The 56,943-nt window shown below is 72.0% G+C and carries 52 protein-coding genes (1 of these 52 only partly in view); 29 read left to right on the top strand and 23 right to left on the bottom strand.

Annotated elements, in window-relative coordinates; all coding sequences use genetic code 11:
* The 5 genes from ACFV88_RS08370 to ACFV88_RS08350 all read right to left on the bottom strand — a co-directional run.
* Positions 1-1,031: the 5' end (the start) of a hypothetical protein gene (locus ACFV88_RS08370; protein WP_385487369.1), read on the bottom strand. It extends 4,645 nt beyond the left edge of the window; 1,031 of the gene's 5,676 nt are visible here — the first part of the coding sequence; the start codon lies at positions 1,029-1,031; its stop codon lies off the left edge, out of view.
* Positions 1,032-1,543: 512 nt separating this feature from the next.
* Positions 1,544-2,758 carry an MFS transporter gene (locus ACFV88_RS08365; protein WP_385487367.1) on the bottom strand — a complete coding sequence of 405 codons (1,215 nt, stop codon included), beginning with the start codon at positions 2,756-2,758 and terminating at the stop codon, positions 1,544-1,546.
* A 75-nt stretch (positions 2,759-2,833) separates the two neighbouring features.
* Positions 2,834-4,546: a tripartite tricarboxylate transporter permease gene (locus ACFV88_RS08360; protein WP_385487365.1), complete on the bottom strand. Its 1,713-nt coding sequence runs from the start codon at positions 4,544-4,546 to the stop codon at positions 2,834-2,836.
* Positions 4,546-5,082 (bottom strand): tripartite tricarboxylate transporter TctB family protein, encoded by a 537-nt coding sequence (locus ACFV88_RS08355; RefSeq protein ID WP_385487363.1) that lies wholly within the window; start codon positions 5,080-5,082, stop codon positions 4,546-4,548. Before ACFV88_RS08355 ends, ACFV88_RS08360 begins: the two co-directional genes overlap by 1 nt.
* A gap of 70 nt (positions 5,083-5,152) precedes the next feature.
* On the bottom strand, positions 5,153-6,148 hold the full coding sequence (locus ACFV88_RS08350) for a Bug family tripartite tricarboxylate transporter substrate binding protein (protein WP_385487361.1): 996 nt from the start codon (positions 6,146-6,148) through the stop codon (positions 5,153-5,155).
* A gap of 144 nt (positions 6,149-6,292) precedes the next feature.
* On the opposite strand from ACFV88_RS08350, the gene ACFV88_RS08345 reads away from it, so the two are divergent.
* From ACFV88_RS08345 to prpB, 3 genes are read left to right on the top strand one after another with little or no spacing between them, the layout of a single operon-like run.
* On the top strand, positions 6,293-7,012 hold the full coding sequence (locus tag ACFV88_RS08345) for a GntR family transcriptional regulator (RefSeq protein WP_385487359.1): 720 nt from the start codon (positions 6,293-6,295) through the stop codon (positions 7,010-7,012).
* Entirely contained in the window at positions 7,009-8,526 is a 1,518-nt protein-coding gene (locus ACFV88_RS08340; protein WP_385487357.1) for an MmgE/PrpD family protein, read from the top strand. The genes ACFV88_RS08345 and ACFV88_RS08340 overlap by 4 nt, the downstream gene beginning before the upstream one ends.
* A 10-nt stretch (positions 8,527-8,536) precedes the next feature.
* Positions 8,537-9,439 carry a methylisocitrate lyase gene (gene prpB / locus ACFV88_RS08335; protein WP_385487355.1) on the top strand — a complete coding sequence of 301 codons (903 nt, stop codon included), beginning with the start codon at positions 8,537-8,539 and terminating at the stop codon, positions 9,437-9,439.
* On the opposite strand, the gene ACFV88_RS08330 is transcribed toward prpB, so the two are convergent.
* From ACFV88_RS08330 to ACFV88_RS08320, 3 genes are all read right to left on the bottom strand, one after another.
* Positions 9,388-10,290 (bottom strand): SDR family NAD(P)-dependent oxidoreductase, encoded by a 903-nt coding sequence (locus ACFV88_RS08330; RefSeq protein WP_385487353.1) that lies wholly within the window; start codon positions 10,288-10,290, stop codon positions 9,388-9,390. The two genes, prpB and ACFV88_RS08330, sit on opposite strands and share 52 nt — an antisense overlap.
* 3 nt (positions 10,291-10,293) lie before the next feature.
* Complete coding sequence (locus ACFV88_RS08325) at positions 10,294-10,878, bottom strand: TetR/AcrR family transcriptional regulator (RefSeq protein ID WP_385487351.1); 585 nt, start codon at positions 10,876-10,878, stop codon at positions 10,294-10,296.
* A gap of 133 nt (positions 10,879-11,011) precedes the next feature.
* The gene (locus ACFV88_RS08320) at positions 11,012-11,530 is read right to left on the bottom strand and encodes a DUF1203 domain-containing protein (RefSeq protein WP_385487349.1); all 519 of its coding nucleotides are present in this window, start codon (positions 11,528-11,530) and stop codon (positions 11,012-11,014) included.
* A 158-nt stretch (positions 11,531-11,688) separates the two neighbouring features.
* Between ACFV88_RS08320 and pepN the strand changes: the two genes are divergently transcribed.
* The gene (gene pepN, locus ACFV88_RS08315; RefSeq protein ID WP_385487347.1) at positions 11,689-14,259 is read left to right on the top strand and encodes an aminopeptidase N; all 2,571 of its coding nucleotides are present in this window, start codon (positions 11,689-11,691) and stop codon (positions 14,257-14,259) included.
* A gap of 326 nt (positions 14,260-14,585) precedes the next feature.
* On the opposite strand, the gene ACFV88_RS08310 is transcribed toward pepN, so the two are convergent.
* Entirely contained in the window at positions 14,586-14,996 is a 411-nt protein-coding gene (locus ACFV88_RS08310; RefSeq protein WP_385487345.1) for an NUDIX hydrolase, read from the bottom strand.
* A complete protein-coding gene (locus ACFV88_RS08305) occupies positions 14,993-15,655 on the bottom strand; it encodes an NUDIX hydrolase (RefSeq protein ID WP_385487343.1) in 663 nt (220 codons plus the stop codon). The genes ACFV88_RS08310 and ACFV88_RS08305 overlap by 4 nt, the downstream gene beginning before the upstream one ends.
* A gap of 410 nt (positions 15,656-16,065) precedes the next feature.
* Between ACFV88_RS08305 and ACFV88_RS08300 the strand changes: the two genes are divergently transcribed.
* The 6 genes from ACFV88_RS08300 (at position 16,066) to ACFV88_RS08275 (ending at position 20,709) form a co-directional block, all read left to right on the top strand.
* The gene (locus ACFV88_RS08300; protein WP_184570136.1) at positions 16,066-16,575 is read left to right on the top strand and encodes a nucleoside-diphosphate kinase; all 510 of its coding nucleotides are present in this window, start codon (positions 16,066-16,068) and stop codon (positions 16,573-16,575) included.
* An 80-nt stretch (positions 16,576-16,655) separates the two neighbouring features.
* Positions 16,656-16,955, top strand: a complete 300-nt coding sequence (locus tag ACFV88_RS08295; protein ID WP_385487341.1) for a hypothetical protein — start codon at positions 16,656-16,658, stop codon at positions 16,953-16,955.
* 161 nt (positions 16,956-17,116) lie between these two features.
* The gene (locus ACFV88_RS08290; RefSeq protein WP_385487339.1) at positions 17,117-17,701 is read left to right on the top strand and encodes a hypothetical protein; all 585 of its coding nucleotides are present in this window, start codon (positions 17,117-17,119) and stop codon (positions 17,699-17,701) included.
* A gap of 42 nt (positions 17,702-17,743) precedes the next feature.
* Positions 17,744-18,508 carry a hypothetical protein gene (locus tag ACFV88_RS08285; RefSeq protein WP_385487337.1) on the top strand — a complete coding sequence of 255 codons (765 nt, stop codon included), beginning with the start codon at positions 17,744-17,746 and terminating at the stop codon, positions 18,506-18,508.
* A 3-nt stretch (positions 18,509-18,511) separates the two neighbouring features.
* Positions 18,512-19,906: a hypothetical protein gene (locus tag ACFV88_RS08280; protein WP_385487335.1), complete on the top strand. Its 1,395-nt coding sequence runs from the start codon at positions 18,512-18,514 to the stop codon at positions 19,904-19,906.
* 65 nt (positions 19,907-19,971) lie between these two features.
* A complete protein-coding gene (locus tag ACFV88_RS08275; RefSeq protein ID WP_385487334.1) occupies positions 19,972-20,709 on the top strand; it encodes a class I SAM-dependent methyltransferase in 738 nt (245 codons plus the stop codon).
* A gap of 202 nt (positions 20,710-20,911) precedes the next feature.
* Here the strand turns inward: ACFV88_RS08275 and ACFV88_RS08270 are convergent, their stop codons facing one another.
* The 4 genes from ACFV88_RS08270 to ACFV88_RS08255 form a co-directional block, all read right to left on the bottom strand.
* A complete protein-coding gene (locus ACFV88_RS08270) occupies positions 20,912-21,481 on the bottom strand; it encodes a YdeI family protein (RefSeq protein WP_385487332.1) in 570 nt (189 codons plus the stop codon).
* Positions 21,482-21,504: 23 nt separating this feature from the next.
* A complete protein-coding gene (locus ACFV88_RS08265) occupies positions 21,505-21,702 on the bottom strand; it encodes a hypothetical protein (RefSeq protein WP_385487330.1) in 198 nt (65 codons plus the stop codon).
* Complete coding sequence (locus tag ACFV88_RS08260) at positions 21,702-21,830, bottom strand: hypothetical protein (RefSeq protein WP_385487328.1); 129 nt, start codon at positions 21,828-21,830, stop codon at positions 21,702-21,704. The genes ACFV88_RS08265 and ACFV88_RS08260 overlap by 1 nt, the downstream gene beginning before the upstream one ends.
* 143 nt (positions 21,831-21,973) lie before the next feature.
* Positions 21,974-22,204 carry a hypothetical protein gene (locus tag ACFV88_RS08255; RefSeq protein WP_385487326.1) on the bottom strand — a complete coding sequence of 77 codons (231 nt, stop codon included), beginning with the start codon at positions 22,202-22,204 and terminating at the stop codon, positions 21,974-21,976.
* Positions 22,205-22,311: 107 nt separating this feature from the next.
* Here ACFV88_RS08255 and ACFV88_RS08250 point away from each other — a divergent pair, with 107 nt between their 5' ends.
* Both ACFV88_RS08250 and ACFV88_RS08245 read left to right on the top strand, forming a co-directional pair.
* Entirely contained in the window at positions 22,312-23,139 is an 828-nt protein-coding gene (locus ACFV88_RS08250; RefSeq protein WP_385487324.1) for a Scr1 family TA system antitoxin-like transcriptional regulator, read from the top strand.
* Positions 23,136-23,345, top strand: coding sequence for a DUF397 domain-containing protein (locus ACFV88_RS08245; protein WP_385487322.1), 210 nt, complete (start codon positions 23,136-23,138; stop codon positions 23,343-23,345). The genes ACFV88_RS08250 and ACFV88_RS08245 overlap by 4 nt, the downstream gene beginning before the upstream one ends.
* 66 nt (positions 23,346-23,411) lie before the next feature.
* Here ACFV88_RS08245 and ACFV88_RS08240 read toward each other — a convergent pair whose 3' ends face one another.
* The 3 genes from ACFV88_RS08240 to ACFV88_RS08230 form a co-directional block, all read right to left on the bottom strand.
* The gene (locus ACFV88_RS08240; protein WP_385487320.1) at positions 23,412-24,839 is read right to left on the bottom strand and encodes a sulfatase; all 1,428 of its coding nucleotides are present in this window, start codon (positions 24,837-24,839) and stop codon (positions 23,412-23,414) included.
* A 162-nt stretch (positions 24,840-25,001) separates the two neighbouring features.
* Positions 25,002-25,094, bottom strand: a complete 93-nt coding sequence (locus ACFV88_RS08235) for a putative leader peptide (protein WP_385487318.1) — start codon at positions 25,092-25,094, stop codon at positions 25,002-25,004.
* A 140-nt stretch (positions 25,095-25,234) separates the two neighbouring features.
* The gene (locus tag ACFV88_RS08230; protein ID WP_385487316.1) at positions 25,235-26,143 is read right to left on the bottom strand and encodes an EamA family transporter; all 909 of its coding nucleotides are present in this window, start codon (positions 26,141-26,143) and stop codon (positions 25,235-25,237) included.
* A 207-nt stretch (positions 26,144-26,350) separates the two neighbouring features.
* On the opposite strand from ACFV88_RS08230, the gene ACFV88_RS08225 reads away from it, so the two are divergent.
* Positions 26,351-26,962 (top strand): MarR family winged helix-turn-helix transcriptional regulator, encoded by a 612-nt coding sequence (locus tag ACFV88_RS08225; protein ID WP_385487314.1) that lies wholly within the window; start codon positions 26,351-26,353, stop codon positions 26,960-26,962.
* A gap of 94 nt (positions 26,963-27,056) precedes the next feature.
* On the opposite strand, the gene ACFV88_RS08220 is transcribed toward ACFV88_RS08225, so the two are convergent.
* The 3 genes from ACFV88_RS08220 to ACFV88_RS08210 form a co-directional block, all read right to left on the bottom strand.
* Complete coding sequence (locus ACFV88_RS08220; protein WP_385487444.1) at positions 27,057-27,242, bottom strand: hypothetical protein; 186 nt, start codon at positions 27,240-27,242, stop codon at positions 27,057-27,059.
* A 118-nt stretch (positions 27,243-27,360) separates the two neighbouring features.
* Entirely contained in the window at positions 27,361-29,496 is a 2,136-nt protein-coding gene (malQ, locus tag ACFV88_RS08215) for a 4-alpha-glucanotransferase (RefSeq protein ID WP_385487312.1), read from the bottom strand.
* Positions 29,496-29,735 (bottom strand): hypothetical protein, encoded by a 240-nt coding sequence (locus tag ACFV88_RS08210; RefSeq protein WP_385487310.1) that lies wholly within the window; start codon positions 29,733-29,735, stop codon positions 29,496-29,498. Before ACFV88_RS08210 ends, malQ begins: the two co-directional genes overlap by 1 nt.
* 811 nt (positions 29,736-30,546) lie before the next feature.
* Here ACFV88_RS08210 and ACFV88_RS08205 point away from each other — a divergent pair.
* Positions 30,547-33,678 carry a beta-N-acetylglucosaminidase domain-containing protein gene (locus ACFV88_RS08205; RefSeq protein WP_385487308.1) on the top strand — a complete coding sequence of 1,044 codons (3,132 nt, stop codon included), beginning with the start codon at positions 30,547-30,549 and terminating at the stop codon, positions 33,676-33,678.
* 36 nt (positions 33,679-33,714) lie between these two features.
* Here the strand turns inward: ACFV88_RS08205 and ACFV88_RS08200 are convergent, their stop codons facing one another.
* On the bottom strand, positions 33,715-34,251 hold the full coding sequence (locus ACFV88_RS08200; protein ID WP_385487306.1) for an HNH endonuclease: 537 nt from the start codon (positions 34,249-34,251) through the stop codon (positions 33,715-33,717).
* Positions 34,252-34,625: 374 nt separating this feature from the next.
* On the opposite strand from ACFV88_RS08200, the gene ACFV88_RS08195 reads away from it, so the two are divergent.
* Positions 34,626-35,684: a mechanosensitive ion channel family protein gene (locus ACFV88_RS08195; RefSeq protein WP_385487304.1), complete on the top strand. Its 1,059-nt coding sequence runs from the start codon at positions 34,626-34,628 to the stop codon at positions 35,682-35,684.
* A gap of 435 nt (positions 35,685-36,119) precedes the next feature.
* On the opposite strand, the gene ACFV88_RS08190 is transcribed toward ACFV88_RS08195, so the two are convergent.
* A complete protein-coding gene (locus tag ACFV88_RS08190; RefSeq protein WP_385487302.1) occupies positions 36,120-37,199 on the bottom strand; it encodes a MerR family transcriptional regulator in 1,080 nt (359 codons plus the stop codon).
* A 308-nt stretch (positions 37,200-37,507) separates the two neighbouring features.
* On the opposite strand from ACFV88_RS08190, the gene ACFV88_RS08185 reads away from it, so the two are divergent.
* From ACFV88_RS08185 to ACFV88_RS08160, 6 genes are all read left to right on the top strand, one after another.
* On the top strand, positions 37,508-38,713 hold the full coding sequence (locus ACFV88_RS08185; protein WP_385487442.1) for an ROK family transcriptional regulator: 1,206 nt from the start codon (positions 37,508-37,510) through the stop codon (positions 38,711-38,713).
* A 204-nt stretch (positions 38,714-38,917) separates the two neighbouring features.
* Positions 38,918-40,258: an ABC transporter substrate-binding protein gene (locus ACFV88_RS08180; RefSeq protein WP_385487300.1), complete on the top strand. Its 1,341-nt coding sequence runs from the start codon at positions 38,918-38,920 to the stop codon at positions 40,256-40,258.
* A 2-nt stretch (positions 40,259-40,260) separates the two neighbouring features.
* Entirely contained in the window at positions 40,261-41,205 is a 945-nt protein-coding gene (locus tag ACFV88_RS08175; RefSeq protein WP_385487298.1) for a carbohydrate ABC transporter permease, read from the top strand.
* 3 nt (positions 41,206-41,208) lie between these two features.
* Entirely contained in the window at positions 41,209-42,117 is a 909-nt protein-coding gene (locus ACFV88_RS08170; protein WP_385487296.1) for a carbohydrate ABC transporter permease, read from the top strand.
* 8 nt (positions 42,118-42,125) lie between these two features.
* Complete coding sequence (locus ACFV88_RS08165; protein ID WP_385487294.1) at positions 42,126-43,391, top strand: 6-phospho-beta-glucosidase; 1,266 nt, start codon at positions 42,126-42,128, stop codon at positions 43,389-43,391.
* The gene (locus tag ACFV88_RS08160; RefSeq protein WP_385487292.1) at positions 43,388-44,401 is read left to right on the top strand and encodes an N-acetylglucosamine kinase; all 1,014 of its coding nucleotides are present in this window, start codon (positions 43,388-43,390) and stop codon (positions 44,399-44,401) included. Before ACFV88_RS08165 ends, ACFV88_RS08160 begins: the two co-directional genes overlap by 4 nt.
* 41 nt (positions 44,402-44,442) lie before the next feature.
* Here the strand turns inward: ACFV88_RS08160 and ACFV88_RS08155 are convergent, their stop codons facing one another.
* A complete protein-coding gene (locus ACFV88_RS08155; protein ID WP_385487290.1) occupies positions 44,443-45,120 on the bottom strand; it encodes an NADPH-dependent F420 reductase in 678 nt (225 codons plus the stop codon).
* An 88-nt stretch (positions 45,121-45,208) separates the two neighbouring features.
* Between ACFV88_RS08155 and ACFV88_RS08150 the strand changes: the two genes are divergently transcribed.
* The 8 genes from ACFV88_RS08150 (at position 45,209) to ACFV88_RS08115 (ending at position 56,836) form a co-directional block, all read left to right on the top strand.
* Positions 45,209-45,598: a winged helix-turn-helix transcriptional regulator gene (locus tag ACFV88_RS08150; protein ID WP_385487288.1), complete on the top strand. Its 390-nt coding sequence runs from the start codon at positions 45,209-45,211 to the stop codon at positions 45,596-45,598.
* Between the two features lie 201 nt (positions 45,599-45,799).
* A complete protein-coding gene (locus tag ACFV88_RS08145; RefSeq protein ID WP_385487286.1) occupies positions 45,800-47,371 on the top strand; it encodes a hypothetical protein in 1,572 nt (523 codons plus the stop codon).
* Between the two features lie 14 nt (positions 47,372-47,385).
* Positions 47,386-48,351: a glutamate ABC transporter substrate-binding protein gene (locus ACFV88_RS08140; protein ID WP_385487284.1), complete on the top strand. Its 966-nt coding sequence runs from the start codon at positions 47,386-47,388 to the stop codon at positions 48,349-48,351.
* A gap of 65 nt (positions 48,352-48,416) precedes the next feature.
* Positions 48,417-49,742, top strand: coding sequence for a hypothetical protein (locus ACFV88_RS08135; protein ID WP_385487282.1), 1,326 nt, complete (start codon positions 48,417-48,419; stop codon positions 49,740-49,742).
* On the top strand, positions 49,739-52,462 hold the full coding sequence (locus tag ACFV88_RS08130; RefSeq protein WP_385487280.1) for a tetratricopeptide repeat protein: 2,724 nt from the start codon (positions 49,739-49,741) through the stop codon (positions 52,460-52,462). Before ACFV88_RS08135 ends, ACFV88_RS08130 begins: the two co-directional genes overlap by 4 nt.
* Before the next feature lie 3 nt (positions 52,463-52,465).
* Entirely contained in the window at positions 52,466-53,920 is a 1,455-nt protein-coding gene (locus ACFV88_RS08125) for a PP2C family serine/threonine-protein phosphatase (RefSeq protein WP_385487278.1), read from the top strand.
* 178 nt (positions 53,921-54,098) lie between these two features.
* Positions 54,099-55,442, top strand: coding sequence for a VWA domain-containing protein (locus ACFV88_RS08120; RefSeq protein ID WP_385487276.1), 1,344 nt, complete (start codon positions 54,099-54,101; stop codon positions 55,440-55,442).
* Positions 55,443-55,543: 101 nt separating this feature from the next.
* Positions 55,544-56,836, top strand: a complete 1,293-nt coding sequence (locus ACFV88_RS08115) for an FHA domain-containing protein (protein ID WP_385487274.1) — start codon at positions 55,544-55,546, stop codon at positions 56,834-56,836.
* The last annotated feature ends 107 nt before the right edge of the window (positions 56,837-56,943 follow it).

Genomic DNA, 56,943 nt, shown 5'->3' with positions numbered 1-56,943 from the left:
TCCGCCCGGGCGAAGGGTTCATGGCAGGAGACCGGGTGCGTCATCGTCTGCGCGGCCGTTCGCGTGCTGCGGTCCGGATCGAGGTAGGTGGCGGTCACCCTCAGGGTGCTCGACACGGTCGCTTCGAAGTCGCAGCCGCCCGGGTCGGAGGTGAACCGGCCCGGCGGGTAGTGCACCGTCACCGCACGCGGGTGGTAGGGGCCGCGGTTGCTCCAGCCGCTGGTGCCGGCCCAGCCCCAGCCGCCGGCCGCGGTGGCGGCGGGCGCGTCCCTCGTGCCGAGCGACCAGGTGACCGAGTGGCTCGCAGCGTCGTAGGCGCCGCCTCCCGTGCTGGAGACGTACTCCGCCCGCGGGTCCAGTTCCTCGACGACGGTGTAACTGCCCGCGGCGGCCCACTGCGAGGAGCCGGTGACCACGGACCCGCTGGCGCGGACGAACGCGCCGGTGTTCATCAGCAGGTCCCAGGTCACCTCGGTCCCGGCGCGCACCGATCCGGGGTTCGCCTGCTGCACGGACGGCTCCGGTACCGAGTTCTGCCAGGTCACCGGGGCGGCCTCGGCCCGTGCGGGAGCGGGGGCGGTGGCGGCCTCCAGGGTGGCCGCCATCTCGATCCGGAATCCGGAGGGGTAGTACTGGGCCGGTCTGGGCGTGGTGTACGTGCCGCTCGGGTGGATCGCGTAGACGACGAGGAAGGTGCCCGACCGGCCGGCGGAGAGGTCGCCGAGGTCGATCGTCTTGCCCGTCGCGTCCGTGCCGCCGATCGTCGCGTCCGGCAGGCCCGCGGGAGCCGTCCAGTTCGCGTAGGACAGCAGCGGCTCGGTCGTCAGCCCGTTCGGGTCCGGCTGGGAAGGCGCCATCCGGACGGTGGCGTCCCGGCAGTCGGCGGCGCCGCAGGAGTAGGCGACCTTGTACGCGACCTCGTTGCCGTGCACGCCGAAGGCGGCTCGTGACTGCGGCGCCCCGGTGGTCGAGTCGACGGCCCGGACGGAGACGTCGAGCACTGCGGTTCCCGGGGTCGCGTGCGCGGACACGACGGGTACCGCGGGTATCAAAAGTCCCGCGGCCGAGGCGAAGACCGCCACTGCCGTGACGCGTCCACGGCGACGCGTCCGCACCCGGGCAGTGTCATTCCGAGACGACACTCATTCCTCCTGGTTTTCCGCGCACGGCAATGCCTTCGGGCAAGCCTCAGAGGCGTCGAATTCGCCGTCGACGACGCATGCCGAAGGGGCGCCCAGCACCTCGCCGGGCGGTGGTACGCGCGATCGCACACAGCCCGGAACATTGCGTTCCGTAGCTGATCAACAGTCAGACAGTAACAGCCCGGATCTCACCACACCAACCAATCCGGACATATCCAGAACACCTCGCACGGCGCATTGGCGAGGGAGCACAAGGGCACCAGTTTCATCCAGCACGGACCTGGCGCGCACATCAATCGGAGCGAGATGCATGCATGTTGAATGCAGTGAATTCGCGCACGGCGTCAACACGCCTGTACGCCCGCGGGAACGGGCACGGTGCCGGGTGAACGGCCGTCGTGCTAGCCGGTGGTGCGCCGTCCGGTCGGGCGCAGGGCGAGCAGGGCGAGGGCGACGGCGGCCGTCGTACCGGCGAGGACCAGCACGCTGGCCTCGCCCAGGGCGTCGACGAACCCGCCGCCCACCGCGGCGCCCAGCGCGATCGCCGAGTTGAAGACGCCGGCGAACAGACCGGACGCGGCCTCCCGGGCCCGGGCGCCCCCGTCCCCCAGCGCCCCGACCAACCAGCTCTGGGCCGACACCGAGACCCCTCCGTACGCGAGGCCCCACGCCACCAGCAGCACCACGGAGAGCACGGCGTTCCCGGCCGCCGCCGCCAACAGCGGTACCACCAGGGCCAGCACGGCCGATATGCCGAGCAGGGACCGCCGCGGTGAGCGTCCGGCGACCGTTCCGGCGACGAAGTTGCCGATGACGCCGGCGACCCCGTAGCAGAGCAGCAGGGCGCTGAGCGCGCCGGCGTCGATCCCGTCGACCCGTTCCAGTACCGGCCGGACGTAGGTGTAGGCGGCGAAGTGTCCGGTCACCAGGAGGGCGACCACCAGCAGCCCGGTGCGCAGGGCCGGCAACCCCAGCAGGGCGGTCATCTCGCGGGGTCGGACGGCCGCCCCGGCGGGCAGCGGCGGGAGCAGGACGGCGTGCAGCACGGCGACGAGGACGGCGAGGGCGCCGACCGCGGCGAACCCCCACCGCCAGCCCGCGACGTCCCCGATCAGTGCGCCCGCCGGGATGCCGAGCACGGAGGCGACGGCGATGCCGCTGAAGACGACGGCGGTGGCGCGGGCGACCGAGGGCGCGGGCACCAGTCGGTGGGCGAGTCCGGCGGCGACGGTCCACACCCCGCCGATGGCAACGCCGACGGCGACCCGGGCGGCCAGCAGCACCCCGAAGGAGGGGGCCAGCGCACTGACGAGGTTGGCGGCGGCCAACAACAGCAGCAGCCCGCACAGCAGGCTCCGGCGGTCGAGGCGGCCGGCGAGCGTCGGGAACAGCGGGGCGGTGACGGCGGCGACGACGCCCGGCAGGGTGACGGCGAGCCCGGCCGTGCCCTCCAGGACGCCGAGCCCCGCGCCCAGGGGGCTCAGCAGGCCGACGGGCAGCATCTCCGTGGTGACGACGGTGAAGGTGGCGGCTGCGGTGGCGAAAACGGCGGCCCGCCCCCGGGCCGGAGTCAGGGGGCGGGCGGCGGACGGTGGTCCACTCAGGTCGGTGGTCATGTCCCCAGGCTCAGCACGCTCGGGCCCGGGAACAACGCCGCGTACGAGTGGGACGCGTGCAGGGGTGTGCGGTGCTCAGCGGCCCGGGGACTCCGGGGGTTCCGGAGACTGGGGGGCCTCGGGATGCTGGGGCGCGGTGGGGGCCTGGGGGGCCTGAGGGCCAGCGGGGGTCGTGGGGGCAGTGGGAGCAGCAGGGGGGACGGGGGTTGCGGGGGTGGTGGAGGCTGCGGGGGTGGTGGGGGCGACCGGGACGGCGGGACCGGCGGGGGTCTGCGCGTGGGCGGCGCCGGCGGGGGCTTCGTACCGGGCGGGCCGCCTGCGGAGCAGGACCCCTCCGAGCAGGACCACGGCCAGCGTGGCGTAGACGACGATCGTGAACGGCGTGGACACCAGCGTGGTGACGTCGCCGCCGGCGATGTCGAGCGCCCGGCGCAGCTGGACCTCCGCCAGCGGGCCGAGGATCGCCCCCACGATCATGGGCGAGACGGGGAAGCCGAACCGGCGCATGAGGTAACCGGCGATTCCGAAGACGAGCAGGACCCCGACGTCGAACGCGCTGCCGTTCACGGCGTAGGTGCCGAGCAGGGCGAAGACCATGATGCCGGCGAAGAGGTAGGGCTTCGGGATCTCCAGGATCTTCACCCAGAGGCCGATCAGCGGCAGGTTCAGGCCGAGCAGGATCACGTTGGCGATCAGCAGGCTGGCGATGAGGCCCCAGACCAGCGCCGACTGGGTGTCCAACAGCTGCGGACCGGGCTGGATGCCGTACTGCTGGAAGGCGACCAGGATGACGGCGGCCGTGGCGGACGTCGGGATGCCGAGGGTCAGCAGCGGCACCAGGGTGCCGGCGGCGTTGGCGTTGTTCGCGGCCTCGGGTCCGGCGACGCCCTCGATGGCGCCCTGTCCGAACTCCTGGGGACGCTTCGACAGCTTGCGTTCGAGGGTGTAGGAGAGGAACGTCGGGATCTCGGAGCCGCCGGCGGGGATCACCCCGAGCGGGAAGCCGATGGAGGTGCCGCGCAGCCACGGCCGCCAGGCGCGCCGCCAGTCGTCGCGGGTCATCCAGCTCTTGCCCTTGTTCACCCGCATCACGTCGAAGCGGCTCGACGTCTGGTGCGCGGCGACGTAGAGCACCTCGCCCAGGGCGAAGAGCGCGACGATCAGCACGACGGTGTCGATCCCGTCGAGGAGGGACACCTCACCGAAGGTCAGGCGCTGTTGACCGCTCTGGAAGTCGAGTCCGACGAGTCCGACGCCCAGGCCGAGCGTCATTGACACGAGTCCACGCAGCGGCGAACCGCCCACGAGTGCGCTGACGGTGAGGAAGGCGACCACCATGAGCGCGAAGTAGTCCTCGGCTCCGAGGTGCACCGCGACCTTGACCATCCACGGCGCGAAGAACGCCAGCAGCAGCGTGGCGATGGTGCCGGCGATGAACGACCCGATGGCGGCCGTGGCGAGGGCGGCGGCGCCGCGCCCCCGTCGGGCCATCTTGTTGCCGTCGATCGCGGTGATGACCGAGCCGGACTCGCCGGGGGTCTTCAGCAGGATCGCCGTGGTCGATCCGCCGTACATGGCGCCGTAGTAGATGCCGGCGAACATGATGAACGCGGAGGCCGGTTCGAGGCCGTAGGTCATCGGCAGCAGCAGGGCGATGGTCAGCGCGGGGCCGATGCCCGGCAGGACGCCGATGAGCGTGCCGACGATGGTGCCGATCAGCGCGAAGAGCAGGTTCTCCGGGGTGACCGCGAGCGAGAGCCCGTGGAGGAGTCCATCCCAACCCGACATCAGAGCACCCCTTCCAGAACGCCGGGGGCCAGCGAGATGCCGAGGGCCCGGGTGAAGACGAGGTACACCACGAGGGACAGCACGACCGCGATGCCCGCCGACTTGAGGTGGCTGCGCGCGCCCATGGCCCAGGCGGTGAGCCAGAACGCGAGCGCGGAGACGATGACGTAGCCGAGCGATTCGACACCGGCGATGAAGATGAGCACGGCGGCCACGCACACGGCGAGCGGTATCCACCGGGTGTTGCGGACGTCGACGTCGCCCTCTCCGGAGTCGGCCTCACCGCGCCGACCCCGGGCCACCTGAACGCCGAGCGCCAGCGAGAGCGCGATCAGCAGGACGCCGACCACCTTCGGCGTGAAGCCGGCGCCGACCCCAGATGCGGACGTCGAGGCCGCTTGCCCGAGGCCGTCGAGCAGGATGACCACCCCGATGGCCAGGAGTCCTGCGGTGATGGCCCACTCTCCCAAGGCGGCCCTGCGGTGTTCGCGGGGCCGAGTGGGGGAGGACTCGGGAGATGTCGAGCGGGTGCTCATGGGTGTGCCTTTCTCACGCCGAGGTGGGTGGGTGCCCGCCGTTCGTCGGGCACCCACCAGTAAGGAGCGGTCACTTCTTGGACAGGCCGAGCTGGTCGAGGACTTCCTTCACCCGGGTGTTCTCTTCCTTGAGCCAGGTCGCGAACTCGTCACCGGCGATGAAGTTGTCGTTCCAGGCGTGCTTCTTGAGCGCGCCCTTCCAGTTCGCCGAGCCGTGCATCGTCTTCAGCGCGTCGACGTACTTGTCCTTGGTCGCGTCGTCGAGGCCGGCGGGGGCCATCATCGAGCGCCAGTTCTGGAATTCGAGGGTCGGGCTGACGTCGAGGGCGGTCTCGGCGAACTTGACCCCCTCGACGGGCTCCAGCGAGGAGACGTAGAGGCCCTTCAGGTTGCCCTCGACCACCTGGGCGGAGAACTCGCTCAGGCCCGAGACGCCGGCCTGGACCTTGCCGCCGAGGATCGCCGTGGTCGCCTCGCCGCCGCCGCTGTAGGGGACGTAGTTCACCTCGGCGGGGTCGACGCCGTAGTACTTGGCGAGCAGACCGACGTAGATGTGGTCGGCGCTACCGGCGGAGCCGCCCGCGATGGAGACGGACTTCGGGTTGTCCTTGATCGCCTTGAACAGGTCCTCCACGGACTTGTAGGGCGAGTCCTTCGGCGTGACGATGACCTCGTACTCGCCCATGAGGCGGGCGAGCGGGGTGAGGTTGTCGAGCGTGACGTTGGTGCCGTTGCTGATGATGCCGCTCATCATGGCGAGCCCCGAGGCTATCCAGAGGTCCTCCTTGCCCTTCTGGGGCGCGACCTGCGCGAGGGCGACGGTGCCGGAGGCCCCCGGAACGTTCTTCACCTCCGGCGACTTCGCGAGTTTGGCGGATCTCAGCGCTTCCTGGGTCGCGCGGGACGCCTGGTCCCAGCCGCTGCCGGGCGCCGCGGGCGCGATGATCTCCAGGCGGTTGATCGCCTGGGCCTCTCCGTCCTTCTTGTCACCCGAGGAGTCGCTGCAAGCGCTCAGGGAAGTGACGGCGACCACGGCGATGGCGACGGCAACGCGGGTGTTCTTCATTGAGACGACCTTGTCTCTCGACTGGGGAGGGTGGGCTCTCTTGAGAGACGGAATGTATACACGCCAAGGGGTGTCCACAAGAGTTCTCTTCACTTTGCGCCCCGCTCGTGACCAAGCGCCTCAGCCGTGTATACACTCCGGCTCATGCCGACCCCATCCCCCACCGCCGCAGGACGTGCGTACGCACAGCTGCGGTCGGAGATCCTCGACGGCGACCTGCCCCCCGGCGCTCCCCTCTTAGAAGTGGAGCAGTCCGAGCGGCTCGGGGTGTCCCGCACACCGGTCCGCGAAGCACTGAGCAGGCTGGTCGCGGAGGGGCTCGTCGAGCCGTCCGGCAAACGCGGCGTCGTGGTCACCCAGGTCAACGACCGTGATGTGCGCAGCCTGTTCGAGTTGCGCGCCTGCCTGGAGGCCCAGGCCGCCCAACTCGCCGCCGCCCGCGGCGAATCCGCGATCTTCGCCGCCTTCGAGGACAGCTTCGCGCGGTGGAACGCCGTCCTACGGGGACCCGCCGTCTCCGACGAACAGGTGAGCGACTACTTCGCGCTCATCCGGAGCTTCGACGAGGCCGTCAACCAGGCGACGGACAACTCGTTCCTCATCGACGCGATGGAGAACCTACGGACCCACGTCGCCCGGGTGCGGCGCATGGCCGGCCACTCCCAGGCCAGGCTCGAAGCCTCCGCCGCGGAGCACGCGCTCATCGCGCGGGCCATCTCCCGCGGTGACGCCGCGCTCGCCCGCCACGCCACGCACGTCCATCTGCACAACGGCGTGGAGCACTTCCGCCAGTCCTGGCGTCCCGCCGAGCGGGACGCGTTCGAGGAGCACCATCCCACCAGCACAACGGAGAAACCCCGATGAACAACCATTCCCTCAGGTCCCACCGCAGCGAGGAGAACCTCCCGCGCGAGGAGCAACTGGCCTGGAAAATGGCGCAGGTTGCCACCGACCCGGTCGAAGTCACCGACCCCGTGGTCGAGATGATCGTCAACCGCGTCATCGACAACGCGGCGGTGGCCGCCGCCTCCATAGGACGCTCGGCCCCCTCCTCGGCGCGTGCCCAGGCGCTGTCGCACGCACCGAGCCGCGGCGGCGCGGGCGCCACGGTCTTCGGCCTGGGCCCCGACGTGCGCACCAGCCCCGAGTGGGCGGCGTACGCCAACGGGGTCGCCGTCCGTGAACTCGACTACCACGACACCTTCTTGGCCGCCGACTACTCCCACCCCGGCGACAACGTCCCGCCGGTCCTCGCGGTGGCCCAGCACACCGGCATGGACGGACAGGCGCTGGTCCGCGGCATCGCGACCGGCTACGAGTTGCAGATCGACCTGGTGCGCGCCATCAGCCTGCACCGGCACAAGATCGACCACATCGCGCACCTCGGCCCGTCGGCCGCGGCCGGCATCGGCACCCTGCTCGGCCTGTCCACCGAGGTGGTCTACCAGGCCGTCGGTCAGGCCCTGCACACCACCACCACGACCCGGCAGTCCCGCAAGGGCGAGATCTCCTCCTGGAAGGCGTACGCGCCCGGCTTCGCGGGCAAGCTCGCGGTCGAGGCGGTGGACCGGGCGATGCGCGGCGAGACCAGCCCGGCGCCGATCTACGAGGGCGAGGACGGGGTCATCGCCTGGCTGCTCGACGGACCGGAGGGTCGCTACGAGGTGCCGCTGCCCGCTCCGGGGGAGGCCAAGGAAGCCATCCTGCTCAGTTACACGAAGGAGCACTCGGCCGAGTACCAGGCCCAGGCGTGGATCGACCTGGCCCGCAAACTGCTCCGGGAGCACCCCGAGGTGGCCGACCCGGCGAAGGTCGAATCCCTCGTCGTGCATACATCCCACCACACGCACTACGTCATCGGGTCGGGCGCGAACGACCCGCAGAAGTACGACCCGTACGCCTCGCGCGAGACGCTGGACCACTCCCTGCCCTACATCCTCGCCGTCGCCCTACAGGACGGGCGCTGGCACCACGTGGACTCGTACGCCCCCGAGCGGGCCGCGCGCCCCGACACGGTCGCCCTGTGGCAGAAGATCACCACCGTCGAGGACCCGGTGTGGACGGAGCGGTACCACGCGGGCGGCGACAGCCAGTCCTACGGCGGTCGCATCGTCGTGACGCTGGTCGACGGACGCACCGTCGAGGACGAGATCGCCGTCGCGGACGCGCACCCCGCCGGTGCCCGTCCCTTCGGCCGGGAGGACTACGTCGAGAAGTTCCGCACCCTGGCGACGCCCGTCCTCGGGGAGGTCGAGGTGAAGCGGTTCCTCGACCTGGCGCTGCGACTGCCGGAACTGGGTGCGGACGAGGTCCGCGACCTGACCTTCGTCGCCGGGGCGGGGCAGTTGCCGCCCGCCGGCCTCCCCGGAATCTTCTGAGGAGCCGTCGATGCTCTACACGAAGCGAACCGATGCGGAGGTCCGCCGGGCCTTCCGCGCACGGCTGGCCTCCGGTGAACTGCTCCGGCTGCCCGGCGCCTTCAACCCCCTGTCGGCGCGGCTGATCGAGCGCCGTGGATTCGACGGCGTCTACGTGTCGGGGGCGGTGCTCAGCGCCGAGCTGGGGCTGCCCGACATCGGGCTGACGACGCTCACCGAGGTCGCCGGCCGCACCCGCCAGATCACCCGGGTCACGGACCTGCCCACGCTCGCCGACGCCGACACCGGCTTCGGGGAACCGATGAACGTCGCCCGCACCGTCCAGGAACTCGAAGACGCCGGCCTCGCGGGTCTGCACATCGAGGACCAGGTGAACCCCAAGCGCTGCGGTCACCTCGACGGCAAGCAGGTCGTGGACGCGGCCAGCGCGATGCGACGGGTCAGGGCCGCCGTCGACGCCCGGCGCGACCCCGACTTCCTCATCATGGCGCGCACCGACGTACGGGCGGTCGAGGGTCTGGAGGCGACGGTCGAGCGGGCGCGCCAACTGGTGGACGCCGGTGCGGACGCGATCTTCCCGGAGGCGCTGCGCACCCTGGACGAGTTCGCCCGGGTGCGCGCGGCGGTCGACGTGCCGATCCTCGCGAACATGACCGAGTTCGGCAAGAGCGAACTGTTCACCGTCGACCAGCTCAGGGACGTCGGGGTCAACATCGTGATCTGGCCCGTCTCGCTGCTGCGGCTGGCCATGGGAGCGGCGGACCGCGGTCTGCACACCCTGCTCGACCAGGGGTCGCTGACCAGCCGACTCGACGAGATGCAACACCGTCGGGAGCTGTACGACCTCGTGGACTACGAGGGCTACAGCCACTTCGACTCCTCCGTCTTCGACTTCCGCTTGGAAGGCGACTGACGGATCGGGGCATGCAGGGGGAGCGGGAAGCTGCGGCGCAGCATCGCGTCGAAGGCGGCGTCGGGCAGCAGCCGGCGCGCGGTCATCACCGTCCGGGCCACGGTGCCGATCGCGTAGCGGGCCCGGGGGCGCGCCGTGGTGGCGGCGCGGACGATGGTCCTGGTCGCCGTTTCGACGGGGACCGCGCCGCCCCGGCGGGTGAACGTCTTGTGGGCGTACATGTCGGCGAGTTCCGCGCGGAAGGTCCCGTACGGGTCGTGGTCGGCGGGGCCGTGCATGGTGGTGACGGCCGTGCCGGCGAAGTCCGTGAGGGTGGGGCCCGGCTGGACGACGACGACCTTGATCCCGAAGGGGGCGACCTCCAGGCGCAGCGAGTCGCTGAGGGCTTCCACGGCGTGTTTGGTCGCGTGGTAGAAACCTCCGCCCGGCGGGGAGAACCGTCCGCCCATGGAGGAGATGTTGACGATCCGCCCGCTGCCGGCGGCCCGCATGGCGGGCAGGACCAGTTGCACGAGGCGGACCGCCCCGAAGACGTTGGTCTCGAACTGGGCCCGGACCTCTTCGGGGCCGGCGAGCTCGACGGGGAGGTGGAGTCCGTAGGCGGCGTTGTTGACCAGGACGCCGACCGCGCCGTGTTCCTCCTCCACCCGGGTCACGGCGGCGGCCATCGACTGCTCGTCGGTGACGTCCAGCGCCAGGGTGGTGATGCCCTCGGCCGCGAGTGCGGCGAGGTCGTCGGGGCGGCGGGCGGTGGCGTAGACGGGGTGGCCCTTGCGGTGCAGGGCGAGGGCGGTCTGCCGGCCCATGCCGGAGGAGCAGCCGGTGATGAGGGCGGGGGCGAGTGCGGTCACGGTTCACGGCTTCCGGTGCAGGAGGTCCCAGACGGCGGATTCGGCGTCGGCGAGGGCCTCGGGGGGCAGATCGGTGACGGGCAGGGGGCGGATGCTCTTCAGCAGACCGCCGAACGCGCCGAGGGCGAGCGCGACGAGCACGGGGGCGGCACCCTCGCGGATCGCGCCCGTGCGCTGGCCCCGTTCGATGAAGTCCGCGGCGAAGGCGTCGATCTCGGCGGCCACCGCACGGCTCTCGGCGTCGAGGAAGGTGTCGTGCTGCTGGTGGTCCAGGAAGGCGAAGGCCGCCGGGTTGGCCCCGGCGAAGCGGACGAAGCCCCGCCAGACCTGCGCGAACTCCTCCCGGGGTGAGGCGGCGCGCTGCGCGGTGACCGCGTGCAGCTCGGCGAGCAGGCCTCCCTTGGCGTGCCGGAACACGGCGTTGCCGAGGGCCTCCTTGCTGGGGTAGTAGCGGTAGATGCTCCCCACGCCGATCTGCGCGTGCTGCGCCACGGCGGGCATCTGCGTGCCCTCGTAGGTGCGTTCGGCGAAGAGGACGAGGGCGGAGTCGAGGAGTCGGGAGGCGAGGTCAGGGGAAGGACGGGGCACGGAATGAATATTCATTCCGTGCGGGGCGACTGTCAAGGGCCCGGGGCGACGCACCCCGGGGCCCGACCGCGCGACGGCCCTACCGCCAACCGGCCGGGGCGCCGGACCACCGGCCCGCGTCCCGACCCGTGTCCTACGTGGTCGGACGGTCCACGGTGAAGAGCAGGCAGCCGTACTCCACGGCCCTGACGTGCACCTGCACGACCGCCGGATCGGCGAACGCCTCGTCCAGCGCCACGTCGAAACCCCGGGTGTCGTCCTCGGGGACCTCCAGGAGCCGCCCGCCGACGATCCGACCCCCGGCGTCGTAGCGGCGCAGGGTGCGCAGCACCCCGGGGCGGGCGAAGGGGTAGCCGACGGCCCCGGCCGCCGGGCCGCCGCACTCCTCGGCGTGGATGAAGACGGGGCCCTGCTCGTCGTACGCCCCCGGGGACGCCCCGCGCTCGGCGGCCCAGCGGCGCAGCGGCGCGTACGCCACCAGGGCGATCGACTCGCCGGCGCGGCTGCGGCGCAGACAGCAGCGCAGCGGGGCGCCGCCCTCCGGATCGACGTGGCCGGCGCAGGGGCGGCCCGCGTCGTCGGTGGTCCGCAGCCGGGCGAGCGCGGCCGGGTCGATGGGCCCGGGTCGGTATCGGAGCTCGGTGATCGTCATGACCCCAGCGTGCCGTGGGTACGGGCACCTTCCCGGCGGATTTCGGACGTCGTGGCCGGCCCGGGCGGCAGCCGGATATCCCCGGGCGGGTGGTCCGAAAGCCGTGGAAGGATGACGGGAAACGTCACGAATCGTCATGCGACCTAGGAGATGACCGCGTGCCTGGCACGAATCTGACTCGTGAGGAAGCGCAGCGCCGCGCCTCCCTGCTCACCGTGGACTCGTACGGGATCGACCTCGATCTCAGCGGCGCGCAGGAGGGCGGCACCTACCGCTCGGTGACCACCGTCCGCTTCGACAGCTCCGAGGCGGGGGCCGGGTCCTTCATCGACCTGGTCGCCCCCACGGTGCACGAGGTGGTCCTGAACGGCACCGCCCTCGACCCGGCGACCGTCTTCGCGGACTCGCGGATCGCGCTGCCGGGCCTGCTGGCCGGGCGCAACGAGCTGCGGGTGGTCGCGGACTGCGCGTACACGAACACCGGCGAGGGCCTGCACCGCTTCGTCGACCCGGTGGACCAGCAGGCCTATCTGTACACGCAGTTCGAGGTGCCGGACGCGCGCCGGGTGTTCGCGTCGTTCGAGCAGCCGGACCTCAAGGCCACCTTCCAGTTCACCGTGAAGGCGCCCACCGGGTGGACGGTGATCTCCAACTCGCCGACCCCGGAACCCAAGGACGACGTCTGGGCCTTCGAGCCGACGCCGCGGATCTCCACGTACATCACGGCCCTGATCGTCGGCCCGTACCACTCGGTGCACAGCGTGTACGAGAAGGACGGGCAGTCCGTGCCGCTGGGCATCTACTGCCGTCCGTCGCTGGCCGAGTTCCTGGACTCGGACGCGATCTTCGAGGTCACCCGGCAGGGCTTCGACTGGTTCCAGGAGAAGTTCGACTACGCCTACCCCTTCGCCAAGTACGACCAGCTGTTCGTGCCGGAGTTCAACGCGGGCGCGATGGAGAACGCGGGCGCGGTGACCATCCGCGACCAGTACGTGTTCCGGTCGAAGGTGACGGACGCGGCGTACGAGGTGCGCGCGGAGACGATCCTCCACGAGCTGGCGCACATGTGGTTCGGCGACCTGGTCACCATGGAGTGGTGGAACGACCTGTGGCTGAACGAGTCCTTCGCCACGTACACCTCCATCGCCTGCCAGGCGGACGCGCCCGGTTCGCGCTGGCCGCACTCGTGGACCACGTTCGCGAACTCGATGAAGACCTGGGCGTACCGCCAGGACCAGCTGCCGTCGACGCACCCGATCATGGCCGAGATCCGTGACCTGGACGACGTCCTCGTCAACTTCGACGGGATCACCTACGCCAAGGGCGCGTCCGTCCTCAAGCAGCTCGTCGCGTACGTCGGCAGGGACGAGTTCTTCAAGGGCGTGCAGCAGTACTTCAAGCAGCACGCCTTCGGCAACACGCGCCTGTCCGACCTGCTGGGCGCGCTGGAGGAGACCTCCGGGCGGGACCTGAAGAACTGGTCGAAGCTGTGGCTGGAGACGGCCGGCATCAACGTCCTGCGCCCCGAGATCGAGACCGACGCGGACGGCGTCATCACCTCCTTCGCGGTCCGGCAGGAGGCGCCCGCGCTGCCCGCCGGCGCGAAGGGCGAGCCGACGCTGCGCCCGCACCGCATCGCCATCGGCCTGTACGCGCCGGACGCCGCGGGGAAGTTGGTGCGCGGCGAGCGGATCGAGCTGGACGTGGACGGCGAGCTGACCCCCGTACCGCAGCTCGTGGGCACCGCACGGCCCGCGGTAGTCCTCCTCAACGACGACGACCTGTCGTACGCGAAGGTCCGCCTGGACGAGGAGTCGCTGGCGTACGTCACCGGGCACCTGGGCGACTTCGCCGACTCGCTGCCGCGCGCCCTGTGCTGGGCCTCGGCCTGGGACATGACCCGGGACGCCGAGCTGCCGACCCGGGAGTACCTGGAGCTGGTGCTGTCCGGCATCGCCAAGGAGTCCGACATCGGCGTCGTCCAGTCGCTCCAGCGGCAGGCGAAGCTCGCCCTGGACCTGTACGCGGCGCCCGGCTGGCGGGAGGCCGGGCTCACCCGGTGGACCGAGGCGACGCTGGCGCACCTGCGGGCGGCCGAGGCCGGCAGTGACCACCAGTTGGCGTGGGCGCGGGCGTTCGCGGCGACCGCGCGCACCCCCGAGCAGCTGGACCTGCTCGACGCGCTCCTGGACGGCACCCAGACGATCGAGGGCCTCGCCGTCGACACGGAGCTGCGGTGGGCGCTGGTGCAGCGGCTCGCGGCGGTCGGCCGGTTCGACGAGACGGAGATCGCCGGCGAGTACGAGCGGGACCGCACGGCGGCGGGCGAGCGTCATGCGGCGACCGCGCGGGCCGCCCGGCCGACCGCCGAGGCGAAGGCCGAGGCGTGGGCCTCCGTCGTGGAGTCCGACGCGCTGCCGAACGCGGTGCAGGAGGCCGTGATCGGCGGGTTCGTGCAGACGGACCAGCGGGAGCTGCTGGAGCCCTACACGGCGAAGTACTTCGAGGCGATCGCCGGGGTGTGGGAGGCACGGTCCCACGAGATGGCCCAGCAGGTCGCGGTGGGTCTGTACCCGGCGCTCCAGGTCTCCGCGGGGACCGTCGACGCGACGGACGCGTGGGTGTCGGCCGCGCGGCCCGGGGCGGGGCTCGCGCGGCTCGTGTCCGAGGCGCGGTCCGGGGTGGAGCGGGCGTTGCGTGCGCAGGTCGCGGACGGGGCGGCCGGCTGACAGCGCGCCTGGGGGTGCGGGGGGTTGGGCCTCCGCACCCCCGGGGTTTCCTCGTACGGTGCGTTGTCCCGTGCGGGTGCGTGGGGGTTGCTCGCGCCGTTCCCCGCGCCCCCTTCGGAGCGGCCCGCCGGGGGTGCTTTGTCCCGTGCGGTGCGCTGGGGGACTGCGCAGTTCCCCGCGCCCTTCGGGGGCGGTCAGCTGGCGGTGCGCTGTTCTGTGGGGTGCGCTGCCGTGCTACTCGCGCAGGACGCCGAACACCATGGACCAGGTGAGGATCGAGTGAAGGGACACGACCCAAAGCTCCGCCGAGTCAACCAGTGGCGACGTCAGGCGAGGGTGGCGTCCAGGTGCTGCTGGACCGGTTCGAACAGTCCGTACGGAACGTACTGGGGGATGTCTGAGTGGGCGACCCAGGCGAGTTCGTCCAACTCTTCGGTGTCAGCGACGTGCGCGGTGCCGCTGACCACTTCGCAGGCGGTGTAGGACATCAGTCGACCGGTCGCCGGGTGGACGCGCTCGCCGAGCAGCTTGAGGGCGTTTACCTTCAGCCCGGTCTCTTCGTGGGTCTCCCGTACGGCAGCGTTCTCCCGCGATTCACCGGGCTCGACCTCCCCGGCGGGAAACTGCCAGGAGAGTTGGCCCTCACTGACCCGACGCCGCACCATCAGCACTCGGCTGTCGTGTACGACGATGGCCGCGGCGATCCCGGGCCGCTCGTCAGCGTTCTGCTGTGTCACGTCTGCTCCTCCAGGATGGCCAGGATGGGTGGGAAGATCGTATCGACGGGGATGAAGCGGGTCACCGATTTTCTGGGCACCCACATCACATCGATGTTCTCGACGGTGTCGCTGTTGGTGGCTTCACCTGCGAGGTACTCGCACAGGAAGTACTCGCAGAGCACGCCGGTCACGGGGTGCAGCCGGGTTCCGAGCTGCTGCCTGATCGCGCAGTGGACACCGGTCTCATCCAGCGTTTCCCGCACGGTGGCCGTCTCGGCCTTCGCCCCGGGCTTGATCACACCGGCCGGAAACTGCCAGGTGATGCCCGTCGCATCATCATCCCGGCGGCAGACCAGCAGGACGCTGTCCTCGCGAGTGACCACAGCGATGGCGACACGAAGGGCTTGAGCGCCAACCGTCCCCGCACCGGCCCCGTCGCCGCTCCTGCCTGCGGCCAGCAGCGAGAAGCGCTGTCTGGCCGACGGCGGGGCCTGCTCGTGGACCGTGTCGAGAAGCTGCTGCATTTCTCTGCGGGGCACAACAGCTGGATCGGAGTGCCAGGTGGCGACCGTTCTGACGGCCACACCGAGCTGGGCGGCGAACTGTTCATTGGTGAGACGCAGAGCGGACTGCAACTGGCAGGCGTAGTGACCGTTCCACACCTTGATCACGTCCACCTTCGCCCCTCCGTCGCCGTTGCACTCGGTGCGGGACTCGCGCGCCGAAGATGCACTGTCACTGCACTGGCACTTCATGGTCGTACCGACAGCGCCTGGGGAGAATCAATGCCATCGAGTCCACGGTGCCATCCGGTGGACCGACCCGGTGCCTGAAGCGGCCACGCGCGGAGTTGGTACAGGTGCTGAACGAGCCCAGGAAGATCTTAGGTGAGGTTCAACAGCGGATAGGGAAGACGGAGAACTTGGCTCGTACGCCATCCCTTCGGTGCTGTCCAGCAGCGTTCCCCCGTTTCGTCAGTTCGGGGGAACGACCGGCCGTCCGAGCCGCTGGTTCTGCGCCGGTAACCTCGGCACATGACGGCTGAGCGACCGTCATGTCAGCTTGCCAGTAAGGCGAAAGGGAACAAATGGCCGAGGATCAAGCACAGACCGCCGAGCGCACGCTCGTCCTGCTCAAGCCCGACGCGCTGGTGCGCGGCCTGGCCGGCAGGATCATCTCGCGCTTCGAAGACGCGGCGCTGAAGGTCGTCGGCGTCAAGATGAAGCAGATGGACGCAGAGTTCACCCGGCGCCACTACTTCGACCTCGAAGAGCGGCTGGGCTCGGAGGTCTACAGCGTCACCTCGACGTTCATGCAGCAGGGGCCGGTCATTGCCCTGGTGCTGGAAGGGTTCGACGCCATCGCCACCGTGCGGAAGATCGTCGGCAGTACGTACCCGAACCAGGCTCCGGCCGGCACGGTGCGCGGCGACTTCTCCCACTACAGCTCTGCGGCCAGCATCGCGTCCGGAAAGGCCGTGGCCAACCTCGTGCACGCCTCCGGCAACCGGGATGAGGCGAAGCAGGAAGTCGAGCTGTGGTTCGAGAAGGAGGAACTGCAGGACTATCGGACGCTGGCCGAGATCTACACCTATTAGCGGTGGTTCACGGCGTCACTGCGGGGGCGCCTGCGCGTTGATCACTACTGGGGTAGAACCGTCTGATTCGAGAGGGCATCATGACCAACCAGACCCGCCTGGCCTCTGCCGAGGAGCTGGAGTCGATCTTCCAGCGTGAGCTGGCCACCGATCGGTGGGCGGCGGCCGAGACCTCGTACGCGATGGCGGTTCGCCATCGCGACTTGGGGGACTGGCCTGCCTCCCGTGAATGGGTAGAGCAGTGCCTCCGACTGCTGGAGGGTTTCCCCAGCGAGACGGAGGAGCAGGTGGCCGCGACCCGGACGTCCGTGGGAGGAGTTCCGCTGCCGACCTACCTGCACTCGGGTGTGGTGAAGGGGCGCTTCGGCGACCTGACCTGACCCCGTCCGATGTTCCACCTTGGGTGATGCGGCTGCGGTCCCGGACGGCCGCATCACCCTCCCTGATCACCAATTCCACACGCGCTGTCGAAACCGAACGGGCCTCTGCGGCCCTGATTCGGCCGGCACCTCCATGCCCAAACCGAGGAGACAAACACTCCATGGCAGTCGAGATCGAGATGCGCGCCCGCTTCGACAAGGAAGCCCATGACCGACTCGTCGCCCGTCTCAAAGAGGGCGGCGAGGACCTTGGGCAGGACGACAAGCACATCTACTTCTATGTCCTCCCCGACCAGCTCTTGAAGGTCACTGACAACACCGCGGTCGGGACCGCCAAGATCACCCTCAAGGGGAGCAGGATCGGCCGGGGCGTTGCCTTCGAGGAGACCGAATTCGCCATCGCGCCCGCCGACGTGGCTGCAGCGGTGAAGGTGTTCAACGCGCTCGGCTTCGATACCGCGATGCACGAGGCATTCAATCTGCGCCACAACTTCCGCTTCGGCGGGGTGGAGATCGCGGTCAAGTGGAGCGAAGCATGGGGGTACCACGCCGAGTTCGAACTGCTGCTGGATGACGGTGCGCCCGACGCGGCTCGTACCGAGGCAGCGGCGCGGATTGCCGATGTCGCCGCCGAGCTGGGCGTGGCGCTGATGACCGAGCAGGAGCTGGCCGACTTCACGGCCGCCTTCGAGGCCGCCGAGAGGGAGCGCAAGGAGCGGGAGCAGCAGGCAGCGCCCCTCCGGTAGGAGCACGTCACAGCTGTAGACCACCAAAGGGGGTGGGCACGGATGAGCACGACCTCAGCGACCGCGAGCCTGGTCGACCTGGCGGCCCAGGGACGATTGCCGCTCCACCAGTACATGGACCGGGCAACCATCGACTGGATCAGGGAACACCGTCCCGACCTCAGCTCGGTACCAAGCATCACCCTTCGGCCGGCCTCGAAAGAACTCCTTCGGCAGGGGGCGTTACCGGCCAGATGGCTGGCCGAGCCGCATGTGTACGAATCGATCCACGGCATCAGACACAGCATGCGGGTGACTGCGCTCGCCGCCCTGCTGGCCGAGGAGCAGGGCTTGGACGACGAAGACACCGTTACTGCGGTGGTGGCCGCCGCTGTCCATGACTGGCAGCGGCTACATGACAAGGACGACCGCGGCCACGGTGCACGTGCCGCCCTGTGGCTGGCGGCGAACGCGGACACCGTGTGGGGCCACTTCGGCCTCACCGCCGTACCGAGCCGGATCGTGCGGGCGGCCACGGCCGTCCGGCTGCACGATGTGCCGTACGACGCCTTCAGCGCCGACGATCGGACCGACCACCAGCGCGCCGAGCACATCTGCGACGTGGTCAAGGCCGCCGACGCTCTCGACCGCTACCGCCTGCCGAAGCTCACCTGGTGGCCCGACGCCCGGCACGTACGGGTACCCGCCTTCGAGCAGTTCAGGGCCCTCGCCTTCGAGCTCATGGTCATCTCCGAAACGGCACACCTGGCCGGTGCCAGCGGAACCGAGTCCGTCCGGTACGCGCTGGCGGAAACAGGGCTGGTGTGACCTGTGGACTTCCTCGACGCCTATCACCTGTGGGCCGACGCTCACGCGTTCTTCGACTCCGCGCTCGTCCCCAGCTCGGCACACATCAGCGATCCGCTGGCGGCGCAGGCCGACGCCTGGGACAAGCGGCTGGCCGAGCAGACGCCCAACGGCAGGCTGCTGCGTCAGAACGCCCTTTTCGATGCCCTCAGCGGCAAGGGCAAGCTGCACCTGCTCCACGTCACGCACGCCCTGGAGGAGATCAGCCGCCAGGGAGTGCTGTACCCGTCCGGCGGCTGCCTCGTCGGAAGCATCTACTGCGCACCGCTCACCGAGACCGGCCAGGGCTTCCGCATGCACAATCTAGCCTCCTACGTCCTCACCAAGGAGGCGCCGACCTTCCTGGCCAAGCTCGGCGTCACCGACCGCATCCCCACTCCCCTGATCTTCCAGATCGATCCGCCGCCGCAGGCGTACCAAGGACTCGCAGGAGTGGACTATCTGCGACTGGGCCTCATCCACCTGCGGATCTACAGCCACCTCGAATACCTGCTGAGCAAGACCGAACGCCACCACCTGCGCGAGACCGTCGTCAGCCGCGTCAAGAACTCGGCCGCCTTCCTCGCCACAGCCGCCTCCGTGGCCCACCAGGGGACGCGCGTCGCCCCCGAGCTGTTCTTCCGCCAGCTCGACGAGACCATCCCGCGCCTGCCGATCCTCGGCTACCTGTACTTCGAGGCGGTAGCGGAGTACCTGATGCTCCACTCGACGTCACGGCACACTCAGCGGCTGGCCGAACTCGGAGAGCTCAACAACTGGCTCTACAAGGAAATGCTCTTCGCCTCCTTCCCCGCCATGGCAGGGAAGTTCGATCTGGCGAAGTTCCGCCCCCGCCCCGAACAGCTCGCCACGCTCCTACATCAGGTCGACCCGACCATCGACGCGGACCATGCGAGCACCTATCTGGTCGAGCGGATCAGCTACCTTGTCGCCGCCCGGCTCCTCGCCCTCGGCGAGGCACCCGACGGCTGGCACCGCACACGCTGGGAATTCGACGACCTGGCCACCCCGCTCGGGCCTCTCCTCGGTCACCTCATCCACCGGGAGCTGCGCACCTTCGGCCGCTATCCGGACTTCTACTTCTACTTCGACCAGTACAAGGCGCTGCAAGCCTGGAACTACTGGAACCACATGGACATCGTCGCGCCGTTCAACGGCACGATGCCCAAAGGCGAGATCGGTATCAATCCCGCCTACCCCAACCTCGACTACCGCGTATGGCGGGCCGAGCAGGACGACGCCGGCCGCCTCCACCCGACCGAGCAGCTCTCGCTGACGATCGCCCCGCGACTGGTGGACATCAAGTACACCCTGATGCGCAACAACCAGTGGGCCCCACCGGCCCCTAGCGCTGTCTAACCAGCGCCACCCTCTGCGGACACGTTCCCCGCCCCTGAACAGCCTCACGCGTAGGAGACCCCGCGATGAGCTACATCCCCATGCCCTCCACCGACCTCCTCAGCAAGCAGATCGCCGCCGTCCTGGCCGAACCCACGACGACCCACGGCCTGGCCCGCACCTTGCGCACGGCGGCCAAGGAGCTTGTTCTCCACCGCTACCACCACGCCAGCCAGCGTGCCTGGCCCAGCGGCCGTATCGACGAGAAGCCCGCCCGTGTCCAGATCGGAGGAGGAACCCACCTCGCCGACGGCTTCTACAACATCGACCTCGTCCCGCCGGCCGATCTCCTCTGGGACATCCGCGAAGGCATCCCCCTGCACGACGACACGGTGAACCTGATCTTCTCCGAGCATTTCCTGGAGCACATCGACTATCCCCGCTCCGCCAAGAACTACGTCCACGAAGCCCACCGGGTACTCGCACCGGGCGGCCGGATCATCACCGGCGTCCCCGACGCCGGATTCGTCCTGAACCAGTACCCCGGGCCACTACGCGAGGCCGACAAGATGATCAGCCGCTGGTACGGCAAACGGAACTGCCTCGGGGATATCAACACCTACCTCGACCTCGTCAACCTGGTCTTCCGCGACCAGGACGACGACCTCAAGTACACCCCGCACCTGTGGGCCTACGACCACGAAAAGCTGATCCAGCTCTTCACCGAGGCGGGCTTCACGACCGTCGAGCCCTGGACCTTCGACCCTGCCCTGGCCAACCCCAAGCGCCGGTGGGGCAGCGTCTACGCCATCGCGACGAAATAGCGATCTTGTCTTCGTCTCGGGTGGTGGGCGCGACTTTGTCCCTGACGGTGCGCCTGCCAAGGGTGCCGTGTTCCGCGCGGTGCGCTGTGGTTGCCCGCGCAGTTCCCTATGCCCCCTTCGAGTGCGCTTCCCTGCGGGGCGGCGGTTCGGCGCGGGTACGCTGTGCGTTCGCGCGGTTCCCCGCGCCCCTATCGCTCCCCCGCTACGCGCCCGCGACCAGCGCCCGCACGGCGCGTTCCGCCGCGGCTTCGCGGGCCTCCGGGGTCAGCGCCTGGAGCAGGGGCAGGATCACCAGGTACTTCGCGGTCTTTTCGAGTGCGGCGAAGGCGCTGGCCGCTCGGGGGTCCGCAGCGAGTGCCGCCGCCAGCTCTTCGGGCACGTCCGCTGTCGACTGCGGTGCGTACGCTGCGGCCCAGCGTCCGTCCGCCTGCGCCTTGCGCACCTGGGCCAAGCCCGGCTCGCGCATCCGACCGGCGGCGGCCAGCACGGTCACCTTGTCGACGTTGACCTGCGACCACAGGCTCCTGGGGCGCCGCGGCACGTACTTCTGTAGGTAGGACGACGCATCGAGCGACCTCCGCTGACCGGAGATCCAGCCCCAGCACAGGCCCACGTCGACCAGCTCGTCGGACGTCACGGACGCGATCCCGGAGCCCTTCTTGGCGACCTTGACCCACACGCCTTCGTGCCGCGCGTGGTGCGTCCCCAGCCAGCCGTCGAACGCCTCGTCGTCCACGAACGCCACGACCTCGACACCATCGATCTCGTCCATCGCCCCATGCTAAGCGGCGCGGGTCAGCCGTCCGCGTCGTGGTTCGCGGTGCACGTTCCCGGGGTGTTCACGTGGCGGGGGCAGACCCGGTGCGTGACGAAGTTCGCGCCGCTCTGGCTGCCGTACCCGATCACCACGGGAGCCGCGGTCCAGCAACCGCAGAGGCAACAGTGCGCACCGGACTCGGCGGGCGGCCCGCCGAGCAGCGCGTCACGTGTCACTACGTCTCCACCCCGGGGAACGTGCGCGGGTCCACGTCCTGCGGCGGGTCCCACTGCACCGTCTCGAACAGCGCCCGGTCGAACCGACGATGACCCGTCTCCCGGAAGTGCAACTCGGCCCACCGCAACGAACCCTCGTCCGACCGACTCTCCGGCCCCGGCGGCGGAACCGCACCACACGACGGCGACCCCGACACGCACTGCACATACGCACGCGCCCCCCAGAAGTCCAACCGCCTCAACGTCCACTCGATGTGACGAAACCTCCGACTCACCGCAGCCCACCACCCCGACTGCTGCGTACGTTCGACTCCACCAGCGCGGGCCGGAGCCGGTCCACGACCGTCGCCACACGCACGTCCTCACGACACACGTGCCACTCCAGGCCCCCACGCGGCGGACGGAGGTACACCGGACCCCACGTCACATCCATGACCACCCCCACGACACCCCGCACGGTGTCGAACGCGAGGTCACCGACCCGGAGTTCGTCAATAGACACGAAAGCGACTCCTCTTCGTAGCGACTCTGCTACCAGGAGTGCTCAGCGTGACCTAGGGTGGCTAGGTCTTCAACTTGCGGAATCTGCTTGGGGAATGGTGAAACACCTTGAACCGTAAAGAGCTTGACCCTGACCAGTCGCCTAATGCCCTGTTCGGGCAACGGTTGCGCATGCTGCGGGATGAACGTGGGTGGACGCAGGACGAGCTAGCTAAGCAGCTTCGGTGCTCCGGAACGCATATCTCTGCCGTGGAAACTGGCCGTCGATCCCCAACTCCCCATTTTGCTCGGAACGCTGACAGAATCTTGGGGACTGGCAACAGGTTCGAACAACTGAGCCAACGCGCACGTCAGACGGCGATCCTGGATGGGTTCCCCCAGTTCGTCGTCCACGAAGAGCGCGCGATCGAGATCAGGCTGTTTGAGCTGGGGATTGTGCCCGGGCTGCTCCAGACGCCCGAGTATGCAGCGGCCATTGCCTCCGGTGCCGTGCAACGAGGAGCGATCACCGAGCAACAAGCAGAAGAGCGACTGTCACTCTTGGCTCGGCGGCAAGCCTCACTAGAGCGCAGCCCGGCACCGATGGTCCACGCCGTGCTGGACGAGAGCTGCATCCGCAGGCCAGTCGGCGGACCCAAAGTCATGGCGGCGCAGTTGCGCCGCCTGGAGGAGTTCGCCGCGCTACCTTCCACGATCTTCCAAGTGGCCCCGTACGAACTCGGTGAACGACGAGCGTTCGATCTTCCGCTCTACATCCTGACCATGCGGAACCTCTCCGTCTTGTCGTACGCAGAGTCAGCGCATCAGGGCCATCTGGAGCGTGGCACCCAGTCCGTACTGAACTTGCTCACGGCATACCATCAGTTGCAGGCCGAATCGCTCGCCCAGGCGGCATCGGTTGACATGATCAACCAATTACGAAAGGGCACCCCGTGACGACCGAATCCCCCTGCTGGTTCACGTCCTCGTACAGCAGCAACGGCGGCGCCTGCATCGAGGTTGCCGCCAACCTCGCGTACTCGAACGGCACCGTCCCCGTCCGCGACTCCAAGGACCCCAGCGGACCCATACTCCACCTCCCCGCCCACGCCTTCACCGCCTTCGTCGCAGGCGTCAAGGACGGGGAGTTCGGCACCGTCTGATCGGCCTGGTCGCCAAGGCCGGTCGGCCTGGTCGCAGCCGTCAGCGAGCGGCTGCGACCGGGCCGCTCAAGCCGGGGAGGGGTACGGCAGCAAGCCCCGGTCGATCCGCTCCCACGCGGACCTCAGGTCCGCCAGGAGTTCGGGGCGTACGGGGGCCTTGTCGGCCTGCTCGCGGACGTCCTCCGACAGGTCGTGGAGGCGGTCCCTGCCGTCCTTGCCGCGGTAGTACTTCCAGTCGCCGCGGCGCAGCGCCCGTTCGCCCCGGACCCGCCAGAACAGGTCACGCTCGGGGGCCTCGGTGCCGTCCAGCAGATAGTCGGCGAGGCTGACGCCGTCCAGGGGGTACGCCGGGTGGGGGCGGGCGCCGCCCACGTCCAGGAGGGTCGCCGTCCAGTCGGGCGAGTACACCGGGACCCGGCTGACCTGGCCGCCGTCGATCCGCGCGGGCCAGCGCAGGACCGACGGCACCCGGATGCCGCCCTCCTGGAGCGAGCCCTTGTTGCCGCTGAGCGGCCAGTTGTACGAGAAGCGTTCGCCGCCGTTGTCGCTGGCGAAGAACACGAGGGTGTCCTCCTCCTGCCCGGACCGCTTCAGAGCGGTGAGCACCTTGCCGACCGAGCGGTCGAGGTCCTCGACCATCTGCCGGTACTTCGCGAGCGAGCCCCCGTCCTGGTGCCGCAGCGCCCGCACGTCGCCGGACTTGATGCGGCGGACGATCTCGGCGCTGGTCTCCTCGTCGCCGTCGGCTATCCACGGCCAGTGCGGGGTGGTGAAGTTGAGGTTGAGGAGCCAGGGGGTGCGCCCGTGGTCGCGGCTGACGTACTCGACGGCCCGTTCGGTCAGGATGCGGGTGTAGTAGCGCAGGTCGTGGTACTCGGCGTCGCCCTCGTAGAGGTCGTACTCACCGCGGGAGCTGAGCTTGGAGTAGTACTCCAGCGCCCCGCCGAAGTTGCCGAAGAACTCCCCCCAACCGGACCGGGTGGGGCTGTAGTCGGGCAGGTAGCCGCAGTGCCACTTGCCGATCAGCGCGGTCCGGTACCCGGTGTCGCGCAGCAGCGAGGCGAGGGTGGGGTGGGTGGGTTCGAGCCCCACCGACCGGTTCGCGATCGGCTCGGCGAGTCCGCCCTTCGTACGGCCCGGGTAGCGGCCGGTGTAGAGGCTGAAGCGGGTGGGCGAGCAGGTCGCGGAGCCGCTGTACGCGTCGGTGAAGCGCACGCCCTGCCGGGCGAGCCGGTCCAGGTGCGGCGTACGGATCTCCGGAGCGCCGTAGGAGGAGAGGTCGGCCCAGCCCAGGTCGTCGCCCAGGATGAACAGCACGTTGGGGCGGCGGGCACCGCGTCCGGGCCTGCCGGCGGCGCGGAACGGGCGTTCGGCGGGCGGGGTCGCGGCACTGTCGGCGGCGGCGTCGGTGGCGGACAGTCCGAGGGCCGCGGCGGCCCCGGCGGCCGTACCGCCGAAGGCGCGTCGGGACAGCGGGGGGTCGAAGGAGGTCACAGGGGTGCTCCAGGGCAGGGGGGCGGGCGCCACGGGATGCGTGGCGCCGCGAGAAGTGGGGGAACCGGGACCGGGGTCGCCGAGGTGCGGGGAGGCGCGGTTCGGGACGTGCCGGATCAACCGGAAGGCTGAGGGGGGAGCCTCAGGGCGGGGTGGGGCGCGTCAGACGCGGCGACAGATGGCGCTCGCGACACGGACCAGGTCGACGTGGCGGCGCTCCACAAGACGGACCCGCAGGTCACGCGGTGGCTGCATGCCCCCAGACCCTTCCCGATGCCCCTCCCCCTGTCAACGGCCCGCCCGCCCCTCGGACTGTGCCGGGGCCATGTGACGCACCGGGCCCCGCGGTGGACGGATCATCCACCGCGGGGCCCGGTGACCGGTGCCGCCCGGCCTCAGCGGGCGACCGGTACCCGCGCGGGGGCCTCGGGTGCGGGGGCGGGCAGAGGCTTGCGGGTGGGGAGGAGTTGGCCGGCGATCGTGGCGGTGAGGGCGAGGAGCATGCCGGCGACCTGGAGCGGGGTGAGCGACTCGCCCAGCGCCGCCCAGCCGATGACCGCCGCGGTCAGCGGGGACAGCGGTCCGAGGAAGGTGACCTGGGTGGCGGAGAGCAGGCCGATGCCCCGGAACCAGAGCCAGTAGGCGAGGGCCGTGTTGGCGACGGCGAGGTACAGATAGCCGGCGACGGCGGTGCCGTCCAGGGCGGGGGGCGCCCCCTCGACGGCGAGGGCGACGGGGGCCATCAGCAGTCCGCCGGCGGTCAGTTGCCAGCCGGTGAGCGCGAGGGGGCCGACGCCCTCGGGCCGCCCCCAGCGCTTGGTGAGCACGGTGCCCGCCGACATCGACAGGCTGGAGCCGACCGCTGCGGCGACCCCGATCAGATCGAAGGCGCCGGCGGCCTTGAGGACCACCAGGGTCACGCCGAGCGCCGCCGCTATCCCGGTGAGCAGGGTCCGGAGGCTGGGCCGTTCGGAGAGCAGGAGCACGGCGAGTCCGGCGACGAAGAGGGGGCCGAGCGATCCGACGACCGCCGCCATCCCGCCGGGCAGCCGGTAAGCGGAGAGGAACAGCAGCGGGAAGAAGGCCCCGATGTTCAGCGCGCCGAGCACCGCGGACTTCCACCACCAGGCGCCCTTGGGGAGCACCCGGGCCACCGCGAGGAGGGCGAGCCCGGCGGGCAGGGCCCGCATCAGGCTGGTGAACAGGGGGCGGTCGGGCGGCAGGAACTCCGTGGTCACGGCGTAGGTGGAGCCCCAGGAGATGGGGGCGAGCGCGGTCAGGACGATGGTGGCGGTGCGGTTCACGGCGGTCCCCCCGGGGATCAGCTGTCGGGTGTGCTGGCGTGCGGGCCGTCGCATCCGTCACGGCGACCAGAGCTTCCTCACGACCGAAGCTCCCTTACGAGTGACTAGCTTAGCTCTAAGCTTCTTTTAGTCAAGCATCTCGCTGGAGAGTGACTTACTCGGGAGCGACTTGTTTACAAGCAAGCGAGTGATGCGGATAATTTCCCCATGAACCAGCCCCCCACGGACCCCGGTCCGGGCCGCCCGTCCCCCACCGGAGCCGCATCCCCGGCGACACCAGAACCGGCATCCGTACCGGATGCCGCGCCCGACGCCGTGGACGCGATCATCGATCAGTGGGCCCGGGTGCGACCCGAGTTGGACACCCGGGCGATGGAGGTCTTCGGCCGGATCTACCGGCTGGCCCGCGCCATGGGCGAACGCGGGGAGAAGGCGTACGCCCGTTACGGCATCGGGCGCGGCGAGTTCGACGTCCTGGGCACCCTGCGCCGCGCGGGCGAGCCGTACACCCTCTCGCCGCGCCAGCTCTCCTCGACGCTGATGCTGACCAGCGGGGGCATGACCGGACGGCTCGACAAGTTGGAGCGGGCGGGGCTGCTGCGCCGGGCGCCCGACCCGCACGACCGGCGGGGGCTAAGGGTCACCCTGACGGATGAGGGGCTGGCCCTGGTGGACCAAGCGGTCGTCGCCGGACTCGACGTGCAGAAGGACGTCCTGTCCCCGCTGGACGAGCGGCGGGCGGCGGAACTGGCCGAGCTGTTGCGGGTGCTGCTGGCGGAGGCCGAAGGGACGACGCAGCAGCCTCCCCGGGCAGAGTGACACGAGTCCCTCGGGCCGGGCGGGGACACGAGCAGCACGAGGGCGGCGACCGCGGTCACGCGGTCGCCGCCCTCGTGGCGGATGCGGTGGGGGGTCAGCCCTGCTTCGACTGCTTGGCGGGCCTGTCGGCCACGATCACCAGTGCGGTGATCGCCAGGAACAGGACGATCGGGAGAACCACGAAGAGACCGACGGTCTCCACCACGCTCAGCCCGGAACCCGGGTCGTCGCCGTCGTCGCGGGTCAGCGCGAGCGCGGGGGACGACATCAGCAGCATCATCAGCGTCGTGCCGGAGGCCAGGGCGCCGGCGCGCAGGGCGTTCTTCTTCACGGTGCCAACGTAGCGAACGCCCGCCCGCCGCGCGCGCCCGGGGTCCCGTACGCGCCGTACCGCCCGGTCAGCCACTCGGCGGGGGCTCCGGCGGGGACACCTGCGGCGCGGTGAGTACGTCGACCAGGGCGCGTAGGCGCCGGGAGGCCATCAGCTGCTCCAGGGTGACCGGGCGGCCGGCCGCGTCGGCCAGGGGCAACCGCCAGTTGGGGTACTCGTCCCGGGTGCCGGGGAGGTTCTGCGGGCGCAGGTCGCCCACCGCGTCCGGGAGCCAGACGCCGACCATGCGGGCCGGGGTGCGCACCAGGAAGCGGTGCACCGCCCGGATCTGTTCCTCCTCGGCGGCCGGGGCGTCTTCGGCGCCGTCCCGCGGGAGCAGGCCGAGCCGGGTGAACAGGGCCAGCCAGGCGGCGGTGTCCTGCCGGGCCCCGGCCCGTTCGTCGGCCGCCGGACGGGTGAGCAGGCCGAGCGAGTCCCGTAGGTCGACATCGGCGCCGGTGAGCCGGGCGGCGGTCGACGGCAGGTCGTGGGTGGTGGCCGTGGCCAGGCAGTCGGCCCGCCAGTCGCGGGGCGCGAGCGGCCGGCCCGCCCGCTCGCGTTCGAACCACAGCACCGAGGTGCCGAGCACGCCCCGCGTCCGCAGCGCCTCGCGGACGCCGGGCGCCACGGTGCCGAGGTCCTCGCCGATGACCGGGGCGCCCGCCCGGTCGGCCTCCAGGACCAGGACCGCGAGCATCGCCTCGGCGTCGTAGTGGACGTACGTGCCCTCGGCGGCGGGGCGGCCGGCCGGCACCCACCAGAGCCGGAACAGGCCCATCACATGGTCGATGCGCAGGGCGCCGGCGTGGCGGAACAGGGCGCGCAGCAAGCGCCGGTAGGGCGCGTAGCCGGTGGCTGCGAGCCGGTCGGGGTGCCAGGGCGGCAGCCCCCAGTCCTGACCCCGGGCGTTGAACTCGTCCGGGGGCGCCCCGACCGACGCGCCCTCGGCGAAATGGTCGCGCCCGGCCCAGGTGTCGGCGCCGTGCGGGTGGACGCCGACCGCGAGGTCGTGGACCAGGCCGATCGGCATGCCCGCGGCCCGCGCGGCCCGCTGTGCGGCGCCGAGTTGGAGGTCGACGAGCCAGGCGAGCCAGCGGTGGAAGTCGACCCGGTCGGCCAGGTCCCGTCGGGCGCGGGCGGTGGCCGGTGACCGCGGGTCGTCGAGTCCGTCGGGCCAGCCGCGCCAGTCGGGTCCGTGCCGTTCGGCGAGGGCGCACCAGGTGGCGTAGGTGTCCAGGGCGGCGCCCTGGCGGGTCACGAACTCCTCGTGGGCGGCGCGCCGTCCGGGCGTCAGCGGCACCGTGCGCACCAGTTCCAGGGCCTGGCGCTTGAGCGCGTCGACAGCGTCCCGGTCGATGAGCGCGCCCCCGTCCAGCACCCCGGCGCGCAGGGCCGCGGCACGCTCCGCGAGGTCGGCGGCGCGGGCCCGGTCGGCGGGGTCCAGCCGGGCGTACTCCTCGATGTCCTCGATCCTCAGATGGACGGGGTCGGGGAAGCGGCGGGAGGAGGGCCGGTAAGGCGACGGGTCGGTGGGCGTCCCCGGCACGGCCGCGTGCAACGGGTTCACCTGGACGAAACCGGCGCCGAGCGAGCGGCCCGCCCAGTCGGCGAGGTCGGCGAGGTCACGGAGGTCGCCCATGCCCCAGGAACGGTCGGACAGCAGCGAGTAGAGCTGGACGAGGAAACCGTACGTCCGGGTGCCGGGGGCGGGTGCCCGGGCGGGCGCGAGGACCAGGTGCGCGGTGGCGGCGCGCCCGTCGGGCGTGGTCACGGCGAGTCGGTGCACCCCGTACGGGAAGCCCTCGGGCGGGGCGGGCGCGGTGCCGGGGCCGACGGTCCACTCGACGTCCGCCCGGGGCGGGGAGGTATCGGTGGGGTCGGGGGGTTCCGGGGTCAGACGCACCCGGGTGCCGGGCGGCAGCGCGGTCAGCTCCGCGGGGGGCCGGTCGGGCCACCACACGAGGGTGGGCGGCAGCAGCCGGGTGCGGAGTTCCGCCTCCCGGGCGGCGAGGGCGTCCGCGGTCCTGGCGGGGTCGCTCACGTCCACGCCGAGCGCGGTGAGCACCGCGCGGACGGCGTCCCGTGGCACTTCGACGGTGCGGCCGGGCGACGGTGAGTAGGTGGTGGCGACGCCGTGCAGCCCCGCGAGACGGGTGAGAGGCATCAGACCACCGAGGGGTCCTGCCCCAGCGCGGGGGCCGTGGGTTCGCTGGTCAGCGGAAGGGCACCGGTGTACGGGGACTCGCTGGTCAGCGGGGTGGTGGCGGCGATCGGCGGTTCGCTGATGAGGGGTGCGTGTGCCGGGTGCGGGGACTCGCCCTCGGGGGCGGCCGGGGGGCGGATCCCGCCGTTGCGGGGGTGCGGGGCGAGGGCGTCGAGCAGGAGGTGGGCGGAGGCGGTCATGGCGGGGCTCCTTCGGCGATCGCGGTCGGCGTCATCCATCGCGTACCCGGTCCCGGGTGGGTCAGGCATGGTCTCCGCGGTGGCCCCTGCGGGGTGCGTCCAGGTCCGGGTGCGATCCGCTGCGCGTGCGCTGTCCAGCGGGGTGCGTGGTGGGTTCTGCGCAGTTCCCCGCGCCCCTATCGGGGTGCGTCCAGCTGCGCGTACGCGGTCCGGCCCGGGTGCGCTGTTGGTTTTGCGCAGTTCCCCGCGCCCCTGATCAGGTGCGATCTGCTGCGCGTGCGATGGTCCCGGTCAGGTGCGTGGTGGTGTTGCGCAGTTCCCCGCGCCCCTATCGGGGCTCGTTCCGCGGGCCTGCGGACGACGGCCACGAGAAGCGCCCCCCACCACCAGGGGCGCGGGGAAATGCGCACGCCGAGGCGAACGCACCCCGATAGGGGCGCGGGGAACTGCGCGAATCGCACCGCGGACCCGAGCAGAACCAGCGCACGCACAGCGAATCGCACCTGATAAGGGGCGCGGGGAACTGCGCGGAACCAACAGCGCACCCCGCAGGACAGCGCACGCGGAGCGGATCGCACCCGAGGGGGACCGCGCACGGGCAAGTGGACGTAGCCGACCAGGCGCGCGGGGCCCAGGACCGTAGTCATGGGACCACTGTGGCCGACACCACGTCAGCACGCCGCGGAAACTGCTCCGTCCGGGCAATTACGACACTTCGGCCACAGATGTTGACACGTTCCCCCACCTGGTGGTGGGCTCCATAACGTTTTGGGCCAACGGCGGCCCAGCGCGGGCGGAAGGGTCGGGTGCCGTGGTAAAGCGCAGGACGAAGGCGGGAGCCGTCGCCGTGGCCCTGATGGCGGGAGCACTCGGTGGCGGGCCCAACGCGATGGGCCCCACGGGGATCGGCGGCCCCACCGCCGCGGGACCGGCCGAGCAGTCCGCGCCGCCGGGCGCCTCCACCGGCACCGGCACCGCCCCCGGCGGGCAGGCGACGGGGCAGACCGGCAACGCGCCGGGCGCCAGCGGGGCCACCGCCGAGAAGCCCGTGCCCGGAGTGTCCGGGACGTCCGCGCCGGACCCGGGCGACCGGGTCAGCGAGGGCCCGGTGCCCGCGGTGTGGCCGCGCCCCCAGCACCTGCGCGCCGGCAAGGCGTCCGCCCGGATCACCGACGAGGTGGTCCTCGTCACCGGTACCGGAACCGACGAGCGGGCGGTGAAGGCACTGACCGACCTGTTCGAGGAGGCGGGCGCGCGGCGCGTGACCCGGCTGTCCGAGGCCGACCGGGTGCCCGCCGGCCCCGCGCTGGTGGTGCGCGCGGGGACGGACACCGGGGGCGGCGGTCCGCTCGGCGGGCGCGGCGAAGGGGCCGTGCTGGACGGCGTGCTGCGGAAGCTCGGTGCCCCCGCCCGGGGCGACCTGCCGGCGGGCGGCTACCGCCTCGCGGTCGGCCGGGCCGACGGCCGGGACACCGTCGCGCTCGCGGGCAGCGGCGCGGACGGACTGTTCCACGCGGTGCAGACGCTGCGTCAACTCGTGGACGGGCGGCGGATCGCCGGGGCGGCCGTCCGGGACTGGCCGGGGACGGCGGTCCGCGGGATGACCGAGGGCTTCTACGGCACCCCGTGGACCCATGAGCAGCGCCTCGACCAACTGGACTTCCTCAGCCGCACCAAGCAGAACCGCTACCTGTACGCGCCCGGCGACGACCTCTACCGCCAGGCCCGTTGGCGGGAGCCCTACCCGGCCGCCCAGCGCGCCCAGTTCCGGGAGCTCGCCGAGCGGGCCCGCGACGGCCATGTCACCCTCGGCTGGGCGGTCGCCCCGGGACAGGGCATGTGCCTGTCGTCGGACGCGGACGTGCGGGCGCTGACCAGGAAGCTGGACGCCATGTGGGCGCTGGGCTTCAGGGCCTTCCAACTCCAGTTCCAGGACATCAGCTACAGCGAGTGGCACTGCCGCGCGGACGCCGAGGTCTTCGGTTCCGGCCCGGAGGCCGCGGCCCGGGCGCACGCCCGGGTGGCCAGCGCGGTGGCCACGCACCTCGCCGCCCGCCACCCGGACGCGGCGCCGCTGTCGGTGATGCCGACCGAGTTCTACCAGGACGGCGAGACGCCCTACCGGCGGGCGCTGGCGGCCGGGCTCGACGACTCCGCGTCGGTCGGGGCCCCCGTCGAGGTCGCGTGGACCGGGGTCGGGGTGGTGCCGCGGACCATCACCGGCCCGGAACTCGCCCGGGCCCGGTCCGCGTTCGGACGGCCCGTGGTCACGATGGACAACTACCCGGTCAACGACTTCGCCCGGGACCGGGTCTTCCTCGGCCCGTACCTGGGGCGCGAACCGGCCGTGGCGGGCGGTTCGGCGGCCCTGTTGGGCAATGCGATGCAGCAGCCGGTGGCGTCCCGCATCCCGCTGTTCACGGCCGCCGACTTCGCCTGGAACCCGCGCGCCTACCGTCCCGGCGACTCCTGGCGGGCCGCGATCGACGCCGTCGCGGAGGGAACGGCGAACGGGAACGCGGAGCGGACCCGGGCGGCGGTGACCGCGCTCGCCGCGCACGACGCGTCCTCGGTGCTCGGCGCGGAGGAGTCGGCGTACCTGCGTCCGCTCGTCGACGCGTTCTGGGCGTCCCGGCTGCCGGGCGGCAAGGACCGCGAGGGTGCCGAGAAGCGGCTGCGCGACGCCTTCGTCCAGCTCACCCGGGTGCCCGACGACCTCGCGGGCACCGAACTGTACGGGGAGACCAAACCCTGGGCCGACCAGCTCGCCCGGTACGGGGCCGCCGGGGTGGCGGCGCTGGACCAGCTGGCCGCCCAGGAGCGCACCGACGGCCCGGCCGCCTGGGAGCACGCGCGCGATCTCGACCAGCGGCTGCGGGAGCTGAAGGCGGCCGGGGTGACGGTCGGCGAAGGGGTCCTGGAGCCGTTCCTGAAACGGGCCCGGGTCGCCTTCGACACCTGGTCGGGGGCCGCGTCGGAACCCGATCCGACCGGCTCCGGCGACGGTCGGACGCTCACCTTCGAGCGGTCCCGCCCGGTCCTGGCGGTGACCGCGCTCACCGAGCCGGGCACCGTCGGCACGGTGGAGGCCCTGGTCCCCGGCGGGGGCTGGCGGCGCCTGGGCGAGCTGTCGGCGGACGGCTGGACCGAACTGTCCACCAGCGGTCTGACGGCCCGGTCGATCCGGATCAGCGGCCCCGAACCGTCCCGGGTGCGGCACCTGGTCCCCTGGTACGCGGACACGCCCGCCGCCGCCTTCGCACTGGCCCGTACGGAGGCCGACGCGGCGATCGGGGGCGCGGCGCAGAAGGTCACGGTGCGGCTCACCGCCCAGCGGCCCGGCGCGGTGCGCGGCAAGGTGACCGTCAAGGCGCCCGAGGGCATCCGGGTGCGCGTGCCCAAGCAGGTCCTGGTGCCGCGCGGCACCCGGCTGGACGTCCCGTTGACGCTGACGGTGCCCGAGGACACCCCGTCGGGCACGTACGACGTTCCGGTGACGTTCGGCGGCGAGACCCGGGTGCTGACGGTGCGGGCCTTCCCCGAGACCGGCGGGCCCGATCTGGCGCGCGGGGCCCGGGCGGGTTCCTCGGCCGACGAGACCCCCGACTTCCCGGCCGCCGCGGCCGTCGACGGCGACCCCGCCACCCGCTGGTCCTCCCCCGTCGAGGACGGCTCCTGGTGGTCCGTGGAGCTGGACCGCCCGGTGCGGCTGGGCGAGGTGGTCCTGCGGTGGGAGGCGCACGCCGCGCGGTACCGGGTGCAGGTGTCCTCGGACGGCCGCGCGTGGCGCACCGTGGCGACCGTCGCGGACGGGCGCGGGGGCAGGGAGTCGGTCCGCATGGACGCGCGTGACGTCCGTCATGTCCGGGTGCAGGGTGACCGGCGGGCCACCCGCTTCGGCTACTCGCTCTGGTCGGTGGAGGCGTACGCCGTGAAGCGGTGAAGCAGTGGGTGAGGGCCGGTCCCGTGGCGGGCGGTGTCAGGCGGAGACGCCGTCGATCCGGGCCAGTGCGTCATCGGCGCCGTACGGCTGGAGGTAGGGCAGCCAGCGCGGGTCCCGGTGGCCGGTGCCGATGATCCGCCAGGCCAGCCCGGTCGGCGGCGCCGGCTCGTGCCGCAGCCGCCAGCCGATCTCCACCAGGTGGCGGTCCGCCTTGACGTGGTTGCAGCGGCGGCAGGAGGCGACGACGTTGTCCCAGGCGTGCTGACCGCCCCGGCTGCGCGGGATCACGTGGTCGACGCTGGTCGCGACGCCCCCGCAGTACATGCAGCGCCCGCCGTCACGGGCGAACAGGGCACGCCGGGTCAGAGGAACGGGCCCCCTGTAGGGGACCCGGACGAAGCGCTTGAGCCGCACTACACTCGGTGCTGGAACGGTGACGGTCGCGCTGTGCATGAAGGCGCCTGATTCCTCCAGGCAGACTGCCTTGTTCTCCAGGACGAGGACGAGCGCGCGGCGGAGCGGTACGACGCCGAGGGGCTCGTACGACGCGTTGAGGACCAGGACGTGCGGCACGTATGCCTCCTTGTACGCCGGCGGCGCGTGGCTCGCGCCGGGACGATCTGGTTCAGTCTCTCCTCTTGCCTGGTCGACGCGCCACCACCTCCCGGTAACGGGGCGAGGGAGTTTATTCTCACGTCGCCCCCACCACCGCCGGCCCCCACCACCCGCCACCTCGTGGTACGCGCTCCCCGACCCCTGCTCCCGCCCTGGTGGGAGCAGGTCCCCGCAGCCGCCCGGTGAGCCCGTCGAACGCCCCGGTGCGCGCCGATCGGAGCACTGTTCGGGCGACACTGCCCCGTTAGTGTGGTGTGTCTGCCCGATCCCGGCGGGTCGCCCCACCCCGCCGTCCCCCAGCGGGCAGGCCGCTGAGCCTGGAGGTACCTGCCGTGTTCCTGTCCGTCCTGCCGGTCACCGGCGCCGACCCGGGTCCCGTCACCCTGGAGGACGCTCACGAGTCGGCGACGAACGCCGCGAGCTGGGTCGAGCAGAACTGGTCGACCTGGCTGAGCATCGGCCTGCGCGTCCTGCTGATCCTCGTCATCGCCGTGGTGCTGCGGGTGGTGATCCGGCGGGCCATCACCAAGCTGATAGACCGGATGAACCGGACCGTGCAGGCCGTCGACGGCACCGCACTGGGCGGGCTGCTGGTGAACGTGGAGCGCCGCCGCCAGCGCTCGCAGGCGATCGGCTCGGTACTGCGCTCGGTCGCGTCCTTCCTCATCCTGGGCACGGCCGCGCTGATGGTCCTGTCCACGTTCCAGATCAACCTGGCGCCGCTGCTGGCCTCGGCCGGTGTCGCGGGCGTCGCGATCGGCTTCGGCGCGCGCAACCTGGTCACGGACTTCCTGTCCGGCGTCTTCATGATCCTGGAGGACCAGTACGGCGTCGGGGACTCGATCGACGCGGGCGTGGCCTCCGGCGAGGTCATCGAGGTGGGGCTGCGGGTGACCAAGCTGCGCGGCGACAACGGTGAGATCTGGTACGTCCGCAACGGCGAGGTGAAGCGGGTCGGGAACCTCTCGCAGGGCTGGTCCACCGCGGGCGTCGACGTGACGGTGCGGCCCAGCGAGGACCTGGACCGGGTCCGTGCGACGCTCACGGAGGTCGCCGAGCGGATGGCCAAGGACGAGCCGTGGAACGAGCAGCTGTGGGGGCCCATCGAGGTCCTCGGCCTGGACAGCGTGCTGATCGACCAGATGGTGATCCGGGTCACGGCGAAGACGATGCCCGGCAAGTCGCTCGGCATCGAGCGGGAGCTGCGCTGGCGGATCAAGCGGGCGTTCGATGCGGCGGGCATCCGGATCGTCGGTGGGTTGCCGCTCCAGCAGGCGGACGAGTCTGCGGATCCGACGGCTGGGGTGTCCGCGCCGTCGGCGTACGCGAACACCGCGTCGCCGCAGTCGATGGCCGCGTCCCCCATTCCCCCGGCCAACCTCACGAAGTAGGCGCAGTCCCGTGCGGGTGCGCTGTTGATTTCGCGCAGTTCCCCGCGCCCCTGATCGGGGTCCTCCGGCCGGGGGTTCGGCTGCGGGTCCGCCGGCGTTGCCCGCGCAGTTCCTCGCGCCCCCTTCCGGTGCGCTTCCCTGCGGGTGCGCTGTCCAGGGCGGGTGCGCTGCTCGTTCGCGCAGTTCCCCGCGCCCCTATCGGGGCCCTCCGGCCCGGAGCTCGACTGCGGCCCCGCCGGCGTTGCTCGCGCCCCTGTCGGGGCCTCGTTGCTGGACGGCGGTGGGGAGCGCCCCGATCAGGGGCGCGGGGAACTGCGCGACAGCGGGACGCAGCCCAACCGAACCAGGCACTCCGAGCCAAGCGCACCGGAAGGGGGCGCGGGGAACTGCGCAAAATCAACAGCGCACCCGCACGGGACAGCGCACCGCAGGAGCTCAAGGCCCAGCAACCCGCACAGGCATCACGCACGTGGTAAAGCTGCCCTGATCCGCAGACCGAACCACGACGGGACCGTCAACCGCACGGACCTCCAACAACGCATCGGGCCCGACCCCCGCGTCCACCGCAGGCAACAGCACCCCGGGATCGAAGGAGATCCGCACCCGCTCCCCGCCACACAGCGCCCGCGGCACCCGCACCCCGTCAACGGCGACCCCGTCCGGCCCCGCCGTGAGGGTCACGTACCGCTCGCCCGCCGCGACCAGCGGCCCCCGCAGCGCGGCCCGGTCGACGACCACCCGCTGCCGCACCGGTCCGAGACCGGCCAGCACCGCCCGCCAGTCGGGGAACTCCCCGGGGGCGACCGGCACCGACCGCTCCCCGTCCGGACCGAGCAACCGCACCCCTTCGGGCCCCGCCTCGACGGTGACCTCCGACAGCGGCAGCGCCCACACCGCGAGCTCCCGCGCCCGCTCCGCCTCGACCAGGAACGACCGGGGCCCGCCCCGCCCCGCCTCGGCCCGTAGCGTGCGGGCCGCGAGCCGGTACCGGTCGGTGGCGACCACCCGGACCTCCCCGTGGTCGAGTTCGACCGACAGACAGCCCAGCACGGGGTGCTCGGCCCGCACCGCACCGCTCGCCGTCGCCGTGACCACCTGCCGCAGCGCACGGGAGAACTCCGCTCCCCCGACCCGGGCGGTCGCGGTCGGGCCCGGCAGTTCGACCAGGAGGTCCCGTACCGCGGCGCGGGCCGCGTCGGCCGCTTCGCCGGCCCGTCGGGCGTGGTCCTCCAGGACGGTGCGGGCGTCCTCGGGCGGACCGTCCAGCACGGCCAGCACATCGGCCAGCGGCACTCCGGCCGCCCGCGACCTACGCACCCGCACTGCGCGTTCCTCCTGGTCAGGGGCGTAGTACCGGTATCCGGTGACGGGGTCCACCCGCGCGGGCCGCAGTACCCCGCAGTCGTCGTAGAAGCGCAGCGCGCTGGCGGCGAGTCCCACCCGCCGTCCGAACGCGCCGATGCCCATCAGTGCGTCGGGGTCACCGGGTGCGCCCGGGTTGCTCTGTTCGTCCATGGGCCCCAGCCTCCCCCTTCGAGCGGCTTGAGGGTCAAGCCGGGCGGGCCGGTGCGGGGGCACAGATAACGAGTTGGTAGCCGGCCGTCCGCTCCATTGACGACCGCGCGCACGGGCCCCTACCTTCCCTGCAACGGATAGGAAAGTTTCCTAACAGTGCTCGGGGGACGGGAAGGGCAGGTGATTCCGCGATGACCTCGACCGACCCCACCGGCCACACGGGTCACGGCGGCCCCGTCTGGCACCCCGGCCCGGGCGGCGGCCAGGGCGCGCCGACCACCCCCGGCACCCCCCGCGTCCTACGCACCATGAACGACCGCGCGGCGCTGGACCTGCTGTTGGCGCAGGGGCCCCTGTCCCGTACCCGGATCGGCGAGCTCACCGGGCTGTCCAAACCCACCGCGTCCCAGCTGCTGGCCCGGCTGGAAGCCGCCGGCCTGGTCCGCGCCACCGGCACCACCGAGGGCCGCCCCGGTCCGAACGCCCAGCTCTACGCGGTGAACCCGACGGCTGCGCACGCGGCCGGGCTGGACGTCCGCCCCGAGGGCATCCGCGCGGCGGTCGCCGACGTCACCGGCCGCACCGTCGGCGAGTACGCCCTGCGCACCCCCGGCCGCCACAGTGACCGGCCGGTGGTCCAGCTGGTGACCGAGGCGGTGGACGGTGCCGCATCCGCCGCCGGACTGACCCGGGGCGAGGTGCACCGGCTCGTGATCGGGACGCCGGGCGCGTTCGACCCGAACACCGGGCGGCTGCGCTACGCCTCCCACCTCCCGGGCTGGCACTCCCCCACCCTGCTGGACGACCTGGCCGCGGCCCTGCCGATGCCCGTGGGCTACGAGAACGACGTGAACCTCGCGGCCGTCGCGGAGCAGCGGCTCGGTGCGGCCCGCGGGCACGAGGACTTCGTGCTGCTGTGGAACGAGGACGGGCTCGGCGCGGCCCTGGTCATCGGCGGCCGGCTGCACCGCGGGTGGACCGGCGGTGCGGGCGAGGTCGGGTTCCTCCCGGTGCCCGGCGCCCCGCTGATGCGTCAGGTCACGAAGACCAACAGCGGGGGCTACCAGGAGTTGGCGGGGGCCCAAGTGGTCGCCCGGCTCGCCCGCCGGCTGGGCATCGTCCCGGTGCCGCAGGGCCCCCACCCGGAAGCCGCCGCGGCCCTGATCAGACGGGCGGTCGACCACCTCGCCGACCCGGGGACGTCCCGCCACCACGGCCGGATCGGCGACGCGTACCAGGACCTGCTGCGCACGTACGCGACCGGGCTGGCGACCGGGCTCGCCTCCCTGGTCTCCGTGCTGGACCCCCAACTCATCGTGCTCAGCGGCTCGGTGCTCACCGCCGGTGGTGAAGCGCTGCGCTCGCTGGTCCAGGCCGAACTGGCCGACCTGGCCGCCTCCCGGCCGAAGCTGGTCGTCGGCACGGTCGACGGACACCCCGTGCTGCGCGGCGCGCTGGAAAGCGCGCTGGCGGCCACCCGCGACGAGGTCTTCGACACCTCGCGCGCCCCCTGAGCCCCCCACGGGATCCGGCCCCCTCCGGGAGCCCGGATGCACCACGCACCACACGCACCATGCATCACCACGCACCCCCAGTCCCCGTCCCCTACCCCCGTCCCCAACCCCCAGCCCCGTCCGGCACCACCAGCACATCCCCGCACAGCACGTACGGCGCACACACCACCCGTTTGCCCCGACCCGCTCAAGGGAGACACCGTCATGCCCGGATTCCGTCGGAAGGCCGCGGCCGCCCTGGCCGCCACCACCTCGATAGCCCTGTTCGCGACGGCCTGTACGGGCGAGTCGTCGACGGGTGCCGAAGACGACGCGTCCAAGAACACGACGATCACGTTCTGGCACGGCTGGACCGCTCCCTCGGAGGTGAAGGCGATCGAGGACAACATCGCCCGCTTCGAGGACGCGCACCCGAACATCAAGGTGAAGGTCGTCGGCGCGATCAACGACGACAAGCTCAACCAGGCGCTGCGGGCGGGCGGTTCCAAGGGCCCGGACGTGGTGTCCTCGTTCACCACCGCGAACGTCGGGAAGTTCTGTTCCTCGGGCGCCTTCACGGACCTCGCCCCGTTCATCGAGAAGGACGGCATCGACCTGGAGAAGACGTTCTCCAAGGTGCTGCTGGAGTACACGCAGTTCGAGGGCAAGCGGTGCGCGCTGCCGCTGCTGTCGGACGCCTACGGCCTCTACTACAACAAGGACGAGTTCAAGAAGGCCGGGATCAAGGCGCCGCCAAAGACCTGGAGCGAGTTCCTGGAGGTCGCCAAGAAGCTCACCAAGGCCAAGGGCGGCAGCTACGAGACCCTGGGCTTCATGCCGAACTACCACGGCTACGAGACGGTCGTCTCGCACTACATGTCCCAGTGGAACCACGAGTACTTCGACGCGGACGGAAAGTCCAACATCGCCAAGGACCCGGCGTTCGCGGAGATGTACTCCTTCCAGAAGAAGCTGGTCGACGAACTCGGCGGCTTCGGGAAGCTGGAGAAGTACCGCACCACCTTCGGCGACGAGTGGGCCGCGGAGCACCCCTTCCACCTGGGTCAGGTCTCCATGCAGTTGGACGGCGAGTGGCGGCTCGGCATGGCCGAGGCGGCCGACGTCGACTTCGAGATCGGCGTGGCGCCGCTGCCCGTCGCGGACGACGAGGTGGACGAGTACGGCAAGGGCTACCTGTCCGGGACGATCATGGGCATCGCCCCGCAGAGCAAGAAGAAGAACGCCGCCTGGAAGCTGATGAAGTACATGACCACCGACACCGACGCGGTGGTGCAGTTCGCGAACGGGATCAAGAACGTCCCGTCCACGCTGGCGGCCCTCGACTCGCCCGATCTGAAGCTGGACCCGCGGTTCAAGACCTTCCTGGACATCGCCAAGCACCCCAAGTCGAACACCTCGCCCGGTGCGCTCGACGGCATCGGGTACCAGAACACGCTCCAGGACTTCGGCTACCGCTACGAGGCCGGCAAGGTGAAGGACCTCCAGGCCGGCCTGGAGGAGACCGCCGAGCAGATCGACACGGACCTCGCGAAGGTCGCGCGGTAACCGTGGCCACCCAGCACACGCTGCGGGCGAAGCGCCGTCGTTCGGCGCTTCGCACGTTCGCCTTCCTCTCGCCCTGGCTGATCGGGTTCGCCGTCTTCTTCGCCTACCCGCTCGTGTCGACCGTCTACTTCTCGTTCATGCAGTACGACGGCTTCGCACCGCCCACCTGGAACGGGCTCGACAACTGGTCGTACCTGTTCAACGACTTCCCGAAGTTCTGGCCCGCGATGCAGAACACCCTCTGGCTGGTGCTGGTGATGGTCACCTGCCGGGTCGCCTTCGGGCTCGGCATCGGGCTGCTGATCACCAAGATCAAGTCGGGTACCGGGGTGTTCCGGACCCTGTTCTACCTGCCCTACCTCGCGCCGCCGGTCGCGGCGACGCTGGCCTTCGTGTTCCTGCTCAACCCGGGGACCGGCCCCGTCAACTCGGTGCTGGAGTCGGTGGGCATCTCCGCGCCGAGTTGGTTCAACGACGCCGACTGGTCCAAGCCCGCGCTGACCGTGCTCGCCGTGTGGGGCATCGGCGACCTCATGGTCATCTTCATGGCCGCCCTGCTGGACGTGCCCAAGGAGCAGTACGAGGCCGCCGAGTTGGACGGGGCCTCCCGCTTCCAGCGGTTCCGGTTCGTGACGGTGCCGAACATCTCCCCGATCATCCTGTTCGCGGTGGTGACCGGCGTCATCGCGGCCATGCAGTACTACACGCAGCCGATCGTCGCCGCCAAGGTGGCCTCCGGCCGCATGGGCGGCTCCGGGCAGCCCTTCGAGCCGGGCTATCCGGAAGCCTCGACGCTGACCCTGCCCCAACTCGTCTACAACGTCGGCTTCCAGCGCTTCGACTACGGCACCGCCTGTGCCGGGGCGCTCGTCCTGTTCGTCCTCGCCATGGCGTTCACCGCACTGCTGATGCGACGCCGCGGCGGCCTCATCGGGACCGGTGACTGACCCATGGCCCAGGTGACCGAGAAGACCCCGGCGCGCGCGGTACGCCCCGCGCCGGCCCCCGTCACGCCCGCCCAACGCACCGCCCGCCGCAAGGCCCTGCTGCACTGGATCGCCGTGCACTCGCTCGGCGTGGCGGCGGCCCTGTTCTTCCTGCTGCCGTTCGCCTTCGTGCTGCTGACCTCGCTGATGAGCGACCAACAGGCGCTCACCCGCGACCTGTGGCCGCGGGACTGGAAGTTCGACAACTACCTCACCGTGTGGGACACCCCCGGCTTCCTCACCTGGTGGCGCAACACCCTGCTCTACGCGGGCCTGGGGACCGTGCTGTCGGTGGTGTCCTCGATCCCGGTGGCGTACGCGCTCGCCAAGTTCCGGTTCCGGGGCCGCAAGCTCTCGCTGATGCTGGTCATCTCGATGATGATGCTGCCGCCGCAGGTCATCATCATCCCGATGTACCTGTTCTGGGCGAAGCAGATGGACCTGTCGGGAACGCTCTGGCCGCTGATCATCCCGATGGCCTTCGGCGACGCGTTCTCGATCTTCCTGCTGCGGCAGTTCCTGCTGACCATCCCGGACGAGTACCTGGACTCGGCCCGGGTCGACGGCTGCGGGGAACTGCGCACCCTGCTGCGGGTGGTCCTGCCGATGGCCAAGCCGGGCATCGCCGCGGTCGCCCTCTTCCAGTTCTTCTACGCCTGGAACGACTACTTCGGACCGCAGATCTACGCGTCCGACAACCCCGCCGCCTGGACGCTCAGTTACGGACTGGAGTCGTTCAAGGGCGCGCACCACACCAACTGGAACCTGACCATGGCAGCTACCGTGCTGGTCATGGCACCGGTCATCCTCGTCTTCTTCTTCGCCCAGAAGGCGTTCGTCGAGGGTGTCACGCTCACTGGAGTGAAGGGCTAGTACTACTGATGAAACTGACCGTGGTCGGCGGAGGGTCGACCTACACCCCCGAACTCATCGACGGATTCGCGCGGCTGCGGGACACCCTCCCCGTCTCCGAACTCGTCCTGGTCGACCCGGCGGCCGACCGGCTCGAACTGATCGGCGGGCTCGCCCGGCGGATCTTCGCCAAGCTGGGCCACCCGGGCACCATCACCACCACCGACGACCTGGACGCGGGCGTCGCCGACGCCGACGCGGTCCTGCTGCAACTGCGCGTCGGCGGCCAGGCCGCCCGCAACAACGACGAGACCTGGCCGCTGACCTGCGGCTGCATCGGTCAGGAGACCACCGGCGCGGGCGGCCTCGCCAAGGCACTGCGCACGGTGCCGGTGGTCCTCGACATCGCCGAACGCGTCCGGCGCACCAACCCGAACGCCTGGATCATCGACTTCACCAACCCGGTGGGCATCGTCACCCGGGCGCTGCTGAGCGCCGGCCACAAGGCCGTCGGGCTGTGCAACGTGGCCATCGGCTTCCAGCGGCGGTTCGCCGACCACCTGGGCGTCGCCCCGAGCGAGGTCCACCTCGACCACGTCGGGCTCAACCACCTCACCTGGGAGACCGGGGTCCGCCTCGGCGGGCCGCAGGGCGAGGACGTGCTGCCGAAGCTCCTCGCCGAACACGGCGACACCATCGCCTCCTCGCTCAGCCTGCCCCGGTCCCTGCTCGACCGGCTCGGCGTGGTGCCCTCCTACTACCTGCGCTACTTCTACGCCCATGACGAGGTCGTGCGCGAACTGCGGACCAAGCCGTCGCGGGCCGCCGAGGTCGCCGCCATGGAGCGCGAACTCCTGGAGATGTACGGGGACCCCGCCCTGGACGAGAAGCCCGCCCTGCTCGCCAAGCGCGGCGGCGCCTTCTACTCGGAGGCCGCCGTCGACCTGGCCGCCGCGCTGCTCGGCGGGGGCGGCAGCCCGTACCAGGTGGTCAACACCCTCAACCGGGGCACCCTGCCGTTCCTGCCGGACGACGCGGTGATCGAGGTGCAGGCCGAGGTCGGCCCCGAGGGACCCCGTCCGCTGGCCGTGCCGAAGCTCGACCCGCTGTACGCGGGGCTGGTCGCGAACGTCACGGCGTACGAGGACCTGGCGCTGGACGCCGCGCTGCGCGGGGGCCGCGACCGGGTGTTCCGCACGCTGCTCGCCCATCCGCTGATCGGGCAGGTCGAGTACGCCGACAAGCTCACCGACGAACTGATCGCGCACAACCGGGAGCACCTCGCGTGGGCATGAGCGGCTCCGCCCCCTCGCAGCGGCCCGGACCGCCCGCCGTGGCGGGCCGGCCGGTGCTCGCCATCGACGCGGGGAACAGCAAGACCGACGTCGCGGTGGTCCTGGCCGACGGACGGGTGGCCGGGACCGGCCGCGGCGGCGGGTTCCAACCACCGAAGGTGGGCGTCGAGGCGGCGGTCGACGCGCTCGCCGAAGCGGTGGCGCCGGCGTTCGCCGAGGCCGGCGTCACCTCGGTCGGGCACGTGTCAGCGTGCCTGGCCAACGCCGACCTGCCGGTGGAGGAGGCACAGCTCGCGAAGGCCCTGCGGCGGCGGGGCTGGAGCGCGGTCGACAGCGTCGAGGTGCGCAACGACACCTTCGCCCTGCTGCGGGCCGGGGTCGCCGAACCGCGGGGCGTGGCCGTGGTGTGCGGGGCGGGCATCAACTGCGTGGGCATGCGGCCCGACGGCCGCACCGCGCGGTTCCCCGCGATAGGGAAGATCTCCGGGGACTGGGGCGGCGGCCTCGGCCTCGCGGAGGAGGCCCTGTGGTTCGGGGCGCGGGCCGAGGACGGGCGCGGCGAGCCCACCGAGCTGGCGCACGCGCTGCCCCGGCACTTCGGACTCGACACGATGTCCGCGCTGATCGAGGCGCTGCACCTCGGGCACGTTCCCGCGGGGCGCTGCCACGAACTGACCCCCGTGCTGTTCGCCACCGCGCACGAGGGCGACCCCGTGGCCCGCTCCCTGGTCGACCGGCTCGCCGACGAGGTCGTGAGCATGGCGGTGGTGGCGCTGCGGCGGCTGGAACTGCTGGACGAGGAGACGCCCGTGGTGCTCGGCGGCGGCATCCTGGCCGCCCGGCACCCCCGGTTGGACTCCGGGGTGCGCGAACGGCTCGCGGAGCGGGCACCGAAGGCCGTGCCCCAGGTGGTGACCGAACGCCCGGTGCTGGGCTCCGCACTGCTGGGGCTGGACCGCATCGGCGCGGACGCGGACGCCGGGCAGCGCCTGCGGGAGCACTTCTCCTAGGGCCGGGTCCGGTCACGCCCGTCCCGGGGCGCGGCGGGCCCTCAGCCGGCCGGTGCAGGCGCCCCCTCCACACGCGCCGGTCCGGTCGCGTAGGCCAGCGGCGGCGCCACGGCCTGGGCGTCCGCCCCCTCGCCGACCCACAGCGAGATGAACAGCGCGGCGGTCGCCTCCAGGAGCCCCGCCCGGTCGAGCCCGCCGCCGGCCACCGGGTCACAGCCCACGTCCTGCACCAGCGTGTAGGCGCGGGCCAGGGCCTGTGGGTCGTCCCCGCAGACCGGAACCGCCAGCGGACGGCCGTCGAAGACGGGGGGCCGCATGCGCCACACGTCCTCGTGGCAGAGGTTGAACGCCTTGACCACCCGGGCTTCCGGCGCCGCCGCGGCCAACTGCTGCGCGGCCGAGGGCCCTTGTTCGGTCAGCAATCGGAAGCCGGGCCCGACCGGATTGGAGCAGTCGAGCAGCACCCTGCCGGCCAGGACCCCGCGCAGTTCCCGTACCACCTCGGCTCCCGCGCCGAACGGCAGCGCCACCAGGACCACCTCCCCGAACCCGGCCGCCGCATCGAGCCCGGTGGGGTGCGCGGCGGGGCCGATGCGCTCCGCGAGCCGCTGCGCCCGGTGCGGGTCCCGACCGCCCACGGCCACCTCGTGCCCGGCCCGCACCCAGTGGGTGGCGAGCGCGTCCGCCATGTTGCCCGTGCCCAGTACGCCGATCCTCATCACGCGTTCCCCTCCGCATCCCGCCCCGCGGTGCCCGCTCCGGCCGTTCACCACGAAGCTAGGCGGCCCGTCGGGCACCATGTGGTACGTGACGACCGACGCCTTCCTCGCCGACTGCCGCGCTCGCCTTGCCTTCGACCTGCTGTCCCACACCTGGAACGCCGTGGTGCTCTGGGCGCTGCGGGACGGCCCCCGGCGCCCGGTCGAACTGCGGCAGGACATCGGGAGCATCAGCTCCAAGGTCCTCACTGAGACCCTGCGGCGCCTCCAGTTCAACGGGTTGGTGACGCGGCACGCGCTGCCGGGGGCGCCGCCGCGGGTCGAGTACCGGCTGACCGACCTGGGCCGGACCCTGTTGGCCCCCATCGACGCCTTCGGGGCCTGGGCCTTCGAACACGGCGACGAGGTGATGGCCGCGCAGGAGGCCGCGGAGGCCGTCACGCCGCCGGACCGGCCCCGGCCCCGTACCGACGGGTAGGGGTTCGCCGGAGCCCACAGGACCACTCGATCGTGTGTACGGAGCGTGCGAGAGGGAACCGAACACCCTCGGAGGGCGTATTCACCAATGGGGGGCACAAGATCCCGGCAATGCCCGTGCGCGAGGGGGAGCCTACGGTGATACTGGCCGCACCGAACGGGCAGCGCAGGGGGATGGACGGATGACCACGGGGGAGGCCGCATGACGCATCCGTCGCACCGCGGCACACAAGCACCGACCGGAGCCGTGCCCACCGGCCGCCCGTCCACCAGACCGACACCGGGCGGGTCCGGAGCGCCGGCCGGCGTGCCCGGACAGCCCTCCGTACCCGCACAGCCGCACCCCGCGCACGTCTCCCCGGCGTCCCCGGCACCCCCGGCACCCCCGGCTGCGGTGTCGCCCCGCCGGTCCGCCTGGGCGGAAGGCACGGACCGGCTCCGCGCGGCGGCGACCACCGAGCCGGGCCGGCTGCGCATCATCGGCGCCGTCCTCGCCCTGCTGGTCGTCGGGTTCGGCGCGGTGGCCTCCTGGCAGGTGACGGACCGCGCCACCGCGGCCGACGACGTCCTGCACCGCAGCCAGCCCCTCGCTTCGGAAGCCGCAGCGGTCTACCGCTCGCTGGCCGACGCCAACACCGCCGCGTCCAGCGGCTTCCTGGCGGGCGGCCAGGAGCCCGCCCAGGTGATCGAACGGTACCGGCGGGACATCGACACCGCTTCCGAGAAGCTCGCCGCGGCGTCCGCCGGAGCGGAACCGGGCTCCGCGTCCGCCGCCGCCATCGCCGACCTGAACCAACTCCTGCCGCGGTACACGGGCCTGGTGGAGCGCGCCCGTGCCAACAACCGGCAGGGCCTGCCGCTGGGCGGCGCCTACCTGCGGTACGCGAACGACACCATGCAGACCGAGATGCTGCCGGCCGCGGAGAAGCTCTACACGAGCGAGAACGCCCGGCTGCGCGCCGACTACGACGGCGCCACGCCCTACCCGTGGGTGGCCATCGGCGTGGGCACGCTCGTCCTGGCCGCCCTCGCCTGGGCCCAGCGCCGCAACTACCTGCGCACCAACCGGGTGTTCAACCACGGACTGCTCGCCGCGACCGCCGCCTCGACGGTCGTCCTGCTGTGGCTGGTCATAGGGCACTCGGTGGCCCGCTCCGGGCTGAACGACTCGTACGAACACGGGGTGCGCTCGCTCAACGCCCTCAACGACGCCCGCCTCGCGTCCCTGAAGGCCCGCGGCAACGAGAACCTGACCCTGGTGAGCCGCGGCGCCGAGACGGTCACGGTGAAGGACGTCCCGGTCGACAAGTACGACGCCGCGTACAACGAGCAGATGGGCCTGCTCGCGGGCACCGAGGGGCGTCCCGGTCTGCTGGCGGCGGCCCTGGACCTCGCCGACGACGCGGACGGCAGGACCCCCGTCTCGGACGCCACCGACGCCATGAAGGTCTGGCAGGAGCGGCACGGAGTGGCCCGTGACCGGGACAACGCGGGCGACTACCAGGGCGCCCTGGACAAGATCATCGGTACGGAGAAGGACAAACCGACGGGCCGGTGCGTCGCTACGGAGGACCGGCCGACCGGGGAGTGCTTCGACGCGGTCGACGCGGCCCTGGAGAAGGCGCTCGCACATGAGCAGGGCGAGTTCAAGAAGGCCGTCGGGCACGCACCGAGCAGCATGAACGCCCTGGCCCTGGGCGCCGCGGCGCTCGCGCTGCTGGCCGCCGCGTTCGCCCTGCTCGGCATCGGGCGCAGGCTTTCGGAGTACCGGTGAGAGGGGACGCGACGATGAGTACGCGACGCGTGAGCCTGCGGGGTTGGGGCGGGGTCGCCGCGATGGCGGTCGCCTGCGTCCTCACGGCCCTCTTCGTCCTGTTGCCGGTGGCCCACAGCAGCGGGGACGAGGCCCCGCTGGGCGGGCCGGGGGTGGCCGACGGCCTCCAGACCGCGGCCGATGACTGCACCCCGGAGGCGTCCAGCCTGCGCGCGAGTGCCGAAACGGGGCCCGCGGTCGCCGCGATCCGCAAGCGCGGACGCCTGGTGATCGGCGTGGACCAGAACAGCTACCGCTGGGGCTACCGCGACCCGAACAAGGACGGCGGCAGCCTGGAGGGCTTCGACATCGACCTGGCGAAGGCGATCGCCCGGGAGATCCTGCCGGGCGGCCCGGTCCAGTTCCGGGCGATCCCCACCAACCAACGGATACCCGCACTCAAGAGCGGGCAGGTGGACATGATCGTGCGGACCATGACGATCAACTGCGAACGCTTGGAACAGGTCGACTTCTCCACCGCCTACTTCACGACGGGCCAGCAGGTCCTCGCCCCCCGCGACTCGACCATCACCGGCTACAACCGCACCCTGGCGAACAAGCGGGTGTGCTCGGCCAAGGGCTCCACGGCCGAGACCGCGCTGAAGGCGAAGAGCTACGGCGCGGACGTCTCGACCACGGTGCCCAACCAGCTCGACTGCCTGGTCCGGCTGCAACTCGGCGAGGTGGACGCGGTGGTCACGGACAGCGCGTTGGCGGCCGGGCAGGCCGCCCAGGACCCGACGGTGCAGCTGAAGGGCAAACCGTTCACGACGGAGTACTACGGCATCGCGATGAAGAAGGGCTCGGACGACCTGGTGCGCCGGGTCAACCAGGTCCTCGTGGAGTACCGCGCCCAGGAGTGGCAGGAGTCCTACGACAAGTGGCTCGCCGACGACCTGGGCCCCGACGTGGAGCCGCCGGCCCCGCAGTACCGCGACTGAGACGACGCACGACGGCAGGTCCGATCCGGCCCACCGGGGCACGACCGAGAACAGTGAGGTGATCGATGGGCAGCACGGGACCCGCTGGTCCGGTGATGGACCGGGACGAGGTGGACCGTGCGCTGGCGCGGCTCGGCGCGGAGCACGAGGCCATCGAGACGTCGCTCCTCGCGCTCCAGGACCACGCGGGCCGCAGGCTGCTCGAAGGCGCCGAACTGACCGGCACCACCCGTGAACGGTGGGCCCGGACGGACGCCTCGATCTCCGTGCTGTGGGCCTACTTCGAACGCTACGCGCAGGTGTTGCGCTCGGCCCGGGAGCTGCGGGCCCGCCGGCGCTGGTCCAGCCAGGAGGACCTGGCGCGGCTGACGGAGCTGCTGCGCGGGCCCAGCGTGACGGTCCCCGGCCCCGAGGGCGCCGAGACGGGAGCCGCACCGGTGCTCACCGGCCCGGCCCGGCTCAGCCGCCAGTTCACCCTGGAGGAACTGGTCTCCGTCATGAACGACCTGTACGCGAGTTCGCTGGACCTGGTGGTCTCGGCGGACGCGGTGTGGTCGGCGCTGCCCGCACGGATCGACCTGCTGGCGGCCGAACTCCAGCGCACCCGGGGGCTCGCCCACTCCGTGGGGGTGCGCCCCGGCGAACACCCGTCGGGGGACGACCTGGAGCGCATCACCCGCGCCCTGACCCTGTTGCGGGAACAGGTGGTGTCCGATCCGCTGGCGTTCTGGAGCCCCGCGCGGGGCAGTTCGGCCCCGGGCGGCGGACGCCCCGACACCGGACGCTACGACCGTCAGGCCCGGGCCCTGGAGGAGGTGCGACGGGAGATCGACGCGGTCCTCACCGTCCGCCAGGACGCCGAGGCCCGGCTGCTGCGGCTGCGCGACGTGCTGTCCCGCGCGGACCGCACGCTGGCGGAGGCCCGCTCGGCGCGCGGGGAGGTACTGGCCAAGATCGCGGCCTCGGAGGTCCCCGCGGTCTCGGGACCGCCGACCGCGCTCCAGGAGCAGTTGGCGGCGGCCTCGGAGTACCGTCGACACGCCCAGTGGCACCGGCTGTCGCCGCTGCTGGAGGCGTTGGAGCAGCGTGCGGAGGACGAGTTGTTGCGGGCTCGGGAGTCGCTGACCGCGGTGACGGCGCCGCTCGCGGTCCGGGCGGAGCTGCGCGGTCGGCTCGACGCGTACAAGGCGAAGGTGGCCCGGCACGGCCTGGCGGAGGACCCGTTGCTGATCGAGCGGTACGACCTGGCGCGCCGGATGTTGTGGAGCGCGCCCTGTGATCTGCGGGCGGCCGAGTCGGCGGTACTGCGCTACCAGCGGGCCGCCGCCGAGGTACTGGTGCCGAGGGTGCCCGACCAGGGCGGCGCCGTGGACGGGAGGGGGAACCGATGACCGGGACGACGTGCCAACGGCCGGACTGCGAGGGCGCCTACGAGGACGTGGGCGGCGGCGAGCTGTACTGCGACACGTGCGGGCTGGCGCCGGTGGTCTCCGCGGGGAGCGGTCCGGGCTCCCCCGGCACGACGGGTGCGGCCGGGTCCGGTGCGGGTACGGCGGGGTCGGGCAGCGCGTCCGGGCTTTCGGGTTCCCCGGGGTCGGCGCGTTCCGGCCGCTCCGCGCGCTCCTCCTCGTCGCGCCGTTCCGTCTCCGGGCGCCTGTCGCGGGCCCGTTCGGTGTCGGGCCGGCTGACCGAGCGCTCGGTGTCGGTGAACACGTCCGGCCGTACCGGCGGGGCGCCGAGCCGGGGACGGCTCGGCGCGGGCCTGGTCGAGGTGCCGGGGGTGCCGCGCCCCGACCCGCAGGGCATGGTGCTGGAGGACCCGGAGGTGCCCGAGCGCAAGCGGTTCTGCTCGCGCTCGGACTGCGGGGCCCCGGTGGGCCGTTCCCGCGGTGAGCGACTGGGGCGCACGGAGGGCTTCTGCACCAAGTGCGGGCACCCGTACTCGTTCGTCCCCAAGCTGACCGGGGGCGACGTCGTGCACGGGCAGTACGAGGTGATGGGGTGCCTGGCGCACGGCGGGCTGGGCTGGATCTACCTGGCGATCGACCGTGCGGTGGCCGACCGCTGGGTGGTGCTCAAGGGCCTGTTGGACACGGGTGACCAGGACGCGATGGCGGCGGCGATCTCGGAGCGCAGGTTCCTCGCCGAGATCGAGCACGCGAACATCGTGCGGATCTACAACTTCGTGGAGCACCTCGACCAGCGCACGGGCTCCCTCGACGGCTACATAGTGATGGAGTACGTCGGCGGCAAGTCGCTCAAGGAGATCGCCAACGAGCGGCGCACCCCCACCGGGAAGCGGGATCCGCTGCCCGTGGAGCAGGCGTGCGCGTACGGCATCGAGGCGTTGGAGGCGCTCGGGCACCTGCACAGCAGGAACCTGCTGTACTGCGACTTCAAGGTCGACAACGCGATCCAGACCGAGGACGAGCTGAAGCTCATCGACATGGGCGCGGTGCGGCGCACCGACGACGAGGAGTCGGCGATCTTCGGCACCGTCGGCTACCAGGCGCCGGAGGTCGCGGAGGTCGGCCCGTCGGTGGCGTCGGACCTGTACACGGTGGCCCGGACGCTCGCGGTGCTCACCTTCGACTTCCAGGGCTACACCAATGTGTTCGTGGACTCGCTGCCCGATCCGGAGCACATCGAGGTCTTCCGGACCTACGAGTCGTTCTACCGGTTGTTGGTGCGGGCCACCGATCCCGATCCGGCCCGGCGGTTCGCTTCGGCGCAGGAGATGGCGGAGCAGCTGACGGGGGTGCTGCGGGAGGTCGTCGCGCTCCAGACGGGTCGTCCCAAGCCCGCGCTCTCCACGCTGTTCGGACCGGAGTTGAAGGTCGTCGACGCGGAGTTGTTCGACGCGGGTGACGACGGGGGGTCGGTGCTCGGCGCCCGCCCGGCGCGCAGCGCCCGTCGGGTGCTCGGCGGTCGGCGCGCGGGGGCCGGGGTGGACCCGGCCGCCGGACGTCCGGCGCTGCCGTCCGCGTCCGGTGCCGTCGCGGTGGACGGCCCGGGCGGCGGTCCCGCGGGAGGACCGGACAACGGGTCGGTCGGCGGGCCGGGCAGCGGGTCGGTCGGCGGGCCGGGTGGCACGTGGGCGCACACCCCGGCCGCTCTGACCGCCGGAGCGCCCGCCGCGGCGCTCACGGGCAGACTGGTGCGCCCCCTGGACGGCGTGTCGGCGGCCCTGGCGCTGCCGGTGCCCCATGTCGACCCGGACGACCCCAATGCCGGTTTCCTCGCCGGTCTGATGGCGTCCTCGGCCCCCACCGAGTTGATCTCCGCGCTGCACTCGGCGCCCGCCGACTCGCTGGAACTGCGGCTGCGGGAGCTACGGGCCAGGCTGGAGACGGGCGAAGCAGCGGCGGCGGCCCGCATCCTGGACGCCCTGGTGCGGGACCACGCCGAGGACTGGCGGGTGATCTGGTACCAGGGGGTCGGTTCGCTGGCGGCCGGCGACCACGAGACGGCGGCGCTGTCGTTCGACGCGATGTACGACGCGTTCCCCGGCGAGCCGGCGCCCAAGCTGGCGCTCGGGGTGTGCGCGGAGGTGCTGGGCCAACTCGACAACGCCACCGAGTACTACCGGCTGGTGTGGACGACCGACCCGAGCTACGTGTCGGCCGCGTTCGGGCTGGCCCGGGTGCGGCTCGCCGCCGGGGACCGGCCGGGCGCGGTACGGGTCCTGGAGTCGGTGCCGGAGTCCTCGATCCACTACACGGCGGCCCGGGTCGCGGCCGTCCGCGCCCGGCTGCGCAAGCGGCTCGCCGCGGGCCCGGACCAGCCGCTGCTGGACGATCTGACGGCCGCCGCGGGACAGGTGGAGGCACTGGACGCCTTCGGTCTCGACGCGGTCCGCAGGGAGCGGCTGTCGACCGAGGTGCTGGGGACCGCGCTGGACTGGGTACTCTCCGGTAGCCGGGGTCCTTCCGCCGTACCGGGCGGCTCCGGTGGCCGGACGGCGCTGCTCGGCAGTGAACTGGACGAGCGCGGGCTGCGGTTCGGCCTGGAGCGTTCGTACCGCACGCTGGCGCGGCTCGCGCGGGGCGGCGAAGAGAGGATCGAACTGGTGGAACGTGCAAACCGCTTCCGCCCCCGGACATGGGTGTGATTGATGTCGTCGCAGCAACCCCGGTCGGTCGCCGGTCCACGGTGCCCCAGGTGTGCGGAACCGCTGGAGCCGGGCGACCGGTTCTGTGGTGTGTGTGGTCATGATGTGTCGTCAGTGGGCGTCGGCGGGGGGCCCACCGGGCTGGACCACCCCACCATCGCCATGCAGAGCCCGGGACCCCCTGGTGCCCCGGCCCCGGGCGGCGCGGTCGCCGCGGTCGCTCCGGGTGCCCGGGTGCAGTGGCCCGAGGCGCCGGAGGTGAGCGGCGGCGCCCCCGCGCCGGTCCACCGGGCCGGCGACATCTCGGGGCGCACCTCGGGCGGCGGAGACCTCCCCTCGTACGGCGGGCGTTCGGCGTCGGACGGTCCCGAGTTCCGTACCGACGACCCCTACGCCCACCCCGACCCGGCCCCTGCGGGCAGCAGCGGCGACTATCCGCTGCCGGCCCCCGCTCCGGGCCCGGCGCCGGGCGCCGCCCCGTCGACCGCGTCGACCGCAGACCCCCGCGAGGGCGTCCCCGCGGCCGGTGACCCCGCGGGTCCTGCGGCCAAGCGGTGCGTGTTCTGCGGGGTGGGCCGGGTCGCCCAGGACGACTACTGCGAACACTGCGGCAAGGCCCAGCCCCGGGAACGCGACCACATGGAGACCGCGTTGGACGCGGTCGCCGCGGTCAGTGACCGCGGGCTGCGCCACCACCGCAACGAGGACGCGTACGCGATCTCCTCGGCCGCGCTGCCCGACGGCTCCCCCGCCGTCGTCGCGATCGTCTGCGACGGGGTGTCGTCGGCGAGCCGACCCGACGAGGCGTCACTCGCGGCGTCCCGCGCGGCGAACGAGTGCGTGCTCGACCTGTTGCCGCAGGGCGTCCATCCGCAGCAGGCGATGCACCAGGCGATCGTCGCGGCGTCGGAGGCGGTCAACGCCCTGGCCGGGGAGGGGGCGCCGACCGGCGACACCGCGCACCAGAACGCGCCCGCGTGCACCCTGGTCGGTGCGATCGTCGCGGGTGAACTGCTGGTCATCGGCTGGGTCGGTGACAGTCGCGCCTACTGGGTGCCGGTGGACAGGTCGGCCCCCGTGGCACGGCTCACCGAGGACGACTCCTGGGCGGCCCAGATGGTCGCCGCGGGTCTGATGAACGAGGCGGAGGCGTACGCCGACGAGCGCGCGCACGCGATCACCGGCTGGCTCGGCGCCGACTCCTACGAACTCGAACCGCACACCGTGTCGTTCAAGCCGGACCGGGCCGGAGTGGTGGTGGTGTGCACCGACGGCCTGTGGAACTACGCGGAGTCCGCGCAGAACATGGCCACGGTGCTGCCGGTGGACGCACACCGGCAGCCGCTGGAAGCGGCGCGGACCCTCGTGGGTCACGCCCTCGACGGCGGGGGCCACGACAACGTAACAGTGGCGCTAGTGCCGTTCCCCGCCCCCGAGCCGGGGGCAGGATCGGCCTGAGGCGGGCCGCCGACCGGGCCGGGGTGGGACCGGGGGCACCGGAGCAAACCGGGACGCACCGAGGCGGTGTACGGCAAGGGGTGGGTCCGCGGTGCGGGCCGGCCCGAACGTGGCGCCAGCGGGCGTCCACGACCAGTCACGCCCACGTGCCGTGGGACAGCGAGGGGGAGCGGAATCCATGGCCAATTTCTCGAAGTCGTCCATACCGCAGTTCTCGGTCGACGTGTACCAGAACGAGTTCCTGCCCGAGGGCGGGCGCGAGGTCAACGCGATCGTCACGGTCACCTCGACCGGTGGCGGCACGGTCGGCCCCGCGGTGTCCGCACCGCACCCGCACGGCACCGGGGGGAACCCGGAGGCCGCGGTGGTGATCATGGTCGACTGCTCGGGGTCGATGGACTATCCGGCGACCAAGATGCGCGGCGCCCGCGAGGCGACGGCCGCGGCCGTCGACGCGCTGCGGGACGGGGTGCGGTTCGCGGTCGTCGCCGGTACCCACGTCGCCCGGGAGGTGTACCCGAGGACCGGGGGGCTGGCGGTGGCGGACGAGCGCACCCGCGCCGACGCCCGGCAGGCGTTGCGGAGCCTGTCGGCCGGCGGCGGCACCGCCATCGGCACCTGGCTGCGGCTCGCCGACACCCTGCTCGCCACCGCCGAGGTCCCGATCCGGCACGGCATCCTGCTGACCGACGGGCGCAACGAGCACGAGTCGCCCGAGGCCCTGCGGGAGGCCCTGGACGCGTGCGCGGGCCGCTTCACCTGTGACGCGCGCGGGGTGGGCACCGACTGGGAGGTCAAGGAGGTCACCGGCATCGCCTCCGCCCTGCTCGGCACCGCCGACATCGTCGCCGACCCGGCCGGGCTCGCCGCCGACTTCACGCAGATGATGGAGTCGACGATGGGCAAGGAGGTCGCGGACGTGGCGCTGCGGCTGTGGACGCCGATGGGCGCCCGGGTCGCGTTCGTGAAGCAGGTCGCCCCGAACGTCGAGGAGTTGACGGAGCGTCGCACCGAGGCGGGGCCCCGGGCGGGTGACTACCCCACCGGCTCCTGGGGCGACGAGTCCCGGGACTACCACGTGTGCGTCGAGGTGGCGCCCGCGGGAATCGGGCAGGAGATGTTGGCGGCCCGGGTGTCGCTGGTCGTCCCGGAACCCGACGGGAGCGTGCGGCCCCTGTCTCAGGGGTTGGTGCGTGCGGTGTGGACGGACGACATGTCGGCGTCCACGTCCATCAACCCGCAGGTCGCCCACTACACCGGCCAGGAGGAACTCGCCCAAGTCATCCAACAAGGGTTGGATGCCCGTAAATCCGGCGATGTGGACGGAGCGACGGCCAAGTTGGGCCGCGCGGTCCAGCTCGCCAGCGCCTCCGGGAACGAGGACACCGCCAAGCTGCTGGCGAAGGTGGTGGACGTGGTCGATGCCGCTGCGGGTACTGTGCGACTGAAGGCGAAGGTCGCGGAGGCCGACGAGATGACTCTCGAAACCCGGTCCACCAAGACCGTCCGCGTCAAGAAGTAAGCAGGCGGTAACGGCCTCATCGCCGTAGCCCGCCGCGGCTCCCGGCCGCGGCGGACCGAGCTCCGGCCCCGTGCCGGAAGAGGAGAGGGGGAGGCGCCGACATGCCGACCTGTCCGAACGGACACCAGTCGGGTGCCGACGACTGGTGCGAGGTCTGCGGTCACCGCATGACCGGTGCCGTACCGCCGCCGCCACCGCCGCCCGCGGCCGGTTACGGTTTCCCACCGCCCGCGCCGGGCGCGCCGGGCGGCCCGCCGCCGCGCGCCGGTTCCGATCCCGTGCAGCCGGAGTACTGCCCGCAGTGCCACACCCCGCGGGAGGGCGGAGCGCCCTTCTGCGAGGAGTGCCGGTGGAACTTCATCACCAACAAGGCGACCTCGTACACGCCCCCGGCCCCGCGCCCCCCGGGCGGACTCGGCGGCCCGCCGCCCGGACGTTTCCCCGGCCCCGGCGGTCCCCCCGGCCCGAGCGGTCCCCCCGGACCCGCGGGAGCGCCGGGTCCGCACGGCCAGGCCCCCGGCCAACACGGTCAGGGACCGGGTCAGCACGGCCAGCACGGGCAAGGGCCTGGTCAGCACGGTCAGAGACCCGGTCCGCTCGGTCAGGGATCGGGACAGGACGCGTTCGGTTACCAGGGGTCACGTCCCTCGCAGGTGAACCGACCCGCCGAGCCGATCCCGTCCTTCGGCGGTGGGGCTCCCGGACCGGTGGGTCCACCGCCCCCGCCACCGGTGGGCCAGGTCCCCGGTGGACCCCCCGGCCCGGGAGCACCGAGCGCCTTCCAGCAGGGCGGCCCGCCCGCGCCGCCCGCCCACCCCGGCTTCCCGGACACCGGGCGCCAGGGCCCGCCGCCCCCGCCCGGCGGCGGTCAGGGCTTCGCCGGTGAAGGCCACGACGATTGGGTCATCTCGCCCCCCTCGGGGAGCAGCGGCCCCGGCGGCGAGCAGTTGCCGCGCACCCACGCGGGCCCCGGGGGCTTCCCGGCCTCGGACTCCTGGTCGGCCACGATCGGCCCGGACCGTGAGTACTTCCTGGCGATGATGCAGCGCTCCGGCCCCGAGGCCGTCGGGCTGAACCTCCCGGCGTACTCGCCCGAGCAGCACCGTCCGCTGATCGGCAACCAGATCACCATCGGTCGCCGCCGGCACTCCACGGGCGAGGTCCCGGACATCGACCTCTCGGTGCCGCCGGAGGACCCGGGCGTCTCGCACCAGCACGCGGTGCTGGTGCAGCAGCCGAGCGGGGCCTGGGCGATCGTCGACCAGAACTCCACCAACGGCACCACGGTCAACGGCTCCGACGAGCCGATCCAGCCGTTCGTTCCGGTGCCCCTCCAGGACGGGGACCGGGTGCACGTGGGCGCCTGGACGACGATCACCATCCACCGGGGCTGATCCCGTCGCGGGTGGGGCGGCGGGCCGCGGGACCCCCGCGGGCCCCGGCGGGGCGGCGGGGGGCCCCGGGCCCGCGGGCGGGGCGGCCCGCGCGGCCCCCCCCCCCC

The organism is Streptomyces sp. NPDC059816 (assembly GCF_042732055.1).
In the GTDB taxonomy this organism is placed as follows: Bacteria; Actinomycetota; Actinomycetes; order Streptomycetales; family Streptomycetaceae; genus Streptomyces.
This window is presented reverse-complemented; position numbering and strand designations above follow the sequence as displayed.

What these genes read in the sequence shown, in the direction of transcription:
- ACFV88_RS08365 (WP_385487367.1), bottom strand. Translation starts at nt 2,758, where the DNA reads ATGACCACCGACCTGAGTGGACCACCGTCCGCCGCCCGCCCCCTGACT.
- ACFV88_RS08360 (WP_385487365.1), bottom strand. Translation starts at nt 4,546, where the DNA reads ATGTCGGGTTGGGATGGACTCCTCCACGGGCTCTCGCTCGCGGTCACC.
- ACFV88_RS08355 (WP_385487363.1), bottom strand. Translation starts at nt 5,082, where the DNA reads ATGAGCACCCGCTCGACATCTCCCGAGTCCTCCCCCACTCGGCCCCGC.
- ACFV88_RS08350 (WP_385487361.1), bottom strand. Translation starts at nt 6,148, where the DNA reads ATGAAGAACACCCGCGTTGCCGTCGCCATCGCCGTGGTCGCCGTCACT.
- ACFV88_RS08345 (WP_385487359.1), top strand. Translation starts at nt 6,293, where the DNA reads ATGCCGACCCCATCCCCCACCGCCGCAGGACGTGCGTACGCACAGCTG.
- ACFV88_RS08340 (WP_385487357.1), top strand. Translation starts at nt 7,009, where the DNA reads ATGAACAACCATTCCCTCAGGTCCCACCGCAGCGAGGAGAACCTCCCG.
- prpB (WP_385487355.1), top strand. Translation starts at nt 8,537, where the DNA reads ATGCTCTACACGAAGCGAACCGATGCGGAGGTCCGCCGGGCCTTCCGC.
- ACFV88_RS08320 (WP_385487349.1), bottom strand. Translation starts at nt 11,530, where the DNA reads ATGACGATCACCGAGCTCCGATACCGACCCGGGCCCATCGACCCGGCC.
- ACFV88_RS08300 (WP_184570136.1), top strand. Translation starts at nt 16,066, where the DNA reads ATGGCCGAGGATCAAGCACAGACCGCCGAGCGCACGCTCGTCCTGCTC.
- ACFV88_RS08295 (WP_385487341.1), top strand. Translation starts at nt 16,656, where the DNA reads ATGACCAACCAGACCCGCCTGGCCTCTGCCGAGGAGCTGGAGTCGATC.
- ACFV88_RS08290 (WP_385487339.1), top strand. Translation starts at nt 17,117, where the DNA reads ATGGCAGTCGAGATCGAGATGCGCGCCCGCTTCGACAAGGAAGCCCAT.
- ACFV88_RS08285 (WP_385487337.1), top strand. Translation starts at nt 17,744, where the DNA reads ATGAGCACGACCTCAGCGACCGCGAGCCTGGTCGACCTGGCGGCCCAG.
- ACFV88_RS08275 (WP_385487334.1), top strand. Translation starts at nt 19,972, where the DNA reads ATGAGCTACATCCCCATGCCCTCCACCGACCTCCTCAGCAAGCAGATC.
- ACFV88_RS08270 (WP_385487332.1), bottom strand. Translation starts at nt 21,481, where the DNA reads ATGGACGAGATCGATGGTGTCGAGGTCGTGGCGTTCGTGGACGACGAG.
- ACFV88_RS08235 (WP_385487318.1), bottom strand. Translation starts at nt 25,094, where the DNA reads ATGCAGCCACCGCGTGACCTGCGGGTCCGTCTTGTGGAGCGCCGCCAC.
- ACFV88_RS08225 (WP_385487314.1), top strand. Translation starts at nt 26,351, where the DNA reads ATGAACCAGCCCCCCACGGACCCCGGTCCGGGCCGCCCGTCCCCCACC.
- ACFV88_RS08220 (WP_385487444.1), bottom strand. Translation starts at nt 27,242, where the DNA reads ATGATGCTGCTGATGTCGTCCCCCGCGCTCGCGCTGACCCGCGACGAC.
- malQ (WP_385487312.1), bottom strand. Translation starts at nt 29,496, where the DNA reads ATGCCTCTCACCCGTCTCGCGGGGCTGCACGGCGTCGCCACCACCTAC.
- ACFV88_RS08210 (WP_385487310.1), bottom strand. Translation starts at nt 29,735, where the DNA reads ATGACCGCCTCCGCCCACCTCCTGCTCGACGCCCTCGCCCCGCACCCC.
- ACFV88_RS08190 (WP_385487302.1), bottom strand. Translation starts at nt 37,199, where the DNA reads ATGGACGAACAGAGCAACCCGGGCGCACCCGGTGACCCCGACGCACTG.
- ACFV88_RS08185 (WP_385487442.1), top strand. Translation starts at nt 37,508, where the DNA reads ATGAACGACCGCGCGGCGCTGGACCTGCTGTTGGCGCAGGGGCCCCTG.
- ACFV88_RS08180 (WP_385487300.1), top strand. Translation starts at nt 38,918, where the DNA reads ATGCCCGGATTCCGTCGGAAGGCCGCGGCCGCCCTGGCCGCCACCACC.
- ACFV88_RS08170 (WP_385487296.1), top strand. Translation starts at nt 41,209, where the DNA reads ATGGCCCAGGTGACCGAGAAGACCCCGGCGCGCGCGGTACGCCCCGCG.
- ACFV88_RS08165 (WP_385487294.1), top strand. Translation starts at nt 42,126, where the DNA reads ATGAAACTGACCGTGGTCGGCGGAGGGTCGACCTACACCCCCGAACTC.
- ACFV88_RS08160 (WP_385487292.1), top strand. Translation starts at nt 43,388, where the DNA reads ATGAGCGGCTCCGCCCCCTCGCAGCGGCCCGGACCGCCCGCCGTGGCG.
- ACFV88_RS08155 (WP_385487290.1), bottom strand. Translation starts at nt 45,120, where the DNA reads ATGAGGATCGGCGTACTGGGCACGGGCAACATGGCGGACGCGCTCGCC.
- ACFV88_RS08145 (WP_385487286.1), top strand. Translation starts at nt 45,800, where the DNA reads ATGACGCATCCGTCGCACCGCGGCACACAAGCACCGACCGGAGCCGTG.
- ACFV88_RS08140 (WP_385487284.1), top strand. Translation starts at nt 47,386, where the DNA reads ATGAGTACGCGACGCGTGAGCCTGCGGGGTTGGGGCGGGGTCGCCGCG.
- ACFV88_RS08135 (WP_385487282.1), top strand. Translation starts at nt 48,417, where the DNA reads ATGGGCAGCACGGGACCCGCTGGTCCGGTGATGGACCGGGACGAGGTG.
- ACFV88_RS08130 (WP_385487280.1), top strand. Translation starts at nt 49,739, where the DNA reads ATGACCGGGACGACGTGCCAACGGCCGGACTGCGAGGGCGCCTACGAG.
- ACFV88_RS08125 (WP_385487278.1), top strand. Translation starts at nt 52,466, where the DNA reads ATGTCGTCGCAGCAACCCCGGTCGGTCGCCGGTCCACGGTGCCCCAGG.
- ACFV88_RS08120 (WP_385487276.1), top strand. Translation starts at nt 54,099, where the DNA reads ATGGCCAATTTCTCGAAGTCGTCCATACCGCAGTTCTCGGTCGACGTG.
- ACFV88_RS08115 (WP_385487274.1), top strand. Translation starts at nt 55,544, where the DNA reads ATGCCGACCTGTCCGAACGGACACCAGTCGGGTGCCGACGACTGGTGC.